Below are 57671 nucleotides of genomic sequence, written 5' to 3' on the forward strand. Positions count from 1 at the left end.
TACCTTCCGGCTTGTCCGCGCCGTGCCTGCCCAGCGCAGCCCCCGGCAGCTCGTCGCGCAGACGATGCGCGCCCAACAGCTTGTCGGCATTGCTGCCGAAACCGGTGGTGACGCCGTAGGTCGGTTCGCCGCAACTGACCTTCTCCGCCAGGAAATCCGCCGCGCGCTGCACCCGATGGAGCTGCGACGAGTCCAACTCCACGCTAAGGCCTTGGCGCGCTACGGCGACCAGTTGTTCGCGGGTAAGGCTGTTGCCGTCGAGGAGGATGGTCTTTGCGGTCATGCGCGTCTCGCTGGAGAAGTGAGTAAAGAGAAGTGAGAAACGAGAGAAGAGGAGTGAGCGGCCATGTCGCCTTTACCCTTCAGCACTCACTCTTGCATGTCAGGCGTTGATCTCGGCCTGCGCCAGTTCGACGCGTAGCGTCTTGATCAGATCGGCGCGGGCCACTTCGAACTGGTCTTCGCGGCGCAGGTCTTTCACCGTGACCACGCCCTTGGCGATTTCGTCTTCGCCCAGCACGACCACGAAGCGGATGCCTGCACGGTCGGCGTATTTGAACTGCTTGCCGAGCTTGCCGCCCTCCAGTACCACCTCGGTGGCGATACCCGCGCCACGAAGCTCGCCAGCCAGCGCGAGATAGGCCGGCAAGTGGGCTTCGTCCATCTGGGTCACCAGCACATCCACCGTGCTGTGCGCGGTAGCGATCAGACCCGCGTCGCGCAGCTGCCAGTAAAGGCGGGTCAGGCCGATGGAGATGCCCACGCCCGGCAATTTCGACTTGGTGTACTGGCCGGCGAGATTTTCGTAGCGGCCACCGGAGCAGATCGAACCGATCTGCGGGTAGTCGTTGAGCGTGGTTTCGTAGACGGTGCCGGTGTAGTAGTCCAGGCCGCGCGCGATCGACAGATTCAGCACGAAATGCGATTCCGGCACGCCGAAGTCGCGGATCATGCCCAGCACTTCCTTCAACTCGGCGCGGCCCTGCTCCATCGACTCGGGGCCGGCGCCAAGCGCGTCGAGCTTGTCGAAGGCATCCTGCAGCGAGGTAGAACGCACCTGGACGAAATCCAGGATCTTCTGCGCCACGTCAGCGCTGAGACCGAAGGCCTCACCCGTCAGCGTCTCGCGCACGTAATCGGCGCCGCGCTTGTCCAGCTTGTCCACTTCGCGCAACACCAGCGTCTGCTGCTCAGGGTCGGCCACGCCCAGGCTTTCGAAATAACCGCGCATCAACTTGCGGTTGTTGAGCTGGATGGTGAACGCGCCGATGTTCAGCTCGCGGAACACGCTGTAGATCACCGCCGGCAGCTCGGCGTCGTAACGCACCGACAAGCTGTCCTTGCCGATCACGTCGATGTCGCACTGATAGAACTCGCGGAAGCGCCCGCGCTGGGCGCGCTCACCGCGGTACACGCGCTGCATCTGGTAACGGCGGAACGGGAACGACAGGTCGCGCTCATGCTCGGCCACGTAGCGAGCCAGCGGCACAGTGAGATCGAAGCGCAGGGCGAGATCGGGCTTCTCGCCCTGCTCCATCGCACCGGTGGACTGCACGAAATACACCTGGCGCTCGGTCTCGCCGCCGGTCTTGGTCAGCAGCACGTCCGAAAACTCGATCACCGGCGTCTCCACCGGCAGGAAGCCAAAGCGCTCGTAGTTGCGGCGGATCACGTCGAGCATGCGCTGTAAAGCGATCTGGTCGAGCGGCAGCAGCTCGAGTACACCGGGCATGGTGCGGGCCGGGGTAAGCGCCATGAAATCCTCTGCTTTGAAGGGGGAGTTGGCTTGCACGACAAGCGTGCGGCGACAGCCGCATAGGTTAGCAGAAGGCCACCCCGCCCTCCGGCACAAAAGCTGCCGCAAAAGTCCCCCGACCTGTTGCCAAGGTCGAAAAGGACCATTAAGATACGCGGCTCCCACGGGGTGTAGCTCAGCCTGGTAGAGCGCTACGTTCGGGACGTAGAAGTCGCAGGTTCGAATCCTGTCACCCCGACCAAAATTCGATGAAAAAGCCGGCCTAGTGCCGGCTTTTTTATTGCCCGCTGCACAAGGCCACCGGCCGAGTACAACACCGCGTGCCTGCCGCATAATCCACCGAACTCTCGGCGCAAGGAATGCACTATGCGTGGTCGGATCTGCATGCGGGCTCTTCTCTTTCTGCTTCTCCTCAGCCCCTTGCTGGCGGCGTGCTCGCACAAGGCCGAGGTGGCTCCGTCCGCGACCATCGCCGGCGAGCAGGCCAAGGCCGGCGCACAACTGGCCTACGAGCACCGGCTCACGCTATTGCTGCCGCCAGAGACCATCGCCCCGCGCTTGGCCGCCACGCGCAACGCCTGCGAAGCGGCACGCTTCGGCGAGTGCAACGTCCTGCGCATCGAGCAATCACCCCGCCAGGCTTCCATCACCTTACGCATCGTGCCAACTGGCGTGGAACCGCTGGTTTCATTGGCGGCGCAAGGCGGCGACGTTGGCGAGCGGCAGACCTCCGCCGAGGATCTCGCTGGCGCCGTCGCTGACAACCACCGACAACAAGAGCGGCTCAAAGCCCAGCAGAAGCGGCTGGACGAACTGGCGGCGCGACGGGACATCACGGTCAGCGATCTGATCGCGTTGAGCCGCGAGCAGGCCAATGTCGAGAACGAACTGCAGGAACTGGAACAGACAGCCGCCGGCCAACAGCACCGCGTCGCGACCAACCTGGTGACGCTGACCTTGCGGCCGACCGGCGCGGGAACACGCGGCGCCCGTCTAAGCGCATCCTTCAGCGGCATATTCGATCAATTCGTCGAAGGCACCGCTAGCGCATTCGAAACACTCAGCTATGGACTGCCATTCATCATCCTGGCATTCCCGCTGCTCATGATCTGGCTCTGGCTGTGGCGGCGGTTCATGCGGCGCCGCCAGTGAGGCAGCACTGGATGAAAACTATCCAGTCAACGCCAGCGACGTGAGCCGATCCAGCTCCTCCTCGTCGAAGCCTGCCTCCAACCGCGCAGGCCGATTGAACGGGCCACGCAGGGTGCGGCCCATGTAGTCGCGCAGCAGATCGAGGAAGGTGTCGCGAGGATCGACGCCGTCGCGTTCGCAGCAATGGCGGTACCAGCGTGTTCCCGCGGCGACGTGGGCCACTTCCTCGCGCAGGATGACTTCGAGAATCTCGATCGTGCGATCGTCGCCGACGCTGCGCAGGCGCTCGATCATGCCTGGAGTGACATCGAGGCCGCGCGCTTCCAATACGCGTGGCACCAGGGCCATGCGTGCGGTGTCGTGATGAGCGGTTTTCTCGGCCATTTCCCACAAGCCGTTGTGGGCGTCGAAATCGCCATAGGCATGACCCAGCTCGGCCAGCCGTTCGGACAGCATGGCGAAGTGGCGTGCTTCGTCGTTGGCGCAACTCGCCCAGTCGCGGTAGTAGGCATCGGGCTTGCCGCGGAAGCGGTACACCGCGTCCCAGGCCAGGTTGATGGCGTTGAATTCGATATGCGCAACCGCGTGCACCAGTGCCACGCGGCCTTCTGGCGTGCCGAGGCCGCGCTGCGGCACTTGTCGTGACGGCACTAGCAATGGCCGTTCGGGACGGCCTGGTGCACCGATGGGCTCGGGCGGTGGCGATGACGGATCGGCGCGCAGCTCACCCGCCTGCAAGGCTTGCCATGCCGCATGCGTCAGGCGCAGTTTTTCGGCCGGATCAGTGGCGTCGAGACAGTGCTTGGCGGCGAGATGGAGGTCGATCATTCGAAGGCCAGATGAGCGGGGCTTGTAGGCTTTCTTTGATAGCTTATCGCGAGCACCCGCCCCTCACCCCAACCCTCTCCCCGGAGGGGAGAGGGAGCTGGAGTTCTACGCGCTGCGGCGGGCCGCCTTGGCGTCATCGGAGCGCAGCATTTCGATCTGCTCCAGGTAGGCCTTGTCCAGGCCGGTGACGTATTCGCCGGAGAAGCATGAGGTGTCGAAGTGCTTGAGTTCGTCGTTGCCGTCCTGCACGGCCAAGATCAGGTCTTGCAGATCCTGGTAGATCAGCCAGTCGGCGCCGAGCACTTTCTCCACTTCCTTTTCGGAGTGGCCGGCAGCCACCAGTTCGGAAGCGGCCGGCATGTCGATGCCGTACACGTTCGGGTAGCGCACCGGCGGCGCGGCGGAAGCGAAGTACACGTTCTTTGCGCCGGCATCGCGCGCCATCTGAATGATCTGGCGCGAGGTGGTGCCGCGCACGATGGAGTCGTCCACCAGCAGCACGTTCTTCTTGCGGAATTCCAGCTCGACCGGATTGAGTTTGCGGCGCACGGATTTCACGCGCTCGCCCTGCCCCGGCATGATGAAAGTGCGGCCGATGTAGCGGTTCTTGACGAAGCCCTCGCGGAACGGCACACCCAGCGTCTCGGCCAGCGCACTGGCAGCCGTACGGGCGGTGTCCGGGATCGGGATCACCGCGTCGATGCCGTGATCGGGCCGCTCGCGCAGGATCTTCTCGGCCAGTTTCTGGCCCATGCGCAGGCGTGCCTTGTAGACCGAGACGTTCTCGATCATCGAATCCGGTCGCGCGAGGTATACGTATTCGAAAATGCACGGCGCGTGCGTGGCGCTGTCGGCGCACATGCGAGTGAACAGCTGGCCGTTATCCGTGATGAACACCGCTTCACCCGGCGCCACGTCGCGCAGGCGCTTGAAGCCGAGGATGTCCAGCGCCACCGACTCGGAGGCCACCGCATACTCGCGGCCCTCGCCCGTGACGCGCTCGCCCAGCACCAGCGGACGGATGCCGTTGGGATCGCGGAAGGCCAGCAGGCCGTAGCCGAGAATCAGCGAGATGCAGGCGTAACCGCCGCGTGCGCGTGCGTGCACGCCGGCCACGGCCTTGAAGATGTGGTCCGGGGTCAGCGCCATCCGGTCCTGGATCTGCAACTCGTGCGCGAGCACATTGAGCAGCACTTCGGAGTCGGAGTCGGTGTTGATGTGGCGGCGGTCGTCCTCGAACATCTCGCGGCGCAGCGCTTCGGCATTCACCAGGTTGCCGTTATGGGCAAAGGCGATGCCGTAGGGCGAGTTGACGTAGAACGGCTGTGCCTCGGCGGACCCCTCCGATCCTGCCGTGGGATAACGGCAATGACCGATGCCGATACGGCCGCGCAAGCCAGCCATCGAGGTCTGGTTGAACACGTCGCGCACCAGGCCATTGCCCTTGTGCAGGCGCAGTCGTGCGCCTTCGACCGTGGCGATGCCGGCCGCATCCTGTCCACGGTGTTGTAGCACCGTCAGGCCGTCATAGAGGGCCGATGCCACCTCGGTGGTACCGACAATGCCGATGATTCCGCACATGGTTGTTGCCTGTAGCTAGAGATTCGTTGCCTCGGCTGCCGCGCCATTCGTCGCAGCGGCGTCGTGGGTACTACGCGCGGGCGCTGGTGTAGCGCCCGGCATAACCGCCGGTAAGGCGGGGAGATGATCCAGCACGGCGGACGGATGCAGGTAGCGTTTCACGCTCTCCGGCACTTGCTCGCCGAGCCACGCAGCCACTCCCTTGAACTGCGGCAATAACACCGACTGCTGCCACCACGGGTCGCGGGTGAAAGCGGTGAACCCCATCAGGAACACCCCAAGCGTCACCAGCAGCACGCCGCGCGCAAAACCGAACACCATGCCGAGCAGGCGGTCGGTACCGCTCAGCCCAGTGCCTTCGATCAACCGGCTCACCAGGAACCGCAGCAGCACCCCGGCCAGCAACACGGCGATGAAGCAGGTGCCGTAGCCGGCGGCCAGACGCGCCGAAGGTAGATCAATACTGTGTGCGTAGTACGCCGATACGCTCGGGCCCAAGGCCCAGGTCACCCAAGCGGCAGCCGCCCAGATCACCAGCGCCAGCACCTCGGAAATGAGGCCGCGCCACAGGCCAATCAAGACGGAGAGACCGAGTACCGTGAGGATGATGTAGTCGGCCCAATTCATAGGCGATCAGGGTGCGCTGACGACGTTGCCGCCAAGACCGAGCTTGGTCTTGATCTGGTCGCGTATGCGCAAGGCGTCATCGCGCTGCGTCTGCGGCCCGGCGCGCACGCGCCACAGCTGCTTGCCGTTGGCGTTCACCGTGTCCACGTAACCATCGAAGCCATTGGCGCGCAGCTTGTCGCGCAGCGCATTGGCGTCGGCCTGGCTGCCCATGGCGGCCACCTGCACGGCCCAGCCGCCGGCGCGGGCGGCCGTCTTGGCAGCGCCGGCCGGCGCGGCGGCGGGAGCGTCGTCGCTGGCCGGCGTGCTGGCGCTGCCTTCAAGGCGGGCCGGTGCACCGGGGATGGTCTGGGTGATCTTCAAGCGCGCCGCTTCGGCAGCGGCACGGGATTCGAACGGACCGGCAATGACCAGGGTGAGCTGCTTGCCGCCCTGGTTGATCGCACGGCTCGACACCGGGTAGCCCAGGCCGCGCACGCGCTGCATCAGGCTTTGCGCACTCGCGGCCGACGCATACGCGCTGAGATTGAGCGAGAACTGACCATGCGCTGCGGTAGCGGCCGGCAGCGCGGGTGCGACGGCCGGCTGCGGCTTGCTGGCCGCCTCTGCGGCGGCCGGCTTGGTTTGTGCGGGGATCACCGGCTGCGTGGCAGCCGGTTTGGTCTGCACCGGAATCACTGGCTGGGAAGGCGAGGCTCCACGGGTGACCGTGGTCGGCTCGGGCTTCTGATTCGCCGTGGGGTCGGTTTCCACGTCGCGCGGACGGCTGGAACCGATATTCACTGTCGCGAGCTGATCGCCACTGACCGGCGTCGCACCCGGCGCGACAGGCTGTTCGGCACCGGTCACGGCCGGCTTTGGCGCAGCGGCGGCGGTGGAGGACGACGCGGCGCCCGGGGTGAGGCTCATGGTCTTGGTCTGCAGGTCGCGATCCGGTGCCGGCGGTATCGCCAGACTGACCGTTTCATCGCCACCCGCCGCCGGTGGTTTGCTGGAAAAGAACATCGGCACGAACAGGACCGCCAACGCAATCAGGACGGCGGCACCCAGCAGACGTGTTTTCAAGACTGGCTCCAAGGCGACAAGCGCAACGCGAAACAGGCGGGATTATAACCTGCCCGGAAGGCGGACCACGGCAGAACTTCAGCGATTCGATTCAGAAAGAACGGCTGCAGCGACGAAAAACGAACCGAACGCGAGAATGCGATCGCCTCGCTGCGCCTTCTGACGTGCCGCCTCCAACGCGGCATGCACGGTGGCGTGAACCTCAAAGCTCGCCCCTGGAAGCGCCAACTGCAATTCGTCAGCCAGCGCCTCGCCTGGCAGGCCGCGTGGCGTATCACGATCAAGCCCGGCCAATTGCCAGTCATGGATACGCGAGCTCAGTGCCCTGATCACCCCCGCCACATCTTTGTCGGCCAATGCGCCGTACACCGCATACACATGCCCGCCCGGATTGGCGTCCAGCCACTCGGCAAGCGCGCGTGCCGCCTGCGGGTTGTGTCCCACGTCGACGATGAGCGCCGGATCGCCGCCCAGTGATTGCAGGCGCGCCGAAACCTTGGCGACGCGCAAGCCAGCCGATGCAGCGGCGGCGATGGCCGGCACCGGTACGGGCGCATCCTCGCCCTTCAACGCATACAGAGCGGCCAGCGCCGTTGCCGCGTTGGCGTATTGCACCGGCGCCACCAGCACCGGGTCCGGCAAGGACAAGGCGGTGCCGTCGCGATGCAGCCAACGCCAGCCCGCCACCCCGCGCTCCACGCGGAAATCCGTGCCGGCGCGCTCCACCTTGGCGCCACTCGTGTGCAGTGTGTCGATTAAACCTGCGGGCGGATCAAGCTCGCCCACAATGGCCGGGCGCCCTGCCCGCGCAATACCCGCTTTCTCGCGCCCGATGCTGTCGCGATCCGGACCCAGCCAGTCCATATGGTCCAGGTCGACCGTGGTGATAACCGCCACGTCCGCGTCGATGATATTCACCGCGTCCAACCGACCGCCCAGCCCCACTTCCAATACAGCGACATCCAGATCGGCACGGGCAAAGAGGTCCAACGCCGCCAGGGTGCCGAACTCGAAATACGTCAGCGGCAACTCGCCACGCGCGGCCTCGATGCGCTCGAAGCTGGCGATCAACGCTTCATCGTCGGCGTCGCGACCGTCGATCCGTATCCGTTCGTTGTAGCGCAGCAGATGCGGTGAGGTGTAGCAGCCCACGCGACGGCCGGCCGCGCTCAGCATCGCCTCCAGCATCGCCACGGTGGAACCCTTGCCGTTGGTGCCACCGACGGTGATCGTCCAGCGTGCAGGTGCCGGCGCGCCCATGCGCTCCCATACGGTACGCACGCGGTCGAGGCCCAGCTCGATGCTGCGCACGTTGACGTGCTCTTGATAAATCAGCCATTCGGCCAGCGTGCGTGACATGACAAGTCTTGAAGTAGTGAATAGCGCGCCGAGTCGCATCACTCGGCTCCTTTGCGCCAAAACGCATCGATGGAATGATAGTCCCTGGGACGGCATGGATCATCGGCTTGGCGTTCAACGGCGCAGCGCCATCCCTCGGTGCTTCCTTTGCCGGATCGGTTGCGAAGCTTAGAGCATCGCCAGATCGACGGTAGGAGCGCACCCTGTGCGCGAAACTATCTCTTGTACACATCTCGCGCCGGCATGGATCTGCTCTTTCGACCCGCACGACATGATGGCCTTCCGATGAGCGAGGCTCTGCTTTTGATCTTTGGGGGCCCCTGTGGAGCGGTGAGGGCTGGACGATAAGGCCCGCAGGGGGACCGCCATGGATGGCGGTTCCTTTTCGACACGACAGGGACGTCGTGTCCCGATGTCATCTAAGAGCGGGCCCGGCCAGACCTCACGAACCCGCAGGCGAAGCCCGTAGAGCGCGCAAGAGGGGTGGTCTTTCTCTTGGTTACTTCTCTTGACTCCGGGCATCCATGCCCTCCGCCCTTCGGGCCAGCTGCGCTGTTCGCCATCGCTCCTGCTCAGGCGTGACCAAACAAAGAGAAGTGACCCGGCCGCCGGCAGGCGGACGGAAGCCCGCCGCAGGCGAGCCAGGTCGCGATAACGCGAACACCGAGCGGCAACGCCACTAGATTCCAGCCTACGCTGGAATGACGACGATGAGCGGTATCGCGAGCACCCACCCCTCACCCCAACCCTCTCCCCGGCGGGGAGAGGGAGCAGAAGCAGGCTCATGCACGCGTTGAGTTGTGCACAGGAGACAGGTGCGCGGTCCGGCGCCACGATCGCGCACAGGGTGCGCTCCTACCGGGATCGCCGCAGGGCTACTTGCACTAGACGACGCTGCAGTCGTTCGCTCAACGAGCCTTGTCCCACCAGACCCATGCGCACCAGCGCTTCCGCCTCGCCGTCCGCCGCCTCACCGCGCCGCATCAATGCGCGTATCAGGGCAAACCGTCCCCGCCAGGAGGCGCTGGATGACTGCAACCAGTTCAGCGCAGGTAATAGGCGCTGTTCGACCTCGGTGAAATCGCTGCCAAAAGGGAAACTGGGTAACAGGCCCTTGTGCTGCAGCGGCGCCAACGCTTCGCGCAAATGCTCCGGCCGATTGCGGCGCCATTTCTCCGGAATCTGGAAATCCGCAGCGAGCTTCCCTTCCGACTTGGCCTCGGCGCACAGCGCATCCAGAAAGCGTGCATCGCAGATCGCCAGCATCGCTTCGATACATTCGCTATCGGTTTTGCCGCGCAGATCGGCCACGCCGTATTCGGTGACGAACAAGTCGCACAGGTGACGCGGGATAGTGGTGTGGCCGTAGTTGAAGCGGATATTCGTCTCCACCGTGCCGCGCACCTTGCGCGTCGCGCGCAACAAGAGTGCGGAGCGGCCATCCGGCAACTCGTGCGCCATCGCCACAAAGTTGTACTGCCCGCCGACGCCGCTCACCACGTGCCCATCTTCCAGGCCATCGGATACGGCTGCGCCGAACAACGTGGCCATCATGCAGGTATTGAAGAAGCGCGCGCCGCGCCGCTGCAGGCTGGCCAGTGCCTGATGATCGCCATAGAGCTGGTTGACGTTGGAGACGCGGCACATGTCGATCGCATCCGGATCGGCCGCCTCGGTTTCGCGCAGCCACTCATACAACTCGCGAGTGCCGAGGAAGAACGCGCCGCGCAGGTAATGGCCGCCCGGCGCCTGGCCCGTCAATCGACCCGCGGAGGCCGCACGTTCGAGCGCCAGATTGTCCCAGCTGCGCCGCTTGAGAATGCCGGCGCGCTGCAGATGCATGAAGCCATCCATGACCATTTCGCTTGCGCCATACAAGCCAGCCTGGAGTGGCGCGAGGCCACCCATACGGGCTGCCAGCGCGTGAGTGGCGCCACGCGAATCAATCGCCACCAGGGCGCACCGCCAGTTGACGTTGTCGCGCTGGCGCAGCAGCAAGGCATGCACCAGTGCGTCGGATAGGGCACCGATGCCGATCTGCAGGCAACCACCGTCCTTCACCAGTGCGCTGGCATGCAGACCCAGCGAGTACTCCGCCAGGTCGACCGGCTGCCTCGGCAACGCGAACAGCGGTGCGATAGCGTCGGGACGAAGTTCGATGTCGAAGAAATCCTCCGCCACCTCCGCGTGCCCGCTGAGGTAAGGAAGATCCGGATGCACCACCGCCACGCACAAGGGCCGTGGCTTGCCGGCCGCTTGCGCTTGATCGAGGAAATCCAGCGTCAGGTCGGGATTGCACGACAGGCTGTAGCGCACACCTTGTGGCGTCTCGCGCCGCGCCACCAGCTGCACCAGCAGGTTGATGTCCTGCACCACCAGGTCGCGCGCGACGTGGGTGTAGTTCTGGCTGATGTAGTTGCGCTGCGCGCTGCCTGAGTTCAGCAACGCGCCGGACTGCATATAGAACTCGTGGACCGCGACATTGGGCGGCAAGGCTTGGCGTGCCTGGTCGATCGCGTAGTGCGGATCTTCCGCGTCCAGGCCGAAGTGCCGGTCCAGAAAGGGGCGCAGAAAACGCGTCTCCAGTCCGGGCTTCGGCCTCGGCCGGGTCAGCGACAACGCCGTATACAGCGTCATGGAGCGCGAGGTATCGGCCTTGGTCAGCCGGTACAAGGCATTGAGCAAACCGTGCGGCTTGCCCAACCCGAGCGGCGCGGCCATGCGCAGGTCCGGTCCCAGTCGTTCGGCGATGTGCTGGGCACAGGCCACGGTGTCGGTATGACGTTGGTCGGGCGACATGGCGCGGATCATGACAGAAGGATGATTGGGAGTGCATGACTGAGACTTCAGGAAGTTGTCGCCTATGGAGCCCACCTACTTCGTCATTCCTCGCTCCTCCACGCGGGGGAGCACATGGCAGAGGAGTGGGTAGCTCTGAGGATTGCAAGGGGCTTACAAACGCTAAGGCGCTGGCCCCACACACCATCCCCTACACTCCCCCCATGAACCGGACTTCATTCCCGCCCCCGCCAGGTCGGTTATTTGCGGAGCAGGCGTTGAGCCGCGCCGCTGGCGCACCGTTGCTTACGGGTAATCGCATCGAGCTTTTGATCGACGGCGCCGCGCATTACGAAGCCTGGCTGGCGGCGATCCGGGGGGCGCGCCATCGCGTGCTGCTGGAGAACTACATCATCCGCGATGACGAGGTAGGCCGCGCATTCCGCGATGCCTTGGTCGAGCGCGCGAAGGAAGGTGTGTTCGTCGCCGTGGTCTACGACTGGATGGGTTGCCTCGGCCAATCCCGCTCCAGTTTCTGGGCACCTTTGCGGGCAGCAGGCGGGCATGTACGCGTATTCAACCCGCCGCAGCTGGGCCAGACGTTCGGCTGGATCAGCCGCGACCATCGCAAGTTGCTGGTGGTGGATGGTCAGCAGGGCTTTCTCTCCGGGGTCTGCATCAGCGAGAAATGGCTGGGCGACGCCAAGCGCGGCATGGCTCCCTGGCGCGACACGGGCGTGGCCTTGCATGGCCCGGCCGTCGCGGAACTCGAACAGGCCTTTGCACAGAGCTGGTCCATCATCGGCCCCCCGCTGCCGTCGTTCGACCAAGATCCCAGTGCGGAAGCCGGCACGGTCGCGCTGCGCGTGATCGCCACCCAGCCATCCACGGCTGGCATGTACCGGCTGGACCAGATGATCGCCGCCATGGCACGCAAGACGTTGTGGCTCACCGACGCCTACTTTGTCGGCGTCGCGCCTTACGTGCAGGCGCTGGCGTCCGCCGCGAAGGATGGCGTGGATGTGCGCCTATTGGTGCCGGGCACCAGCGACATCCCGATTGTCGCTGGCCTGTCGCGTTCCGGTTATCGGCCGTTGCTCAAGGCCGGTATCCGCGTGTTCGAGTGGAACGGCTCGATGCTGCACGCCAAGACGGCGGTGGCCGATGGGCAGTGGGCGCGCGTGGGTTCGTCCAACCTCAACATCGCCAGTTGGCTGGGCAATCGCGAAATCGATGTGGCGGTGGAAGACGAGGACTTCGCGCGCCGTCTGGTGACGCAGTATGAGAGCGACCTGGCGAACGCCACCGAGATCATGTTGGCGCCGCGCCGCTATCGCCCTCACGCCGACAAGGTGCAAAGCGCCAAAGCGCACCCCTCGCGGACCGGGCGTATGAGCGGAAGCTCCAGCCGCGCGGCTGCCGGCGCGCTGCGTATCGCCAACACGGTGGGCGCGGCATTCACCGACCGCCGCGTACTGGGCGACACCGAAACCGGTCCGCTGGTCACCGGCACCGTCACCCTGTTGGTACTGGCGGTTGTCGCCCTTCTGTGGCCCGCCGTGGTGGGCTGGCCACTGGCCGCGCTGGCGCTGTGGTTCGCGCTGAATTTCGGCATCCGTGCGTGGCGCGCGCGGCAGCGGCACCAGCGGCGAATCAAGGCCATCAACGAAGCGGAATAGCTAAATAATCAGCCACTTGAGCTACTTGCCTCAGAAACCAGCTGCGTATGCCGCGGCAACCAGATGTAATCCCAATCGTTCGTGATAGTCTCGCGCTTTCATGTACGCGCCTGACGACCCGACCACGCCCTCCCGGCACATCCTCACGCCCAGCACGCTGAACCGGCTGGTGCGCGACCTGCTGGAGGATGCGCTGCCGATGGTGTGGATCGAGGGCGAGCTGTCCAACGTGGCACGCCCTGCATCAGGCCACCTGTACTTCACCTTGAAAGACAGCGGCGCCCAGGTGCGCTGCGCCATGTTCCGGCCCAAGAGCGGCTATCTGAAATTTCGTCCGGTCGACGGCATGCAGGTGCTGGTGCGCGCCCGTGTGGGTTTGTACGAACCACGCGGCGAATTCCAGCTGGTCGCCGAACATATGGAACCGGCTGGCGAAGGCGCCCTGCAACGCGAGTTCGAACAACTCAAGGCGCGGCTCGATGCCGAGGGTCTGTTCGACCTGGGCCGCAAACGCACCTTGCCTGCTTTCGCGCGCCGCATCGGCGTGATCACCTCCGCCACCGGCGCCGCCGTGCGCGACGTGCTCAGCGTCATGTCACGCCGCTGGCCATTGGCCGAAGTGGACGTGTTGCCCGTGCCCGTGCAAGGCCGCGAAGCGCCACCGGCCATCGTCGCCATGCTGCGCAAAGCCTCCGCCAGCGGGCGCTACGACGTGTTGTTGCTCACGCGCGGCGGCGGCTCGCTGGAAGATCTGTGGGCGTTCAACGACGAACAGGTCGCGCGCGCCATCCACGCCAGCGCCGTGCCGGTGGTTTCGGCGGTCGGTCACGAGGTGGATTTCAGCATCGCCGATTTCGTCGCCGATCTGCGGGCGCCGACGCCATCGGCCGCCGCCGAATTGCTGGTACCCGATGCGCAAGCCATCGCACGGCATCTGCGTCAGCTGCAGCAACGACTCGGCGCCTTGCATCAGCGTCGGCTGCAATCGCTGATCCAGCGCACCGATCACCTGCTTGCCCGTCTTCAGGCGCAACGGCCGCAAGCGCGGCTGCAGCGCGACCGCGAACGACTGCTGCATCTGCGCCATCGCCTCGCCGCCCTGATGCGCGATCAGAGTCAGCGACGCCATGCACGACTCGACCGCCAACATGCGCGACTGCTGGCCTGCCACCCACGGCTGCGCCTGCCACTGCTGCAACGCCGGCTGCAGGAACAGGAACGTCGCTTGCGCAGCAGCATCGAACACCGCCTGGAACGCGAGCAGCTGCACCTGAAACAGCTCGCTCGCGCCATGCACGCCGTCAGCCCGCTGGCGACGCTGGAACGCGGTTACAGCATTCTGTTCGACGCCGAGGGGCGCGTGCTGCGCTCGGCGCTCGGCGTTGCAGCCGGCACATCGCTGCGTGCGCGGTTAGCCGATGGTGAGTTGCCGCTGCGGGTGTGTGAGGACTAACAACGCATAGCTCCTCCCCCTGCTAGCAGGGGGAGGCTGGAAGGGGGTGAACACTTGCGACGGCGTTGCAAGATTGAGGGGCTTCACCCCACCCCAGCCCTCCCCTGCTGCACGCAAGGGAGGGAGCAGGTCGTTGCGAGCTCATGCCCCCCCTACTTGTGGGGAAGAGTCAATCGAAATTCCACACTCACACGTCACCAATAATCAACGACGTCATCGACAGCGCACTGATCACCTCGTCGTTGAACATTTGCACCGCCTCGCCATCCCGCTGCAGAGCCAGCGCATAAAGCAGCGGTAGATAATGTTCCGGCGTCGGAATCGCCAGCGCAGCGTCGGGACCCAGGTTTTCGTACTGGCACAACGCCCGGTGGTCGCGCTGCTCAATGCAGGCATTCACCTCCGTGCGAAAGCGCAAGGCCCAGGCTGGCTGCTCGTGGCTGTGGAAACGGAACAGGGCCAGGTTGTGGACGATGTTGCCGCTGGCCAGCACCAGGATGCCCTCATCGCGCAGCGGCGCCAGCGAGGCGGCCAACCGGTAATGCTCCGTACCACTACGGCGCACATCCAGGCTCAACTGCAGCACGGGGATATCGGCCTTGGGATACATCGCGCGCAGTACGCTCCATGCGCCATGATCCAGGCCGCGCCCGGCGTCCACATGCACATGCGCATCCTCGGCCAGGCTTGCGATTCGCCGAGCCAGCGCGGGATCACCGGGTGCCGGATAGCGAACCTGGAACAGTGCTGCGGGAAACCCGTAGAAATCATGGATGGTCTCCGGTGCCGACGTACCCGTCACATACACGCCACGGGTTTCCCAGTGTGCGGAAACGCACAGCACGGCACGAGGCCTGGGCAGACGCCGCCCAAGCTCGGCCCAGCTGCGATGAAAGGCGTTATCTTCGATAGCATTCATCGGCGAACCGTGGCCGACGAAAAGCGCGGGCATGACGGATGAGGAAGGCATGCAGACTCACCTCGATCGCTTCGTGGCGTTACTCGTTATCGTTGCATAGGGCGGTCATCGATCTCACACGTTTTGAATGATCGGTGCATCATCCTGCGCGGCCATGTGTTCCATCATCGGAGAGTGAGTGCATGAAGGCAGCGGCATTGTTCGTGAAAGCCCTGGAGGCCGAAGGCGTACACAGCATCTTCGGCGTACCGGGCGAGGAGAATCTTGATCTGGTTGAAGCTTTGCGGGATTCGCCGATCCGCCTGATCGTCACCCGCCACGAACAAGCCGCCGGTTTCATGGCCGCCACCTGGGGGCGGCTCACCGGCGAAGCAGGTGTGGCGCTGGCCACCCTTGGCCCCGGCGCCACCAACCTGGTTACCGCCGCGGCCTATGCCCAGCTCGGCGCCATGCCGATGCTGATGATCACCGGCCAGAAGCCCATTCGCACTCACAAGCAGGGCTTGTTCCAGCTGGTCGATGTCGTGGACATGATGAAGCCGCTGACCAAATACACCCGCCAGCTGGTCTCCGCGCCGACCATCCCGGCCCGCGTGCGCGAAGCGTTCCGACGCGCCGAGGAGGAACGGCCCGGCGCCGTGCATCTGGAACTGCCCGAGGACATCGCCCGCGACGAAGTCGACGAAGTGATCCTGCTGCCTACCGAATACGCCCGCCGCCCCGCACCGGATGAGGGGGCCTTGGTCCAGGCCGCCGAGGCGATCAGCACCGCGCGCCATCCCGTCCTGATGATCGGCGCCGCGGCCAACCGTCAACGCACGGCCGTGGCGCTGCGCGCTTTTATCGACAAACTCGGCCTGCCCTTCTTCACTACCCAGATGGGCAAGGGCGTGGTGGATGAGGATCATCCGCTGTGGCTGGGTAACGCCGCCTTGTCCGATGGCGATTTCGTGCACCGCGCGATCGACGCCGCCGATGTCATCGTCAACGTCGGCCACGATGTGGTGGAGAAGCCGCCGTTCTTTATGCACAAGGGGCGGCGCACAGTCATCCATATCAACTTCTCGTCGGCGGAAGTGGATACGGTGTATTTCCCGCAAATCGAGGTGGTGGGCGATATCGCGCACACGGTGGAGCGGCTCACCGATGCACTGGCGCCGCAGCCGCACTGGCATTTCCAGTTCTTCGACAAGGTGCGCACGGCCTTCACCCAGCAGCTCGACGAACACGCCAATGACCCGCGCTTCCCGATCCACCCGGTGCGGCTGGTCGCTGACACCCGACGCTATATGCCCGACGACGGTGTGCTGTGCCTGGACAACGGCATGTACAAGATCTGGTACGCGCGCTATTACCGCGCCCGCCAACCCAACACCGTACTGCTGGACAACGCTCTCGCCACCATGGGCGCGGGCCTGCCCTCGGCGATGGCCGCCAAGATGGTGTACCCGGATCGCAAGGTGCTGGCGATCTGCGGCGACGGCGGTTTCATGATGAATGCGCAGGAGCTGGAGACCGCAGTGCGGCTCAAGATGGATCTGGTGATTTTGCTGTTGCGCGACGACGCCTACGGCATGATCCGCTGGAAGCAGGCCGAAATGGGTTATGCCGACTTCGGCATGCAATTCGGCAATCCGGATTTCGTCGCCTTTGCCGAAGCCCATGGCGCACACGGCCATCGCCCGGCCAGCGCAGCCGAGTTCCAGCCCACGCTCGAGCGCGCATTCGCGCAGGGCGGCGTGCATCTGATCGACTTGGCCATCGACTACAGCGACAACCACCGCATACTCAACGAAGAAATCCGCCGCCTGAGCGCGGCCGTCTGATCGCACCCATCGACACCGGGAGCCGTTACCCATGCTTGCCAAGAAATACCCGTACTACCTCGCCAACAAGGCGCAAACCTCGAAAGAGCAGATGGACGTGCTGGACAAGTACAGCGGCAAAGTGGCGACGCGCGTGGCCGTGCCCGATGCCAAGGCCGTCGAGCAAGCCATCGCCGCGGCGGTGAAAGCCACCGTGCCGATGCGCGAGTTCAAACCCTGGGCACGCCAGGCCGTACTGCAGCATTGTGTCCAGCGCTTCATCGAACGCCGAGACGAACTGGCCTACGCACTCTGCGTGGAAGCCGGCAAACCGATCAAGGATTCCGCCGGCGAAGTCACTCGCCTCATCGAAACCTTCACCATCGCTGCCGAGGAATCGGTGCGCACCAACGGCGAAACCATCAACCTGGAAATCGCCAAGCGCCTCGACGGCTATCACGGCTACACCAAGCGGGTCCCGTTGGGCCCGGTGTCCTTCATCACGCCCTTCAACTTTCCGCTCAATCTGGTGGCGCACAAGGTGGCGCCGGCCATCGCCGCCGGCTGTCCGTTCGTGCTCAAGCCCGCTGAGCGCACGCCGATCGGTGCACTGATCATCGGCGAGATCCTGGCTGAGACCGACTTGCCCAAGGGTGCGTTCTCCATCCTCAACCTGGACGGCAAGCACGCCGGCCCGCTGGTGGAAGATCCGCGCTTCAAACTGTTGTCGTTCACCGGCAGCCAGATCGGCTGGGATTTGAAGACACGGGCGGGCCATAAGAAGGTGACGCTGGAACTGGGCGGCAACGCGGCCGTGATCATCGATGCGGATCAAGGCCCGCACCTGGACCGCGTGATCGACCGCCTGATCTTCGGCGCGTTCTACCAATCCGGCCAGAGCTGCATCAGCGTGCAGCGCATCTATGCGCACGACGCGATCTACGACGAGCTGAAGAAGCGCCTGGTCGCTGCCGTGAAAAAGCTCAAGGCCGGCGACCCGAAGAAGAAAGACACTTTCCTCGGCCCCATGATCGACGAGGCTGCCGCCGAACGCCTGCAAGGCTGGATCGAAGAAGCGCGCAAAGCTGGCGGCAAGATACTGTGCGGCGGCAAGCGCAACGGCTCCATGCTGGAAGCCACGCTGATGGAGGACGTGCCGAGCGACACCAAGGCGAACCGCCTGGAAGCGTTCGGCCCGTTCGCCCTGCTCGCACGCTTCAAGGATTTCGACGACGCCGTCGCGATGGTCAACGATTCCGACTACGGCTTGCAGGCCGGCATCTTCACCGACAGCCTCGCGCACGCCATGCGCGCATGGAACGAACTGGACCAGGGCGGCGTGATCGTCAACGACATTCCCAGCTTCCGCGTGGACAACATGCCGTATGGCGGGGTGAAGCTATCGGGTGTGGGCCGCGAGGGTGTGCGGTATGCCATTGAGGATATGACTGAGCTGCGTTTGATGGTGATGCGCGAACTGTAGGAGCCCACCCTGTGGGCGAAAGCCCTGCATTAGCAGGGCTGCTGTCGAGCAGAGCGCGGCCCTGTCGGGCCGTTCCACTCGGGCCATCCCTGGCCCTCACCCTGCAGGCGGCTTGCGCCGCGCAAACCGGCAGTCCTGCCGGTTTGTCGCGCACAGGGTGCGCTCCTACAGCGGCAACCTGGCGTGGCCTATGCGACAGATTCCGCTTCTGTCAGCCGCAACCGACTCACATCCCGCAACGGTGGCGCACCGAAATGTCGACTGTATTCCCGGCTGAACTGCGACGGGCTCTCGTAACCCACGCGATGCGCCGCCGTCGCCACGTCGCAACGCTCCGCAATCAATAAACGGCGCGCCTCTTGCAGACGCAATTGCTTCTGGTATTGCAAGGGGCTCATCGCCGTCATCGAGCGAAAGTGGTGATGCAATGAGGACGCACTCATATTCACCTGTGCTGCCAGCTCATCGATGCGCAGGGGCCGGTCGTAGCACTCGCGCAACCACTGAATGGCTCGCGACACCTGGTGTCCCTGGCTGCCGGAAGTGGCGATCTGGGCAAGGCGCGCGCCCTGCTCGCCGGTCAGCAAGCGGTACATCAGTTCGCGTTCGATCAGCGGGCCCAGCATGCGCAGGTCCTGCGGCGCATCCAGCAGGCGTGCCAGGCGCAATAGCGGATCGAGCAGATGGCCGTCCAACGGGCTCAACGCAAGTCCACAGAACGAGCCGACCGCCGCACGCACCGGCTTCACTTCCGGCAGCAGTTCGCGGATGTGCCGCAGGTCGAAGCGGAAGGTCAGGCACAGGCAGGGTTGTTCCGGCGTGGCGCGCAGCACTTGTGAGGACACTGGCACGTCGACCGAGGTCACCAGGTACGAGGCCGGCTGGTGGACGAAGGTTTCCTGTCCCAGGTGGATCTGCTTGGCACCTTGCAAAGCCAGGCCCAGGCCCGGCTCGTACATCGCGCAGGTCGGTGCCCCGGCCGAGTCCGCACGGAAGAAGCTGAGCGGCTCCCAGGCCGTGGCATGCACGCCCACGGTCGGCGTGTATCGTTCAACGATGGCTGTCAATTCCTCGCAGTCCTGCTGCAGGCGCGAAGGGACATCGACGGGCAAGGTCTTGGGATTCATGGCTTCGACCTGAAGGGCGATGGTGCAAGATTGCCTGTTCCTCTGAAGCAAGGCGAGCACCGGCCACCAGCTTTGCAGGATCGGGCAACGATCCCGCAGTATTCGGCTACCTGCGCCGTGTATCCCCCGCCCATACTTTTACCTTTGCCGCCCCTCTGAACCTGAAGGAGAAACGCATGGCCCTGACCATTCATGGCTACGCCGCCCCATCGGCCACCACCCCGCTGGCCGCGCACCGCTTCGAGCGTCGCGACCCGCGCCCGGACGATGTGGTGATCGACATCCTCTACTGTGGCGTCTGCCACTCCGACATCCACCAGGCCCGCAACGAGTGGGGCGGCAGCATCTACCCGATGGTGCCGGGCCACGAAATCATCGGCAAAGTCAGCGCGGTCGGCGCGCAGGTCGGCAAATTCAAGGTCGGCGACATGGTCGGCGTCGGCTGCATGGTCGATTCCTGCCAGCAGTGCGCTGCCTGCGGCGAGGGCCTGGAGCAGTACTGCGTCGAAGGCGCTACCTGGACCTATAACGACAAAGACCGTCGCGACAAACTGCCGACCTTCGGTGGCTACTCCGAACGCATTGTGGTGTCCGACAAGTTCGTGGTGAGCATCTCGGACAAGCTCGACCCGAAAGCGGCCGCACCGCTGCTGTGCGCCGGCATCACCACCTGGTCGCCACTGCGCCATTGGAAGATCGGCAAGGGCAGCAAAGTGGCGGTGATCGGCCTGGGCGGCCTCGGCCACATGGGCCTGAAGTTCGCCAAGGCGATGGGCGCGGACGTCACCCTGTTCACCCGCTCGCCGGGCAAGGAAACCGAAGCGCGTCGTTTGGGCGCGGATCACGTGGTGCTCTCCACCGATCCGGCGCAGATGGCCGCGGTGACCCGCCAGTTCGATTTCATCCTGGACACCGTGCCCAGCCCGCACGACCTCAACCCCTACCTGCTGACTCTGAGCCTCAACGGCACCCTGGTGCTGGTCGGCCTGCTCGAACCGATCGAGCCGGCGGTGCAATCCGCAGCCGTGATCCTGGGACGCCGCTCCATCGCCGGCTCGGCCATCGGCGGCATCGCCGAAACGCAGGAGATGCTGGATTTTTGCGCCGAGCACGGCATCGCCAGCGACGTGGAGATGATCGACATCCAGAACATCAACCACGCCTACGAGCGCATGCTCAAGAGCGACGTGCGCTATCGCTTCGTGATCGACATCGCTTCGTTGAAAAAGGCTGCGTAAGGGTAACGGGCCACTTCATCGTGAAGTGGCCCTTCTCGTCGGATCACGGCTGACCAGCAGCCGCACTCGCCTTCGGCGCATTCCACCCTATCGCGTTGTACACGTGGTAACGCGCAATACCGACGTACTCATGCAAGGCCGCATCGGCCACGGTGAAGTTCCACGCCACCGGATAGAACGACCACATCGGCGTGACGTAATCGCCGCGCACCGGCACCGGGTGCAGGCCGAAATGGGCGAAGTACAGCAGGCTACGCCGCAGATGCGTACCAGAGGTCACCAGCAACACGCGCTGCGCAGCGTCCGCCTCCAGCAAGGGCTTGCTGAACTGGGCGTTCTGCCAGGTGCTGAGGCTGCGTGATTCGACGATCAAGTCCGTAGCCGGAATATCGGCGCGCAGCAACGCGTCGCGATACACCTCGGCCTCCGGCGCGCCGTGATCCTGGGCGTCGCCTCCGCTGACCAGCACTTTGCAATCGCCACCCGCCGCGCGGCATTCGCGATAGAGCATCACGGCGGTGAGGATGCGCCCGTTAGCGAAGTAGCTCGGCTCCAGGCGGCCATGCGCCTCGTCACGAAACGTACCGGCACCCAACAATACGATCGCGCTGCGCGCAGGCCAGTTTGCTGGTGCCGCGCTGGCGTAGTCGCCTTGCAGATCCCGTGACATCCACGACGGCACCGCGCCGCAACCCACACCCCAAAAAAACAGCAGTGCCAGCGCGTAACAGACACGGCCCAAGCCGCGGCGTTTCAGACGTCCAAGCGCAAACCCCAGCAGCCCCAGCAACACGAACACCAGCAAAGTCATAACCGCCTCGTTCCGTCAGACGAAGCGCGCAGCTTAAACCGGAACACACGCGAGCAAGCGCCGCACCTCCTCACTACTGGCGCCATGGATTGCTGCGAAGCACCATCCGCTGCATACGTATTCATGCACTCCACTGCCGCGCGCAGCGCAGAATCGGCCGCACTTTTTATTCATACGCGGGATGCCGGGGAGAGCACGATGAGCGCAGTGGATGTCACCCAGGGGTTGGAGCAACGCGCCACAACGCGGGTGGTGCTGATTGCAGCCGCCGCGGCCATCGGCGGGTTTCTTTTCGGCTTCGATACCGCGGTGATCAACGGCGCAGTGGATGCCGTGCGTGGCAGCTTCGGCCTTGGCGCCGGCCGGATCGGTTTCGCCGTGTCCTGTGTCCTGCGCCCTGCTCGGCTCCGCGCTAGGCGCCTGGTATGCCGGCCCGCTGGCCGACCGCTGGGGCCGCGTGCGCACGATGCAGGTCGCTGCGGTGTTGCTGGCGTTGAGTGCGCTGGGTTCCGGACTGGTGTCTGGCGTGTGGGACTTGATCTTATGGCGCGTAGTTGGCGGCATCGGTGTCGGCATGGCTTCGGTGATCGCACCGACCTACATCGCCGAAGTATCGCCAGCGCAGGTGCGCGGCCGTCTCGGCTCACTGCAGCAACTGGCCATCGTGCTCGGCATCTTCGCCGCCCTGCTCAGCGACGCTTGGCTGGCGAGCACCGCGGGTGGCGCGTCGCAGCCGCTGTGGTTCGGCCTGGCCGCGTGGCGCTGGATGTTTCTGGTCGCCGTGGTCCCTGCCCTGATCTATGGCTCCCTGGTGCTGGGCGTGCCGGAGTCGCCGCGCCATCTGGTAGCCAAGGGCCGCTTGGCTGAAGCGAAGGACGTGCTGCGTCAGGTGCTGGACCTGCGCGATGAACGCGCACTCGATCACAAACTGGTCGATATCGAGCAGAGCCTGCGCTCCGAATACCGCCCTCGCCTGCGCGATCTGCGCGGCCCGCACGCCGGCCTGCTACCCGTGGTGTGGATCGGCATCCTGCTGTCGGTGTTCCAGCAGTTCGTCGGCATCAACGTGATCTTCTACTACTCGTCCACGCTGTGGCACTCCGTGGGCTTCAGCGAGGCCGATGCGTTCTCGATCACCGTCGCCACCTCGGTCGTGAACGTGCTGGTGACCCTGGTAGCGATTGCACTGGTGGACCGCATCGGCCGCAAGCCGCTGCTCGTCATCGGCTCGGCCGGCATGGCGATCACTCTGGGCTTGATGGCCTGGTGTTTCTCGCAAGCCACCGGCAACGGCGCGACGCTTAGCCTGCCGGCACCGTGGGGCATCTTGGCGTTGATCGCGGCGAATGCCTACGTGGTGTTTTTCGGTTTGAGCTGGGGACCGATGGTGTGGGTGCTGCTGGGGGAGATGTTCCCCAATCGTATTCGCGCGATTGCGCTGGCGGTGGCGGCTTCGGCGCAGTGGCTGGCGAATTTTGCGATCACCAGCAGTTTTCCGTCGCTGGCGGAGATGGGGTTGAGCTTCGCTTACGGGTTGTATGCGCTGTTTGCGGTGGTGTCGTTGGTGTTTGTGCTTGTCTCTGTGCGCGAGACAAAGGGCATGGAATTGGAGGATATGAAGGAGTGATGCCAACCAAAGTTGGCAGAGCGGCACGCAACAGCGTGCCGCTCTCGCTCTTGATGTTGCTCTTGATCTCCAAGTCCCCTGTGCAGCGGTGAGGGTTGGACGATCAGGCCCCGAAGGGGGGCATCGACAGGACGTCGATGCCTTTTCGACACGACAGGGACGTCGTGTCGAAAAGCCCGGCCAGCCCTCACGAGCCCGCAGGCGAAGCCGGAGGGCGCGGAACCGGGGTGCCCTTCTCTTTGGTTACTTTCTCTTGGGCAAGCAAGAGAAAGTGACCCGGCCTCCGGCAGGAGGACGGAAGCCCGCGGCAGGCGAGCCCGGTCGCGACTACGCAAACATCGAGCGACGACGCCACTGGACCCCGGCCTACGCCGGGGTGACGAAGTAGAAACGTCATCTCTCCCTGACATCACAACAATCAGAGATACTCAACGCCCCACACGGAACCGAACCATGACCACATTGGTTTTCGTCCACGGCTGGAGCGTTACCAACACTTCAACCTACGGCGCCCTGCCCCAGCGTCTCCAGCAACAGGCCGTCGCTAGCGGTATGGTGCTTGACGTGGCCGATCTGTGGCTTTCGGAATACGTCAGTTTCGACGATGCCGTGACGATGGGCGATCTGGTGCGCGCTTTCGATCATGCGCTGCGCGATCTGCACCTGATCGATGCCAGTTTCGCCTGCGTTACGCATTCCACCGGCGGGCCGGTGGTACGCGAATGGTTACGTGCGCAACGCGAGAAGCCTGGGGCATACAGCACGATCCGCCTCAGCCATCTGGTGATGCTGGCACCAGCCAATTTCGGCTCAGCGCTCGCCCAGATCGGCAAGAGCGTGCTGGGGCGTATGCGCTCCTGGTGGAATGGGGTGGAACCGGGTCAGCGGATTCTCGACTGGTTGGCGTTGGGTAGCGCGGCGTCGCTGTCGCTCAATATCGATCACATCCACGGTGGGGATCCCGCGGATAAGGGGCAGTTCCTGTTCGTGCTTACCGGCGATCGACCCGATCGCTCGATGTACGACCACATCAACAGCTACACCGGCGAGGACGGTTCGGATGGTGTGGTGCGCATCGCCGCGGCCAACCTCAATGCTTGCCACGCAGTGTTCACGCGCAAGGCATTCACCGCGAATGGTGACACGCTGTCGCTCAATCTCACGCGTGCACCGCGTAGCGCGTTCAAGCTGATTCCCGGCGCGTCACACTCGGGAGATGCGCAAGGCATCATGGCCGCCGCGCCCGCTACTACGGTGGATGCGGTGCTGCGCTGCCTGCGCGTAGTCGATAGCGCCAGCTACGCGCAGCTGTGTGACGCCTTCGAGGCGGAGAACGCGCAACGCGATGCGGACAAGGTCGAGCTGGAACCGGTCGGCCCATTCTCGCCGCGCGTGCATATTCACGATCCGCGCAGCCTGCTGATCGTGCGCCTCACCGACGAAGCTGGCGAAACGTTGCAGGACAGCCGCTTTCTGCTTTCCGCCGGCACACCGCCGAATCCAGACTGGATGCCGCAAGGCTTCATGCTGGACCGGCAGGCCAACAGCCGTACACCCAACGTGATCTCGTTCTTCCTCAACCATGCCCTGCTCGCCGGTGACCATCGCGTGGCCGATCCGACCAACAGCCGCAAGACGCTGCGTGCGGCGATCAGCGGCCACCGCCCCTACACCGCCAGCGTGCAACCGCTCGACCTGGATGGACTGGTCCATCACGCGTTGGCATCGATGGATACCGGCGACGATCTGTTCACCGCCTGGGGGCCGCATCAAACCACCGTGCTCGACGTGGTGCTGCCACGCAAGGTGCACGAGGGTGTATTCCGGTTGACGCAGAAGCTGGCGCCGGAGGATTTCAGCAACCCGGTGCCCGGGGCAGTCATCGGCTAGAGGTGTCTTTGTCGGTGCCAGCCAGACAGAGGATTGGCTACGTCTCTAGTGAGCATCGGGTGGTGGCGCAGCAGGCGGCGCGGCAGGCATTCGGCAGAACGGCACCATCACCAGCGCGGTAAGAAACATCCAGGCCATGAGGCGGAAGACATCATCAAAAGCCAGGGTCAATGCGTTGCGTGAGGCGAGCCGACCCAACTCGGCCTGTGCCATGAGCCACGCATGCGCAATATCCGGAGTGACCTGGTTGATTCGGTTGGCCAGTTCAGCGATCACATCGGGGGCATGCCGCCCTGCCTCGCCGAGACTTTCGCCCATACGTGCGACGTGAATGCGGGTTTGATCCTGCAACCATGTATTGACCACAGCGATGCCGATGGCGCCGCCGAGATTGCGCATCAAATTGAACAAACCCGACGCGTAACGAAGCTCGGCCATAGCGAAGCCAGACAGAGCCATGTTCACGCTGGGAACAATGCACAGCATGATGGCGAAACCGCGCAGGGCCTGCGGCCAGAACAGCGCGGCGAAGCCCCATTCGGACGTCATGTCCGAGAACAACCATAGGCTGCCGGCGAACAGGAGCAGGCCGATGCTGATCATCCAGCGCGCGTCGATTCGCTGCGACAGCCGCGCGGCCACTACGGTGCTCAATATCTGTGCGATGCCGGTGATGAAGACGGTGGTGCCGATCTGCAGGCTGTTGTAATCCCGCACGCGGCCGAGAAACACCGGGATCAGATAGGTAGCCGAGTACAGTCCAAAGCCAATGACCAGACTGAAGAGGCAGGCAAACACAAAGGTGGGTTTGCGAAACGGCGACAGTTTGACGATCGGCCCGGCGGATCGGAACGAGCGCTCCAGAAAAAGCAGAAAACCAACGAACGACAACCATGCCGCTGTGGCGATGGCGGGATCCCCCAGCCATTCGTGGCGAGGCCCTTCCTCCAGTACGTACTCGAGGCCGCCGAGGAACACGGCCATGGCGATCAAGTGCACATAATCGATGCGCTTGAGCATGGCCAGATTGGAGCGATCCACTTTGACGACCAGCACCGACAGCACGGTCACCAGGATGCCGGGCACGATGTTGACGTAGAAGATCGAACGCCAGCCGATGGTGTCCGTCAGCCACCCGCCCACGGTCGGGCCAAGCGTGGGGGCCAGTACCGAGACCATACCGAGGATGGCCGGGATCATCGCCCGCTGCTTGCCGCTGAACAGCGCGAAGCCGGTGGCGAACACCGTGGGCACCATGGCGCCGCCGACAAAACCCTGGATCACGCGAAACACAGTCATCGACTGGATATCCCAAGCCATGCCGCACAGTGCGCTGGCAAGGGTGAACAGCCCCGCGGAGAGAGCGAACAGCCAGCGCGTCGACAACGCCTGCGCAAGAAACGCGGCGAACGGAATCATCACCAGCTCGGCCATCAGATAACCGGTCTGCACCCAGTTGATTTCGTCCGGCCCGGCGGATAGGCCGGCCTGCACTTCATTGAGCGATGCGGCGACGATCTGGATGTCGATCAAGGCCATGAACTGGCCGAACGCCATGATCCCGAAGATCAGGTATTTGCGTGCCAGTGGCAGATCCGCAGGCGCGACAAAGGTAGGGCTACGCAGGGTCATGCCGGTGTTCTCGATAGCTTGGTGCGGGTCACAGGCGCCTCTTGCGTCGCCCGGCGACAATAGTATGATGCACGTCATGCTACAAGAGTGACCCGCCGATGCGTTACGCCGCCGAACACAAACAGAACACTCGCACCAAGGTGCTACAGGTTGCCGCCAAGGCCATTCGTGCCGATGGCCCGGATCGCATCGGCGTGGCTGCCGTGATGGCGGAAGCCGGGCTGACGCATGGCGGTTTCTATGCCCATTTCCGCTCGAAAGATGAGCTGGTCACCGCGGCTATCGAGCAGATGTTCCATGAGGCCCGTGCGCGCCTCCAACATGAGACAAAGGGACGCGGACCGGCCGAAGGGCTGGCGGCCTATGTCGATTTCTATCTGTCGAAAAAGCATCGTGACGCGCGTGCCTCCGGCTGCCCGATGGCGGCGATGGCTTCGGATCTGCCGCGATTGTCCGAGGCGTCGCGCAGTCAGTTTGCCGACGGCACGCGGAGTCTCGTGACGGCATTGGGCGACATGCTGACTGCACTTGGTCATGGCGATGCGATCGCGGAAGTCCGCTCGATGATGGCGGAGCTGGTTGGCGCACTCTCGCTGGCACGCATCGAGCCCGATGCCAAGCGCTCCAACGCCATCCTCGCCGATTCGCGTCGGCTGATTAAGCAGCGTCTAGGTTTAGAGACAAGCGCATGAGTACGTCGACGACACCAGAAGCAGCGAATCAAACCAGCATGCCTGACGCACCACGCAGAGAACGCACGCCCTTGACGCGCAAGCCGCTCTTTGTCGCCATGACCGCCCTCGTCGTCGCCCTCGGTGGCGTTCTGTACATTGCGACACCGAAAGCCACCGTCTCCACTGACAATGCCTACTTGCAGGCCGATAGCTCCGTGGTGGCGCCCAAGGTGCGAGGCCTGGTCGCCGAGGTGCTGGTGCAGCACGATCAGCCCGTCAAGCGTGGCGATCCGCTGCTGCGGATTGACCCGGAAGAATTCGATGCGCGAGTCGCTACGGCCATCGCCACCGTGCAGAACTCACAAGCCACAGTCGCCGCAGCCCAAGCGGCGCTGATCGCATTGAATGCGGAGGAGCAACTCGCTTCTTCGAGCGTGCGTGCCGCGCAAACCTCCATCCGCTCCTCAGAGGCGCAGCGGACGCTGGCCATCGCCGATCAGCAACGTTATGACAACCTGATCGCCAGCGGCGCCGTAGCACGGCGCGATGCCGACCAGTTCCGCACGGCGGCAGTGACGGCGCAGGCCAACGCCGAACGCAGCCGCGCCGAGCTATCGGTCAGTCGCGACCAGGCGGCGGTGACTCACGCCAAGCGACTCACGCTGGAAGCCAACCTGGCCCAGGCCGAAGCCGCCGTGGCCAGCGCGCAGGCCGCGTTGAACCTGGCCCGGCAAGATCAGACCAACACCTTGATCCGCGCCCCCATCGACGGCGTCGTCGGCGACCGCCAAGTCGAGCCGGGCGATTATGTGCAGCCAGGGACTCGTTTGTTCACGGTGGTGCCGCTGCGCCAGCTGTACGTCATCGCCAACTTCAAGGAAACCCAGACAGCGCACATGACGGCAGGCCAGCCCGCGCGCGTCGAAGTCGATGCGTTGCCAGGCGTCACGCTGACCGGACACGTGGAAAGCTTTGCCCCCGGCTCCGGCTCGCAGTTCTCCTTGCTGCCGTTCGAACCCGGCACGGGCAATTTCACCAAGATCGTCCAGCGCGTACCCGTGCGCATTCGTTTCGACCCGGATCAGGCGTCGCTAGCCCGATTGCGTCCTGGCTTGTCGAGCACGGTGACCGTGCAGCTGAAATCACACCCAACACAGTCGGCGCCGAAGATCGCATCCATCAAGTAGGCACGTCTCCTCATGGCGGTGACGCCAGTGGATGTAAGAAAACTTCACAGTTCGCCTGGAGGTACTCATGGAATCCCCCTCTTCCAACTCTTCGGTGAATATCGATGAGCTGGCGACGATGTTCCTTACGCCCAAGCGCGTAGCGGCGCGCGATGACGAAAACGCCATGCTTGCCACAGGAACGCCAAGCGAGGTCATGCACGCGGACCACCCTATCCATCTCTGGTCATGGGGCACCGGACCGCGAGTGTTGCTCTGTCATGGCTGGGATAGTCGCGGCTCGCACCTTGGCGCCTTTCTGCAGCCACTACTGGCAGCGAACCTCGCTGTCACGCTCTACGACGCACCAGCACATGGCGATTCTCCCGGGCACCGATCGAACGTCGTCGATCTCGGGCGCGCCTTGCTGACTGTCGCCGACGCCGTGGGCCCGATCGCCGGATTGATCAGCCATTCGGCGGGTTCACCGGCCAGCCTTTGGGCGTTCGGGAAAGGCCTGGACGTGCAGGCCAGCGTGCATATCGCCGGCCCTGCTTCGTTGAACAACATACTGCGGGGCTACGCCTATGCACTGGGTCTGCCACGAGATGCGATGCCCGCGTTCAAGCAACGCGTGGAATCCGCCATAGGATGTCCCGTGGCCGATCTCGATGCGGAAGCGCTCTCGCATCACCTCAACCATCCGGCGCTTTTCATCCATGACCAGGATGACCGCGAGATACCCGTATCCGAGTCGCAGCGTTTGCATCAAGCGTCACCCGGGTCCCTGTTGGAGGTGACCGCCGGGCTTGGCCATCGCCGTGTCGTGGGCGATCCAGGGGTCGTTGCTCGCGCCGTTCAATTTCTGTCCGAACGTATTGTTAGGGCCGCGTAATACAGAGATGGCAGGCATGCCCAGGTGGCGCTGCTTCGCCTGCCAGCTGTTCGCCTTGCTCTTCCCAACGATCGGCTTAAACCCGATCGCCCTAACCCCATCCGGCGTCTCAGCGCGTTTCATCCGTAGAGATGAACGCACTCGGCCCACCCGACACCTCCCCACCGGCTTACTCCCATCGGCGATTTCGCTTACCCTCGCCGCCCATGGATGCCACGGTGGATGAGGACGCGACGCTGATGCTGGCCTATGCGCAGGGCGACCTGAGCGCATTCGAGGCCCTGTACGCGCGCCACCGCGGCACGCTGTACCGGTTTCTGCTGCGTACTTGTCGTGACCAGGCGCTGGCGGACGAGTTGTTCCAGGACACCTGGAGCCGGGTGATCGCGGCGCGTACGCGCTATCAGCCGCAGGCCAAGTTCACTACGTGGCTGCTGCAGATCGCGCATAACCTGCTGATCGACAGCCATCGCCGCAAGCGGCCGATGGTGGAAGGCGAAGCGGCCGAGCTGGCGCTGGCCAACGTGGAGATTCCGCAGCATGAGCAGCCGGAGCATGCTCTGTCTGAGTTTGAACGCCGGCGCCTGCTGCAACGGGCCATTGAGCAGTTGCCGGACGAACAGCGTACCGTGGTGCTGCTGCGCCTGGAGCAGGATCTGAGCCTGGAGGACATCGCCGAAGTCACCGGCGTCGGCCGCGAAACCGTGAAGTCGCGCCTGCGCTATGCCATGAACAAACTGCGCGAGCAGCTGGCCGAATGAATACGCATCATCCCGACGACGAACGTTTGCCCGGCGAGGACAAGCTGGCGGCGCTGTATCGCAAGCTGCCGAAGAAAGAGCCCGGCCCGGCGCTCGATGCGGCCGTGCTGCGTGCCGCGGCACAGGCGGTGCAGCCTGCGGCGCACCGGCGCACCCGTTGGCCCATCGCGCTGGGCAGCGCGGCCGTCCTCGTGCTGGCCGCCGGCCTGGGCTGGCGCATGCGTGACATGCCCCTGACGCAAACACCGCCCTCGCCCGGTGCGACCACGATAGAAGCGGAACGTACTTCAGCGGAGCCCGCTTCGGCGGATCGTGCTTCGCCAGTGCAGGCGGCGGCGAACGTGCGCGAGGCCGCGGCACCCGTTGCCGATCAACCCGTTGCCGCCGCGGCCCCCGCACCATCGCCCACGACACCGCATTTGCGTGCTGGGCAGGCCACCGTGACCGCCATGAAAGTCCAGCGCTACGCACCTGCAGCGCCGTCCCAGATCGCACCGGTCGCTGAGGCGCTGCAAGCGCCCGTGCCCGCCCCACCCGCTGCGGAGCAAGCCGCCACCTACGCCAGCCCTATGCCCTTGGCATCCGGCGATGCAGCGAAAGCGGAGTCGATGGCGCCACAGAGCCGCATGATGGCAGCGCCTCGCGCTATGGATCAGGCCACACCGGCACCCGCGCCAACCATGGACAACGACACGGCGCGTGATCCCAACGACACGCCAGCCCAGGAGCTGGACAAGATTCGCCATCTGTTCTCGTCCACTCATCGCAACGAAGCACGGCAGCGACTGGCGGACTTCCATCGCGACCACCCCGACTACCCGCTACCCGACGATCTGCGTACGCAGCTGCTCACACCATGAGCGCAACGGCTCATACCCTTGCGGGGCCGTGCCAACATGCCGAGGACATCAAGAAGAGCCGCTTCCTCGCCCAGGCCGCACCGGTAGATACGCCAGAACAAGCACTGGCCTTCGTGCGGCAGGTGAGTGATACGGCCGCCACGCACAATTGCTGGGCCTATCGCATCGGCCAGGACTATCGCTTCAACGATGACGGCGAGCCCGGCGGCACCGCGGGCCGCCCTATCCTGCAAGCCATCGAAGGCCAGGGCATCGACCGTGCCGTAGTGGTGGTTACGCGCTGGTTCGGTGGCGTGAAGCTGGGGGCCGGTGGATTGGTGCGCGCTTACGGCGGCACCGCGGCGGAATGTCTGCGCTTGGCGGAGCGATTACCCATCATTGCGATGGCACGGCTGGGCTTGCATTGCGAGTTCGCGGAGCTCGCCTTGCTCAGGGCACGACTGAAAGAGCTCGGCGTGCACGTTGAGCAAGAAGATTTCGACGCAACCGGCGTGACCTTGCAACTGTGTCTGCCGGAAAGTCTGGTAGCCGATGCGCAGGCACGAATCACCGATATCAGCCGGGGACGGATCGAGGCGCGGCGGCTGGATTGACCCCCTGTAGGAGCGCACCCTGTGCGCGATGCTCTTCACGCGGTGCCATTCCAAGCACCCATCGCGCACAGGGTGCGCTCCTACAGATACGCAGCCTTATCCGTTGCCACCAAAAAGTCATCACGCTGCCTTGTCGCTAACCCGGTGCAAATGCAAACTCTCGCGCTCGGTCAGCGCTGCAACGGCTACTGGCTCGCCTATGGAACCCAGGGGAAAAGGAACACCATGCACCGCCTGCCCGGCCTCGATCTGCTGCGCGCCATCGCCATTGCGTGGGTGATGCTTTTCCACTCCTACATCGTAGGTGGGCTGGGCGAACCCTTCGGTAGCTTGCAGTCGAGTGGCTGGATGGGTGTGGATCTGTTCTTTGTATTGAGCGGCTACCTGATCGGCTCACAGCTGCTGAAGCCGCTAAGCCAGGGCAAGCCACTGGCATTCGGGCGCTTCTATGTGCGGCGCACCTTTCGGGTGGTGCCGGCGTATCTGGTGGTACTCGCCATTTATTTCTCCCTGCCCTGGGCTCGCGAGGCGGATGGCATCCAGCCGCTGTGGCAGTTCCTCACCTATACCGTCAATTTTTTGATCGACTACGAGCACAACCAGGCCTTCTCGCATGTCTGGTCGTTGTGTGTGGAAGAACATTTCTATCTGCTGTTCCCGCTGCTGGCCTGGTGGTTGGCGCGGAATCCTTCCGTCGGCAAGTTCGTCGCGGTCTGCGTGGCGATAATCATCGGCGGCATGGTGATGCGCGGCTATCTCTGGCATCACATGGATGACCGTTTCGTCGAAGTCATCTATTACCCCACCTACAACCGCATCGACGGCCTGCTGGCGGGTGTCGTGCTTGCGACCATCCAGGCCTATCGACCTGCCATGTGGCAGCGGATGCAGGAACGGGCCAACCTCTGGCTGCTGGCGGGATGCGTCGTTTTGGCGCTCGCTATCGGGTTGTTCCAGGACCGCACCGGCCTGCTCTCTACGGTCATCGGCTATCCGTTGCTGTCGTGGGGTTTCGCGCTGGTGGTGGCGGCAGGCACGAGCCCGGCAAGCTGGCTGGGAAGGTGGCGAGTGCCCGCCGTGGGTTGGATCGCACTGGTTTCCTACAGCCTCTATCTGAGCCACAAGATCGTGTTCCATCTGGTGCAGGCCATGCTGGCGGAGCACCCGCAGGTGCATGGGCTGGCGGCATTCTCCGTCTACGCCGTGGCTACGTTCGCCGGAGGCGCGCTGCTTTATTACGCTGTGGAGCGTCCGTTCCTGCGCTTGCGTGATCGCCTGCGGCACCCGGAGCGTGAGACTGCGCGCCCCGCCTTCGCTCCGAGATCAGCCGGGGCGTAACCTCGGCAGCGGAAGCTGTGATTGAATCGCCCAACTAAGGTCCCCATTAGGGACAGATCCAGCATGCGGCGAATTTCATGAGCGTACCTCCGGCGACCAACACTTCACCCACGCGCCGCATTGGCGCATTGCGCCAGCTCTGGCCGTTCATGAGGCCGCATCGATCACTGGCCATCGGCTGGCTGGTGTTCCTCGGCATTTCCTCGGCTTCGACCCTGGTGCTGCCGATGGCGGTGCGCCACATGATCGACCAGGGCTTCGGCGCCGCTAGCGCCGCCACCATCAATGCCACCTTCCTCGGCCTGTTCGGTGTGGCGCTGGTGTTGGCCGCCTCTACCGCCGCCCGCTATTTCTGCATCACCTTGCTGGGCGAGCGCGCGCTGGCGTCGATGCGTTCCAAGCTCTACACGCATGTGATCCGGCTTGATGTGGGCTTCTTCGAACGCAGTCGCGTGGGCGAGCTGATCTCGCGCCTGGGCACGGATACCGAAGTGGTGCAGGCGCTGATCGGCTCCGGCATTTCGGTAGCGCTGCGCAGCACGGTGACGCTGATCGGCGCCGTAGTGGCGATGGTGTGGACCATCCCGCGACTGGCCGGATTCACCGCGCTGGTGATCCCGGCCATGATGCTGCCGATCCTGATATTCGGCCGCCGCGTGCGCAAACTATCGCGAGCCAGCCAGGACCGGCTGGCCGATGCCGCCGCCATCGCCAACGAAACGCTCAACGCCGCCCCAGCGGTGAAAGCCTATGCGCGCGAGGACATCGAAAGCACACGCTATGGCAGCGCCATCACCCGCGCCCTGGCCACCGCGCGCAAGCGCATCGGCACGCGTTCACTGCTGACCGCCACCGTGATCGTGCTGATGTTCGGCGCGATCACCCTGGTGCTGTGGATCGGTGCACGCGACGTGCTGGCCGGCAACCTCACGGCGGGCCTGCTCAGCCAGTTCGTGTTGTACGCGATCTTTGCCGCCGGCTCGGTGGCGGGACTCTCCGAAGTCTGGGGCGACGTATTGCGCGCGGCAGGCGCCATGGAGCGCATCGGCGAACTGTTCAACGAACACGCCGATATCACCAGCCCGGCCACGCCGACGCCTTTGCACAAGCCGATCAGCGGCGCGCTGCGCTTCGAGCAGGTGAACTTCCACTACCCCACCCGCCCGGACACCGCGGCGCTATACGACTTCGATCTGCAGATCCGGCCCGGCGAAACAGTGGCGCTGGTGGGCCCCTCCGGTGCCGGCAAGAGCACGGTGTTCTCGCTGCTGCTGCGCTTCTACGACCCGCAACGCGGGCGCATCAGCGTGGATGGTGTCGACCTGCGCGCGCTCACCCTGCCCGACCTGCGCGGTGCGATCGCATTGGTGCCGCAGGAAACCGTGATCTTCGGCGGCAGCGCGGCCGACAACATCCGCTTTGGCCGGCAGGACGCCAGCGACGATGAAGTGCGGGACGCCGCCCACGCCGCCGAAGCGCACGATTTCATCAGCGCCCTCGGTAACGGCTACGACGCTGAACTAGGCGAGCGCGGCGTACGCCTTTCCGGCGGCCAGCGCCAACGCATCGCCATCGCCCGCGCCATCCTGCGCGACGCGCCGCTGCTCTTGCTCGACGAAGCCACCTCAGCGCTCGATGCCCAATCCGAAGCCGCCATCCAACAGGCGCTGGAACGGTTGGAGAAGGGCCGCACCACCCTGGTCATTGCACATCGCCTCGCCACCGTGCAGCGCGCAGATCGCATCGTGGTGATGGATGGCGGCCGTATCGTGGCCCAGGGCACGCACGAGAGCCTGCTGGCCGAGGGCGGGCTGTATGCGGAACTGGCGAGGCTGCAGTTCGTGGCGTGAGGATTGGAGCGCCCTCCGTCCGGGGCAGGCTCTGTGCGCGATGGCTTTTGTAGCGATACCGCGAACCATGCGGCAGCCGTGCCAGGGGCTTGGCCATCGGGTGTGGCGAGGAGGCGGCTGCGTCCAAATGTGACGTAGAGCGCATTCGCATATCACCCATACTCGGGGCGTAGCGTGACCCCATTCAAAATTTCTGCACGCTACAGCGCTATGGCATCAGACGTGATCCAAGTCGCATTTCGTGGTCGCATTTGTTTAGCGAAATCCGTGAGCTCACACAAAGCATCGATGCGCAAGGAGGCCATCGCTTTCAAGCGTGATGCAAATCGCGCTTTTGAAAAACGCGCATCACATTTTGAAGACATACGCGAGCGTGTCATTAAAGACCCCTAGAAGTGATCCACAGAGCCCGAAGACATCCATCTATTTGCGTGGATGTGTGAGGAGGCGATATGTGGCACTTCAATCGCAAGGCTCTGGCAGGTTGTGCATTAACCATCGCGGCGTTTGCCGCACATGCCGATGGCGGCACGGTGATGTTCTCCGGTGCAATCGTGGAGCCCACCTGCTCGGTCGGGCTGCAGCGCATCCAGACTACTGAAGCCGGTACGCCTCGCCGATACAACTGTACCGAACAGGCCACGGCCAGCCCGGGGCATGCCGCGCAGGCTTATGCGCTGTCCGTGGTGAGCCTGGCCGAAACACCGCTGGCTTCGGATCGATTGGTCGCCTACTTCGCCCAATACTTGAGCGCGCAATCGGCTGCACCACCCAAGTTGGTGACGCAGACCTATGAATAGGAACTGGGAGCACGATGGGCGGCACATTGGGGAGTTGCCGGCGCATCTCATCCCAATCTACGACGCGGCGTTGCTCTTGATCTTGGGGCCTACTACCTCAGGGATGGAGGTCGTTGAGCAGAGTTCGAGTTCAACTCCCTCCGCCCCTGAGGTTTCGCGAAGCCACCCGCGCGGCCGAGCTGTAGTTCACAGCGCGAGGGTTTTGTAGGAGCGCACCCTGTGCGCGATGCTCTTCGCGCGGCGCCTTCCAAGCACCCATCGCGCACAGGGTGCGCTCCTACAGGCGGTGGAGTTCGGCGACCAGCTCGCGCACCTGCTGCACATCGCTGCGCAGTTCGCCGCCTTCCATGTCATGCAGTACCGGCCGACGATGGCGCATGCCGGAAGGTAATAGCAGCTTGGCCGAAGCGTGAAACTCGTGCGCGCCGGTGGCTGCCGCGAGTGCGGCGATGTTCTTGGCTGTGACACCCGCACCTGGCATGACAGCGATGCGCCCATCAGCCCGCGCCACCAGCTTGCGGATCAGTGACGCACCTTCTATCGCGCTGGCTTGCGCTCCCGAAGTGAGTACGCGCTCGCAACCGAGCGTGATGATGTCTTCCAGCGACTGTTCCGGATCCTGGGTCAGGTCGAAGGCACGATGGAAGGTGATGCCCATATCGCCGGCAGCATGCATCAGTGTTTTGCAGCGCGCCTGATCCACGCGACCATCGGCATCGAGTACGCCCAGCACTACGCCGTCGCAGCCGAGCGCGGCGCAGGTTTCGATGTCTCGCTGCATCAACTCGCATTCGAGATCGTTGTAGAGGAAGTCGCCAGCGCGCGGCCGGATCAGCACATAAAACGGTATGCGCAACTGCTCGCGCACCATGGCGATCAGGGCGGCGGATGGGGTGAGGCCACCGAGTTCGAGCGCGGTGCACAGCTCAACTCTTCCGGCGCCGCCGTCCTGCGCGGCGACGGCGGAAGCGACTGAGTTGGCCGCCACCTCCAGCATGAATCCATCGGCCATGTCAGTAGACACTCCTGGCCGGCACCAGGCCGTCCTGCTTGGCGGCATCGCAGACTGCGTAGGAGAAGCCCGGCTGGATCGCCCAGGCGCCGATCTCGCCTTCGCGGTTCATGGCCAGGAAACCGACTTGCAAGTCTTTGGACGCATGCGGGCGGCGCTTGACGATGCGCATCACGGCTTCGCGGCACGCTTCCTGCGGCGAGCGTCCCTGGCGCATCAACTCCACCACCAGGAAACTGCCGGCATTGCGGATCACTTCTTCGCCGACACCGGTCGAAGTGGCTGCGCCGACGTCGCCGTCGACATACAAGCCGGCGCCGATGATCGGGCTGTCGCCGACACGGCCGTGCAGCTTCCACGCCATGCCGCTGGTGGTGCAGGCGCCAGCGAGGCGTCCCTGCGCATCGATGGCGAGCATGCCGATGGTGTCGTGGTTGTCTTTGCCGCCCGGCAGGCTGCCTTTGCCCTGGTCGCGCCTGCCGTAATCAAGTATTTCGCTGTTGGCGCTGGGCTGGTAATGCGCGGTCTTCAACCACTCGTGCCAGGCCTGTTCGGATTCCGGCGTCAGCAGCTCTTCTTTCTTGAAGCCCTGCTCCTGCGCGAATTGCAAGGCGCCGTCACCGACCAGCAACACATGGGGTGTGCGTTCCATGACACGGCGCGCCACCTGGATGGGATGTGCGATGTGTTCCAACGCAGCGACCGCGCCGCAGTTACCGTCGGCATCCATGATGCTGGCGTCGAGAGTGACCCGGCCGTCGCGATCGGGATAGCCGGCGCGGCCAACGCTGTGGTTCTTCAGGTCCGCCTCGGGTACCTGCACGCCGGTTTCCACGGCATCCAGTGCGTGGCCGTTCTTGCTGAGCACAGCCCACGCGGCCTGGTTGGCCGCGATGCCGAAATCCCAGGTGGAAATCACCCTGGGCTTCATGGCGCCGCCCGCCTGCTTCGTCTTCGCGCTAGTACTCGCCATCGTTTGACCGGCCATCGCTTGACCGGCCCATGCCATGGCCGATGCGCCGAGTAGCGATGCCTTGAGGAAATCTCTCCGATCCGCCATGTATCTTCTCCAGAAAAATAAAAAGCTCCGCGCCTTGCAGCGCGGAGCTTCGTATTACATCGATGGCCGACGCAACGTCGGCTCGCCGAATCAATTACGCGATTTCGACGCCCGAAGCCTGGGCACCTTTCGGGCCCGAGGTCACTTCGAACTTCACGCGCTGGCCTTCCTGCAGACTACGAAAGCCTTTGGAATTGATCGCCGAAAAGTGGACGAACACGTCCTCCCCACCGTCCTCAGGTGCGATGAAGCCGAAACCCTTGGCGTCGTTAAACCACTTGACCGTACCGAAACGCATTGCGTGAACCTCTGAATCATGGATTGGATGCGCCATGGTTTCGCATAGAACCACCACAACCCCTTGGTCCGCCGCCCCTGGCACAGCGAAGTATCAACATGTTTCATAGCAAAGTGCAATATCCAAGAGTCTATTGCCATGACAGGGTAGGCAACTCTGCTTAGCTTTTAAGCAACGCGGCAAGAATATGCGGCACTTCGGCGGTAGCTGCAATAAGGTGCGTGAAGATTTCGTCAATGCTGATTTCGGCTTCGTCGCCGCAACCAGCAGCGAAATTTGCGACCAGTGCAAGACAGGCGTAAGCAAGATCCAACTCGCGTGCAAGCACGGCCTCCGGCATGCCTGTCATGCCGACGAGATCGCAACCGTCGCGCTTCATGCGAGCAATCTCGGCACGTGTTTCCAAGCGAGGCCCTTGTGTCGCGCCGTAACAGCCGCCATCGATCACGGCGATGCCCGCCTGGGACGCCGCGTTGATCAGGTTGCGACGCAGCGACTCGGTGTACGGCTCGCTGAAATCGATGTGCTTCACCTCCGCGCCTTCCACATCGCAGAAGCTGGTGTAGCGGCCGTGGGTGTAGTCGATAACTTGATCGGGCACCACGATCACGCGCGGACCCATGTCGGCACGGATGCCGCCGACCGCATTAACGCCGATCACTGTGCGAGCGCCGAGCGAGTGCAGCGCCCACAGGTTGGCGCGGTAATTCACGCGATGCGGCGGCACGGTGTGGCTTTCGCCGTGGCGCGCCATGAAGGCCACGCGCTTGCCGGCGAAGTCGCCGATCACGACGTCGCCCGAAGCCGGGCCGAACGGCGTATCCACGCTGTGTCTAGTGGCGTTCTCAAGGCCGGGGAAGCTGTACAAGCCGCTGCCGCCGATGACGGCTAGGTCGATATTCACGGGTCAATCCTGCTGTTCAATGGGACGGTGTTCGATGGGGCGAAACTCAGCTACGCAAGGCAGCGAGACGAGTGGCATAGCTTTGCAGATGCCGGGACAGAGCATCGCGGGTGCGCTCGTCGGTCAAACGGCCCTCGACAATCTTGGTGTGCGCCTGGAAGACCAGCACTTCACCCTGCGGCTCGGTCTGTGCACCGGCGCGACGCAGCACCAGGCGCAGCGCGTCCTGCGCGCGTACGGTGCCGGTGATGCCGGGGCTGGCGCCCATGATGCAAACGATCTTGCCGGTCAGTGCTGGCGTCTTGCGGTCGCGACCCGTACGCGAGGCCCAGTCGATGGCGTTCTTGAGCACGCCGCTGATGCCGCCGTTGTATTCCGGGCAGGCCAGCAGTAGACCGTCAGCGGCATCGATCGCTTGCTTCAGCGCCGTGACCGGCGCCGGGTCGCCCTGCTCTTCCACATCCTGATTGAACAGCGGCAGGTCGTGCAGTCGATGGATGTCGATGTTCATGCTGGCGGGCGCCAACTCCTGCGCCGCATGCAGCAGCGCCGTATTGAACGAGGCAGCCCGCAGGCTGCCTGAGATACCGAGGATATTCATGGGGACTCCGGTTCCCTGCGCGAGAAGAACGGCCTACTTGAGTGCGTAGATGCCCGGCAGATTGCGACCCTGCTCGTGATAGTCCATGCCGAAGCCGAACACGTAGCGATCAGGCAGCTCCACGCCATTGAAGTCGGCAGCGATACCGTCGACCAGGCGGTCGTGCTGCTTGGTGCACAAGCTCACGATCAGTACGCGGTGTGCGCCACGGCGCAGGCAGTCATCGCGTACCGCCTTGAGGGTGTGGCCTTCGTCGAGGATGTCGTCCACCAGCAGCACGGTGCGCCCTTCCAGCGACACCAGCGGCTCGCGCAACCAATGCAGTTCACTGCCCGAGGTCTCGCCGCGGTAACGGGTGGCGTGCACGTAGTCGAATTCCAAGTCCGTGCGGATCGCCAGCGCGAGATGGCCGGCAAAGATCAACGCGCCATTCATCACGGTGAGGAACACGGCGCGTTCGCCATCCAGCGCGGCGTCGATGCGGCGACCCAGGTCGGCGATCACACCTTCCAGCGTGGCGCGATCCACCAGCAGATCGGCAGAGGCCAGCGCGGCGCTGAGCGAGGGAACGGGAGTGGTCGGTGTCGTCATGCCTTGTCTTCCTGGGCGTCCAGCGCCGTGATGCGCGCGATGAAGCGATCGCGCTGCGGGTTATCGGTAAGCCCTTCCCATGTGGCGCCCAACGCACCTCGCAGTGCGGCCAGGCGTTCGGGCGCGCTGGCGGCACGGCCCTGCACGGCGGCGATGGCTTCTTCCACCACCTGGGGGAAGCAGGCCAGTACCAGGTCGCAACCGGCGTCGAGGTGCGCATGCACGCGAGCGGCAACGCCTCCCGCCGCACCGGCCGCGGCCATGCTGATGTCGTCGCTGATCACCGCGCCCTTGAAGCCCAGCTCGTTGCGCAGGATCTGCTGGATCCACACCTTGGAGAAACCGGCAGGCTGCGTGTCCACCGCGGGATAGATCACGTGCGCCATCATCACCGCCTCGACGCGCGCTTCGATGCATTCGGCGAACGGATGCAGGTCGTTGCGGCGGATCGTGTCCAGGCTGCGCGGATCGATCGCCTCGGCTTGGTGCGTGTCCACCGCCACCGAGCCATGACCGGGGAAATGTTTGAGCACGGCGGCCATGCCACCGAGATGCATACCGCGCACATAGGCCGAGCCCAGCTCGGCCGCCGCGGTGGGATCGGCATGGAAGGCACGCAGGCCGATGGCTGCGTTGCCGCGTGCCAGATCGACCACCGGCGCAAAGCTGAAATCGACGCCGATGGCGCGCATCTCGCTCGCCATCACCCAGGCGTGTTCCTCGGCCAGGCGCACGGCTTCTGCAGGATGGCGATCGTAGATGTCGCCAACGCTGGCCAGCGCCGGCAAGCGTGTGAAGCCGGCGCGGAAACGCTGTACCGGGCCACCTTCCTGATCGACGGCGACCAGGAAGTCCTCACCGGCCACCTCGCGAATCGATTCGATCAGGGTCGTAACCTGCTCGCGCGAAGCGAAGTTGCGAGCGAACAACAGCACCCCGGAGACGCCCGGCGAAGTCAGCCATGTGCGCTCCGCATCGGACAATGCCAATCCGGCCAAACCGATCATCAGCATGCGGCGTGCTCTCCCGGGTTCGGTGCATCGTCGGCATCCCGCTCCGCCTGCGTCCAGTGCGAGTAGGGATAGTCGATCAGACCGACGTTGTAGTAACGCGCCAGATCGCTGACTTCGCGCCCCAGCCAATCGGGACGCGGATAAGCGGCATCCGGTGCATCGAGTTCCACTTCGGCCACCACCAGCCCGGCGTTGTTGCCGAGGAACTCATCGATCTCGAACACTACGCCTTCGATGGTGACGATGTGGCGAAACTTTTCCAGCACGCCATCGCACAGGCTGGCCAACATCGCATCGGCATCGGCCGGCGGCACGGGATATTCGAACTCTGCCCGCTGGATGCCGAGATGGGCGGACTTGATATTGAGCCAGGCGTGCTCGCCGGCCCGGCGTACGCGTACCGAGGCACGCGCATGACCGGCGCGAAACGCTTGCGCGCCCACCAGATAGCCTTGCGCAATGCGCTCGCTACGTTCGACCGACGGACGCCAGGCATCGCTGCGCAGGAGGAATTTGCGTTCGATCTCGATACCCATCGCCGCTCAGTCCCGCTCGAACAGCGCGATCGATTCGACGTGCGCGGTGTGCGGGAACATATCCATCACACCCGCCGCGCTGAGGCGGAAGCCATGCTTCTGCACCAGGATGCCCGCATCGCGCGCCAACGAGCCCGGGTGGCAGGACACGTAGACGATGCGACGCGTCTCGCGATGCGGCAGGTACTCCAGCACCTTGTCGGCACCGGCGCGTGGCGGGTCGAGCAACAGCTTGTCCCAGGACTGCTTGGCCCACGCGGCGTTGCGCTGGTCCTCGAACAGGTTGGCGACTTCAAAGCGGGCGTTGTTGATGCCGTTGCGCATCGCGTTCGCGGCGGCGCGCTCCACCAGGCCATGTTCGCCCTCCACCCCCATCACGTCGGCCACGCGACGGGCGATCGGCAGGGTGAAGTTGCCAAGGCCGCAGAACAGATCCAATACGCTGTCGGTCGGCTGTGGATCGAGTAGCTCCATGGCACGCGCCATCATGCGCTGGTTCATGCCGGCGTTGACCTGCACGAAGTCGAGCGGGCGGAACTCCAGTTCCACATCCTGCACATCATCGCGACCGCTGGCGATACGGAAGGCGAGGCGCGGATGCTCCGGCCACAGCGGATGCACGCTGCTGATGCCGCCGGGTTGCAGGTAGATCGCAAAGTCGTGCTGTTGAGCGAAGGCGGTGAGTGCGGCGAGATCGCGTTCGCTCAGCGGCTTCAGGTGACGGAACACCAAAGCCACGGTGTCATCACCGGCGGCGAATTCGATCTGCGCGATATCGGCCGCCGCATCCATCGCACTGACCAGTTCGGCCAGCAGACCGATCTTCGGACCCAGCGCCGGGTGCGCTACTTCGCATTGTTCGATATCGGCCACGAAGCGCGGGTTGTCCTCTTCGCGGAAACCGACCAGCACGCGGCCTTTCTTCACCACATTGCGCACGGATAGACGGCCCTTGCGGCGATAGCCCCAGGGCTGGTCGGTCAGTGGCGGCAGCCACGAAGCGGGCACCACCTTGCCGATGCGCTCGAAGTTTTCGGCCAGCACGCGCTGCTTGGCTACGATCTGCGATTCGGCATCCAGATGCTGCAGCGAGCAACCGCTGCACTGGCCGTAATGGCGACACAGCGGTTCGACGCGATGCGGCGAACGGGTGCGGAGTTCGACCACTTCGGCTTCGTCGAAATGGCGGTGACGCTTGCGGATGCGCAGCAGCACATCTTCGCCGGGCAGTACGCCGGACACGAACACGGCCTTGCCGTCGATGTGGGTGACACCGCGGCCGTCGTGGCTGAGGTCGGTAATGGTGGCTTCGAATTCTTTCATCGCAACTTACAAAAGACGCGCGCCCGAACTAGCAAGGTCCGGGCGACAGAAAAGTGAGAGAGAGGCGCGGCAGCGGTTTACTTCTGCTTCCACGCGCCCGAGGCGTCCTGATAATACCAGCCGGCGCGAGCTCGCTCGATCCAGCCCTTGGCGAAGGTCGCGCGAATTTGCGACTCCCATTCCGGATGGTTGTTGGCGTTCGCCACTTCGCGATACAGCGCGCTGCGATCGCGGTTCTCGTCGGCAACCGTGGCACTGACCTCGGCACGCTGGTTCAACGGGACCTTGGAGGCATCGCGCACGGCGATCAGGCCGTCCTTGGTGAAACCCACCGCACCGCTATCGAACAACGCGCCAAGACCGCCCTGGAAGCGTTCCTGCATGCGCGCGCGGATTGCTTCGGTGGTGCTGGTCTGGATACGGATGTCCGGCGTCTCGGCCGCATAGGCGGCTGGAATCAGCAGATCCAGCAACATCGCCGAGGGCTGCTTGCCGGGTTTGGCCGGCGCGGGCTTGGCGTCCTGGTCCGCGGGTTTGGCTGCGGGCTTGGTGTTGTCCAGCACGGTGCCGATGAATTGATCCGCGGCCTTTTGCGCCGCCGCCTCGGGGAAATACACGTTGATCGTGACGCAACCCACCAGGGCGACGAACAGCGAGGTCAGCAACAGATAGACGAGCTTGCGCATGATCAACTCCTAAGGGGTGCTCTGAACCAGTCTACGCGGCCATCATGATGTGTGGGAGGCACACAGGGTGTGGCGCGTGGCGACGGCAAGGCTGGCTGCCTTGCCTAGACGTGGGCCGCAGGCTGCGGGCCTCCCACACATCACCCTGTCATTCCAATTCAACATGTGAGGGCCGGCTCTGTCTGCCCACAGCTCCGTGGCGCGCCGGCTTGACAGACGGCCAGTCTGCCTGCGCCAACGCACCACGCATCTGCGCGCAGACAGAGCCGGTGATGGCTGCGTAGACTGGTTCAGAGCACCCCTGCACTCAATGAATTTCGGGTCCGCCGCCCTCGCTGGCGGCTTTCAGACGGCGCACCAGGGTCGGCCAATCGACCTGCGTCTGATGACCCACCACCTGCAGGCGAGGCAGACCGCTGCCCTCGACGATAGTGTAGCCGTCCGCGTCGCCGTCCAAGCCGCCCATACGGCAGACCGTGCCCTGCAAGACGCAGTTGAGGCCGATGCGTTTGTAGCCGAAGGTCTTGAACAGCCTGAGCACCGCGCCCTGCAGACCAGCCGCGATACCGCCCCCGCCCACCGAGACGATGCTGTTCACCGCGCGCTGGCTGATGCGTCCGCCGCTGCCGGCGAGCAATTGCGCCTTGAACGCCACCGGATTCCAGTTGACCAGGCGCAGGTTCTCGACCGAGCCGTCCATGCGGCCGGTGATGCTGCCGATGTCGAACACGCTGGTCATGGCCCCCAGATCAAGCTGGCGCAGGCTGATATCGCCGGCCAGCACCGGACTGGTGCCGAATGGTTCCTGCAGCGACAGCCGGGTGACATCGACGAAACCGTCGAACACGTTGACTGACAGGCCACCTTCCAGCTCGAAACGGTCGTCCACCCAGCGCAACGCGGGAATGGCGCCGCCGAGCGTGCCGGGGAACTCCGGCCAGCCCATGGCACGACTGAAGGCCGCCATATCGACACCGGTCAGCGCCAACGACGTGGACAGGCGACGCCCCTTGGCTGCCGCCGGCTTCCAGTCCAGATCGCCGACGCGAAGATGGCCGTTCAACAACGGGACGTCGACCGGCTTCTGCAAACCGAGGCTACCCTCTCGACTTTGCCAGCTCGTCTGGGCGGCGCCGTTGGCCAAGCGGTAGATCTGCACGGCACGCCAGCTCATGGTGGTGGCTGGTCGCGTGCCGTGGAGGGCCCAATCCATGCCGCCGCGCAAACCGCTCACCGCCAGGCGCCCGTCACCATCGGCGAAGTCGATGCCGCCGGTGTCGAAGGAGAAGCTGTGCAGGCCATCGCTGCCGAGATCAAGCGTGGCGCCCACTTGTCCGGACACGCGCATGTTGCGCATGCCGAGTGTCGCCAGCCACGCCTGTCCATAGCGCTGGTACGCTGCGGGGAAACTTGCCTGGAATTTGTCGAGCTTGAGCTTCTGCAGCTCGCCCTTGGCATCGAACGCGAGCGAGCCTTCCAACTGCATGGCATCGGCATCGCCCACTCGCAACCGCCCCAGTTCCAGGGCTCCGTTATGCGCACTGGCATCCAGGGCCAGCTGCACGGGGTGATCGGGCAATTTGGCGTAGATCGGACCGAGCAACAGCTCGCCGCCGCGAAGGCTGGCGTCCAGCCCGATCCGGGCCGGGCCGTTGGTGGTATCCACATGGAGCCGGCCACTGCCGTTCACACGCTGACCTGCAAGCGTGCCGGAAGGCGTATCGAAGCCTACGTCGCTCAGTCCGAACTGTCCCGAGGTCTGAATGCCGTTCTTTTGCACATCGAGCGCCAGGTCGGCATCGACGCGTCCGGCCGTGGTCCGGCCGGACCACATCGTGCCAAGCAGGCCTTGCAGCCACCCGGCGGGCAGATCCTTCAGGCTGATCTGGGCATGGGTGGGCTGGTCCAGCGGCAGCGCGGTACTCGCCTGCGCCCGCCCCTGGCTCAGGTCGATCTGCAGCGTGTTGGCGGCATCGTCCAGCACCATGCTGAGCTTGGCGTCACTGAGCGCATTGCCGGGCGCCCCAGCCAGCTGCACGCCGCCATCGAACAACCAACGCAGATGTGGGTCGCGCAATAGGGAGCCCTGCGCATTGAGGCCGATACGCCGCCAACCCAGCGCCGGCACCTCGGCCTTGGCGGCCTGCAAGGTAAGCCGAAGACCACCCTGCCCGTCTTCGCCCATCCGCACTTGCAGGTCCTGCAGCTTCACGCCTGGCATGTTGACCCGCTTGGCGTCCAACACGATATCCGCCCGCGCCGGCATCGCCAGCCCGAAACCGAACAGGGTGCACAAATAGAACAAAAGATGGCTTGATGTCGGACGCATGTCGCGCCATTCTGCCAAAATCAGCTGAACGACATGGACTCGTCATGTTCAACACCTTTACCAACGGCTCGCCTGCCGCTCCTTCCGGCCATCCCATGCTGCGTGTTCTGGTCGCCGATGACGACCCCGCCAGCCGTCTATTCCTTGTGGAAGCGATGCGCACCCTCGGGCTGGATGCCGAAGCCTGCCACGATGGCACCGCCGCCATCGCCCGTGGCCGCGAGCGAGCCTACGACCTGTTGCTGCTGGATTGCCGCATGCCCGGTGCCGGTGCCCAGGAAGTGCTGAGCGAGCTACGCGGCGACCCGGAAGCACCTTCGGCGGACAGCACAGCCGTCGCCACCAGCGCAGAGATGGATGCGGGCGAGCGCCAGCGCCTGCTTTCAGCCGGTTTCAGCGAGGTGCTGCAAAAGCCTTGCGACCTGGCCGACCTGCGCCGCATCGTGGCGTTGATCCGGCCGGACGCCTCGACACTGCCTTTGCTCGACGACACGCAGGGCCTGGCCAGCACCGGCAGCCCCCAGATCATGCAAGCCATGCGCGACCTGCTGCGAGATGAGTTGGTGGGCATCTATCAGGATCTGGACGCCTCCATGGCAGACAACGACGGCTTTGCGGATCGCCTGCATCGCCTGCGCTCCTCCTGCGGCTTCTGCGGCGCCACGGCACTCGCCGCGCGCGTGGTGCAGATGCAGGACCATCTCAAGCTCGGGCACGTGGTGACACCGGCACTGCGAGAGCGCTTCCGTACCACCTTGCTTGAAACCATCGAGGCGCTGGGCCCCAGCACCGCTTCCGCCTGAACAGAGATCAGCGACGCGACATCGCCGACGCCAGCACGCGCCAGGCACGCAATTCGGTGCCGCCGAGATGAAAACGGATGACCTCACGCATCATCGCGCGCAGGGCCGACAGGCCCGCTGGGTCGGGCATGGTGTCCTGCATCAGCGCCAGCAGATCGCTGCCGCGCAAGGCATGAGGCAGATCAGGCCGGCATGCGGTGGGGCCGAGTTCCATCTGATAGCGATAGTGCTGTTCGGGAGTGATGTGTTCACCCGAGTCGCCATCGAACTCAAGTTGCAGGGCATAGCCGATCGCTTCCAGTAGATCGCGTTCGAAACGCCTCAACGTCCATGCCAAAGGTTCTCCACTGGCGAGTCGCGCCAGGGTTTGCGCATAGGCGTGGAACAGTTCGGGTTGCGGATCCTGCCGCCCCGTGAGCCGCACCACTAGTTCGTTGAGATAGAGGCCGGCCAGACCGGCATCGCCCACCAGGCGCTGGGGCGCGCCCACACCCTCGGCCCCTTGCAGCGTGGCCAGTTCGCCACGCAGCAACAGATCCAGCGCCAGTGGCTGGAAAGGCTCCAGCTGCGCTCGCTGCACACGCGCCCGCTCGCGCCGCACGCCCCGCGCGACCACACCAAGGCGGCCGTGGTCGCGGGTCAGGCATTCCAGCAACAGCGACGTCTCCCGATAGGGCCTCGCATGGAGCACGTAAGCGGGTTGCTGTTCGAGGTGCATGCGATGGAGGGCGAAGGCGGAAGCGGCTGAGGTCAGTACAGCCACCTTTTCCCGCCGATGGCGATCAGTCGGTGTAGCCGAACTTCTTCAACATGGACTCGTCATCGACCCAGCCCTCGCGCACCTTCACCCACAGGCGCAGGAACACCTTGCGTTCGAACATGTGCTCCATCTTGCGACGGGCAGAGGTGCCGATGGCCTTGAGTTGAGCGCCGCCGGCGCCGATCACGATGGCCTTCTGACTATCGCGCTCGACCCAGATCACGGCATGGATCTCGGCCACACCATCCTCGCGGTCCTTGAACTGCTCGATCTCCACCGTGGTGGCGTATGGCAGCTCCTGATCCAGCCGCAGCATCAGCTGCTCGCGCACCATCTCGGCTGCCAGGAAGCGCTCGCTGCGGTCGGTGATTTCGTCTTCACCGTAGATCGGCGGCCGCACCGGCAGACGCTTGAGGATGCCCTGCTCCAGCTCCTTCAATCCCTTTTGCTTGAGGGCGCTGACGTAATAGACCTCGTCGAAGCTGTGCTGCTCCATCAAGCCGGCGACGAACGGCAGCATGGCCGACTTGTCCTTGGCCAGGTCGACCTTGTTGATCACCAGCAGGCGCGGCACCTTCTGCTCGACCAGCGCTTCGTACAGCGCCTGGTCTTCGTCGGTCCAGCGGCCGGACTCGATGACCTGTACGGCCAGATCGACCTCGCTGATCGCCGAACGCGCGGCGCGGTTGAGGCTGCGGTTCATGGCGCGCTTGGCGCCGCGATGCAGGCCTGGCGTATCCACGTACAGGATCTGCCCCGCCTCGCTGGTGGCGATGCCGAGGATGCGATGACGTGTGGTCTGCGGACGCGGGCTGACGATGGAAAGGCGGAAGCCGATCAGCGCGTTGAGCAAGGTGGACTTGCCCACGTTGGGTCGTCCCAACAGCGCTACCGGGCCGCAGCGGAAGTCGTCGTGCGGCAGTTCGGCCGGTGCGCCAAGGTCAATGGTGTTGTCGTGATTCATGATTTGGATTCCTGCAATTGGCGCAGAACGGCTTCAGCCGCATCTTGCTCGGCCGCGCGGCGACTGCCGCCGCGGCCCTCGGCACTGATCGGCGCGGGTTCGACGATCGCGCAAGAGACGTCAAACGTCTTCGCGTGATCCTCGCCGTGGCTGTCCTTCAGCTCGTAAAGCGGTAGCGGCCAGCCGTGCGCCTGCAACCATTCCTGCAACCGCGTCTTGGCGTCTTTGGAGGAACGCGGAATCGCCGCCACCCGTTCGGCGAACAGCTCGCGCACCGCCGCTTTGCAGGTAGCGAAATCGCTGTCCAGATAGATCGCCGCCACCAGGGCCTCGAAAGCGTCCGCCAGGATCGACTCGCGGCGGAAGCCGCCACTTTTCAGCTCGCCGGAACCCAGTTTCAGCCCGTCACCCAACTCCAGCTCACGGGCTATCACGGCCAGTGCCTGGCCATTCACCAGCTGTGCGCGCAAGCGCGAAAGCTCGCCTTCGCTGGCATTGGGGTGTGCTTCGTAAAGCAGCTCGGCGACTACTACACCCAGTAGTGCGTCGCCGAGGAATTCCAGCCGCTCGTTGTTCGGCTTGCCGGCGCTGCGGTGAGTCAGTGCCAGTTGCGCCAGTGCCGGATCACGGAAACGGTATGTCAGTTTGGTCAAAAAAACCTCAGTAGCCCACGTTGCCCTGCAACGTCACGCTCTTCTCGAAATGCAGCAGGAAATCGATGTTGTAGATGAACGGCACGCGCTTGTCGTAGGAGACACGCAACTGCGCAGCGTTGTTCTTGCGATCGATCGTGATGTCCTTGGGCTTGATGGTGGCATCGTCCACGTACTGGAAGCCCATCTTGAACATCAGATCGCGGCGGATGTCGTCCAGCGTCTTGCCTTCCACACCGCCGCTGGCGACTTGGTTCATCGCCTTGCTCACGCCCATGAACTCGGTGTATGGCGGCACCAGCTTCATCGCCATGTAGCCGAAGAAGGCCGCCACGACCAGCACCATCAAGAACCCGATCAGGGTGATACCCGACTGCTTCGATTTCATAGTCCCCTCGCTATGCCGCACCGGCGGCGGTCCCGCCACTTGTTGTGGAATGGTGTCACGTTGCCGCGAACCCGGCATTACGCCGGGTCGATTCTCGCGCCAAGGCGGGTCGCCGTCACGCTTGCCTTGGCCGACCGCCGTCACGCTTTGCTCAATGGATGACTCGCCCGATGCGTGAAAAGTCCACCCAGCCTGCGTCCACGCCCTTCCAGCTGAGCCAGATCAGGAACGCCTTGCCGGCCAGATTCTGCTCCGGCATGCAGCCCCACCAACGGCTGTCGGTGCTGTTGTAGCGGTTGTCGCCCATCACCAGATAGCAGCCCTGCGGCACCACCGAAGGCACGCGGTCATTGGGGATCGGCGGCGGCCTGTTGTAAGCCGGCATACGCGCCGTGAGGTGGTTCACCGGCACGCCCTGTTCGGTGCGCAGGTGCTCGGTCCACACCGTGGCGCCCATTTCCAGCATCAGGCGAGACTCGTCACGCTTCGGGTTGCCCGTATAAGGGCCCACTTCGTCCGCGGTTACCGGCTCGCCGTTGATCAGCAATCGATCGCCATGCATCTCGATGCGGTCGCCCGGCAGGCCAATCACGCGTTTGATCCAGTTCTGCGCCTGCACCGGCGCCTGCGGATCGGCGCAGCTCTGGTCGCCGCTGCGCACCAGCTTGCCGCCCAGCTCGCACAGATAACCAGGAAAGCGGAACACCACCACGTCGCCGCGCTTCGGCTCGCCGAGGCTCACGAACTTGTTGTTGAAGGCCGGCATGCGCAGGCCGTAAGCAAACTTGTTAACCAGGATGAAATCACCCACATCGAGCGTCGGCATCATCGAGCCGGACGGAATGCGGAACGGCTCAGCCACGAACGAGCGCAGCAACAGCACCACCAACACGACAGGGAACAACGAACGCGCCCAGTCGACCGGCACCGGATCCTGCAGGTCCTGCCCGGCAGCTTCGGCTTTGGCCTTGCGCTTTTTGTAGAAGAACAGGCGATCAAGCCCCCAGACCACGCCAAACAGCACGGTAAGGCCGAGCAGAATCGCCGAAAAATCGAAATCCATGCCTTGCTCCTATGAGTACGGGGAACGGGGAATAGGAAACGGGGAGCGGATCGATACAAGCCGTCGAGACCTGCCTAGCCGTTCCCCCATTCCCTGCCCCCTGCTCCCCATCTCGCTATATATCTACTTATCCACTTTCAGTACGGCAAGGAAGGCTTCTTGTGGAATCTCCACTCGGCCGACCTGCTTCATACGCTTCTTGCCTTCTTTCTGTTTCTCAAGCAGCTTCTTCTTACGGCTGACGTCGCCGCCGTAGCACTTGGCCAGCACGTTCTTGCGCAGGGCTTTCACCGTCGAGCGGGCAATGACTTGCGCACCGATGGCGGCCTGGATCGCCACATCGAACTGCTGGCGGGGGATCAGTTCCTTCATACGCTCCACCAGATCGCGACCACGACGGTCAGCGTGACTGCGATGGACGATCAGCGAGAGCGCATCGACGCGGTCACCGTTGATCAGAATGTCCACGCGCACGAACGGGCCCGCATCGAAACGCTCGAAATGGTAGTCCATCGAGGCGTAGCCACGTGAGACGGACTTCAAGCGATCGAAGAAATCCAGAACGACTTCGGCCAGCGGCATTTCGTAACTGATCTGAACCTGGGTGGCGAGGTACTGGATGGAACGCTGCACGCCGCGCTTTTCTTCACACAGGGTGATGATGTTGCCGATGTAGTCCGGCGGCGTAAGGATGTTGGCGACGATGATCGGCTCGCGAATTTCCTCGATCTGCGGCAACGCCGGCAACTTGGCCGGGTTGTCCAGCTTCATCAGCGAGCCATCGCTCTTGAGCACCTCGTAGACCACCGTCGGCGCAGTGCCGATCAGATCCAGGTCGTATTCGCGCTCCAGGCGCTCCTGCACGATCTCCATGTGCAGCATGCCGAGGAAGCCGCAGCGGAAACCGAAGCCCATCGCCTCGGAGCTCTCCGGCTCGAAGAACAGCGCGGCATCGTTGAGGCGCAGCTTGTCCAGCGCTTCGCGCAGTGCGGGATAGTCGTCGGCCGACACCGGAAACAGACCGGCGAACACGCGCGGCTGCATGGTCTGGAAACCGGGCAGCGGATGCGCCGCCGGCTTGCCGGCTTGGGTCAGCGTGTCGCCCACAGGTGCGCCGTGAACATCCTTGATCGATGCATTGATCCAGCCCACTTCGCCAGCCGAAAGCTTGTCGAGCTTCTTGCGCTTGGGCGTGAAGACGCCAACTTCGCTGACGTCGTGGGCGCGGCCGGTGGACATCACCAACAGCTTGTCGCCCGGCTTGATTTCGCCTTGCATGACACGCACCAGCGACACCACGCCGAGATAGTTGTCGAACCAGGAGTCGATAATCAGTGCTTGCAGGCGGTCCGTGTCGCGCGGCTTCGGCGGCGGGATGCGCGCCACGATGGCTTCCAGCACCTCGATCACGTTCTGACCGGTTTTGGCGCTCACCGACACGGCATCATCGGCGTGGATGCCGATCACCGCCTCGATCTCGCCTTTCACCTTTTCCGGGTCGGCGGTGGGCAAATCGATCTTGTTGAGTACCGGCACGACTTCCAGGCCCATCTCCACCGCCGTGTAGCAGTTGGCGACGGACTGCGCCTCCACACCTTGCGCGGCATCCACTACCAGCAGCGCGCCTTCGCAGGCGGCCAGTGAGCGGCTCACCTCATAGGAGAAGTCGACGTGGCCTGGCGTATCGATAAAATTGAGCTGGTAGGTTTTGCCGTCACGCGCCTTATACGGCAGCGACACCGACTGGGCCTTGATGGTGATGCCGCGCTCGCGCTCGATCGGATTGCTGTCGAGCACCTGCGCCTCCATCTCGCGCTCGGCCAGGCCGCCACAGATCTGGATGATGCGATCGGCGAGTGTCGACTTACCGTGGTCGATGTGGGCAATGATGGAGAAGTTGCGGATCAGGTCCATGGAACACGCTGGCTGCGTTCACCGCCGTGCGCGGTGCGCAGGCAGCGTATCGCCGGGATGGCAATACGAACCCAGCATTATCGCATGGAATGTGAAGGCGCCGGATGTTCGGCTGACTGAACCGCCAGGATTGGCTCACCCCCAACGGAAGCGGGACGGCCCGATGGGCCGCCCCAACCCTATGCTTACTCGTCGCCGCCGTCTTTGCCGGAAGGCACCGTCAACCCGACGAAGCCAGCCTGATCCCCATGCCGCACGAGCAACAGCACGGTTTCGCCAGGCTTGGCGCTCTTGGTTGCCTCGCGAAAAGCGACAGCACTGCCCACGCGTTGCTGATTGACCATCAGGATCACGTCGCCCGGTTGCAGGCCAGCACGCGCCGCAACCGGACCAGTGACCTGACTGATCACCACGCCTTCGCCGGATTTCAGCCCCAACTGCTGGCGTGTCTCGCTGTCGGCATCTTCCACCGCCAGGCCCAGTGCGCTGGAGCCGCCTCGTGCCGCTGGCATATCGCCACCTTCACCGGAGGCCGGGACGGCCTTGCCGTCGCGCTTCATCTCACTGATGGTAACGGTAACGTCCTGCTTCTTGCCGTCCCGCAGAATTTGCAGGGTGGACTTGGTATCTGGAGGTGTGATGCCGACCAAAGGCGGCAAGTCAGCAACCTGGCTGATGGCCTGCCCGTTGTAAGCGAGGATGATGTCGCCCGGTTTCAGGCCGGCCTTCTCCGCACCGCTGCCGGGAGATACCTGCACCACCGCGGCGCCGGAATTGCTGCCGAGCTTGAAGGCCTTGACCATGTCATCGGTAATCGGCGCCATCATCACGCCGAGTTGGCCTCGCGTGACGAAACCCTTTTCCTTGATTTGCTTGACCACGTTCATGGCCACGTCGATCGGAATGGAGAACGCCACGCCCAGATAGCCACCCGTGTTGGAGTAGATCTGCGAATTGACGCCGACCACCCGGCCTTGCAGGTCGAACAGCGGGCCGCCGGAATTGCCGCGGTTGATCGGCACGTCGGTCTGGATAAAGGAGGTGTAGGGCTGGTCCTGGCTGCCCAAGTTGCGCCCCACTGCACTCACGATACCCTGGGTCACGGTGTAGTCGAAACCAAACGGCGAACCGATCGCCAGCACCCATTGGCCCGGTTTCAGGGTGCGCGAATCGCCGATGCTGACCGCAGGCAAGCTGCCACCTGCATCCACCTTGAGCAGGGCAATGTCGTATTGCGGATCGCTGCCGACCACCTTGGCGGTCAAGGTGCGGCGATCTTGCAGACGCACGGTCACGGTGTCCGCATCGTCCACGACGTGAGCATTGGTGAGGATGTAACCGTCGCTGGAGATGATGAAGCCCGAGCCGAGCGAGGTACGCTTCTGTTCTTCGGGCGACGGCATCATCGGCATACCGAAGAAGCGGCGGAACATCTCCATCTGCGGGTCATCGGGCATGGCACGCCCCTGCATTTGGGCTGTGCGTCCTTTGCGAGCACTCTTGCCGGTGTACTTGGCTTCGACATGCACCACCGCGGGTGCGTTCTTCTGCACGATGCCGGTGAAATCGGGAAGACTGGCCGCAGGAGCGGGCGCCGCACCAGGCGTCTGCGCCTGCGCGCCCCCCGCCACCGCAAGACTTACCAGCGCGCAGCACACCGCGCGACGCAGGTTCATTCGACTCATGATTTCCTCCTTGGGTCTCTCGGGTACGAAATGAAATGATCCCGGGTACGCACCAGCCAGCCCGTCAAGCGGGCTGGCTGGAACAAGCGGGATTCGGGCGAAGCGTGGGCAGGCAACAGCGCATGCCGTTTCGTCACTGCGCGGCAGGAGCCTGCTGCGGCACGGCTTGCGGCACCTTCTGCGCAGGCGGAATCAGCAGCAGGTAGCTGCCGTCACCGTTGTTGATCGCGCGATAGCGCTCCACCTGATAGGGATTCAGTCGGCTACGGGAATACAGCAAAGTGCTTTCGCCACCATCGAGCGTCGCCGAGGCCTGCTGGGTCAGCTCGGAAGGCAGGCTGGCATAATTGTTCAACCACGCCGGAGCAGCAGCCGGCGTCTCCGCATGGACCGGGGCCGTTCCGGCCCGCACCACATCTCGCGCGTGGTTCGCGGCAGCCACCCGGGGCGCCGAACCATCACTGCCCGGGCCTACCGGCTGCGCCACCATGAGGGCCGCTACGGCCACGCTGGCAGCAATGGCACCACCGGCCGACCATCGGAGCCAATGCCGGCGCCGGCCGCCTTCGACAACCATGGCCTCCTGTTCAATCGCCTGCATCACACGAGCAGAGAACCTAGGCGAGGCGAGCGGCGGCAGTGTGTGCCGAAGGCCGTCACGCGCAACGTGATAACGAGCCCATGCATGCTGCAGGGTCGCGTCATGGTCAAGTCGACGCAGGAGAAAACGCAGTTCCTCCTGGGTCAGCTCGCCATCCATGCCAGCGGAAAGATTTTCGCGATGAGTATCAGTCATGGAGTCAGGTCCTCGCGGTCCGAAAGCAGCGGCCGCAATTTCTCGTCGATTGCCTCTCGTGCCCGAAAGATACGCGAACGCACCGTACCGATCGGACAGCCCATCGCCTCGGCGATTTCTTCGTAGCTGAGGCCGTCCACTTCACGCAGTGTAATGGCCGTCCGCAGCTCCTCAGGCAGCGCTTGGACAGTGGAAAAAACGGTTTGTTCAATCTCCTGCCGCATCAATTCGCGCTCGGGCGTGGCGGTCTCTTGCATGCGGTCCGCGCCCGGCACATAGACAGCGTCTTCGATCGCGATGTCGTCGGTGGGTGGGCGCCGCCCCATGGCCACCAAGTGGTTCTTGGCGGTATTGACCGCAATTTTGTACATCCAGGTATAGAACGCGCTTTCGCCACGGAACGAGCCGATCGCACGCCATGCGCGCACGAAGGCCTCCTGGGCGATGTCCTCGCATTCGGCATAGTTGTTCACGTAGCGGGAAATCAGCCCGATGACCTTGTGCTGATACTTGCGCACCAGCAAGTCGAACGCCCGCTTGTCCCCTTTTTGGACTCGCTCGACCAGTGCGCCGTCCAGTTCGTTTTCGCCCATCCGGGCCGTCTCCTTCGTCACTGCTGTCACACGCTTCGGGATTCCGCTGGCTGGGGACGATCCGCTAAGACAAGGATCGCACCATCAAGTTCAGCATGCTGACATGGATGCAACCCGCCCAGTGCTGAATGGCATTCACCTTCGATCAGGTCACCGGTGCATCGTACCCAACGCACCAGCAGGCCATCGGCCTACGGTCCCTTGAGAGATATGGGGCCGCGGCCGGGGCACGCAAGCCGCGAGCGGACTCAAGCCTCGCCAGTCTCGGCGGTCAGCAGGCGCTGGCGTTCGAGCAGCAGCTTCTCGAAGGTGGGGGTGGGCAGCGGGCGACAGAACAAATAGCCCTGCAATTCGTCGCAACGGTTCGCCCGCAGGAACTGCAGATGCTGCTCGATCTCGACGCCTTCGGCGACAACCCCGCGCTTGAGACGATGGGCCATTTCAATAGTGGCAAGCACGATAGCCTCGTCGTCCGGATCGACGCCGATGTTGCGCACGAAACTCTGGTCGATCTTGATACGATCGGCGGGCAGCTTGCGCAGATAGTCCAGCGAAGCGGCGCCCGTGCCGAAATCGTCGATGGCGATGCGGCAACCCAGGCGATGCAGCCCGTGCAGGTTCTCTACCAAATTCGGCGCCGCCTTGATGCTGATGCTTTCGGTGACCTCCATCTCGAGCAAGTTCGCATCGAGACCGCTGTCGTCTAAAGCCGAGGACACGATGTCGAGCAAGTTCGGCTGCATCAGCTGCACGGCGGACAGATTGACACCGAGCCGCAGACGCAGACCAAACTTGCGCTCCCACTCCTGCGCCTGATGGCAGGCCGTGCGCAGCACCCATTCGCCGATCGAGATGATCAGCCCGGTTTCCTCGGCCAACGGAATGAAGAAGCCAGGGCCGATGAAACCAAGCTCCGGATGCTCCCAGCGCACCAGCGCTTCCATGCCGACGATGTCTTCGCTGATCGCATCCACCTGCGGCTGATAGAACACGCGCAGCTCGCCATTGTGCTCCGCGTGGCGCAGGCCGGACTTGAGCGCCATGTTCTGCTGCTGCGCCTGCTCGGCGCTGACTTCGTAGATCTGGTAGTTGTTGCGCCCCAGGCTCTTGGCTGCATACATCGCCTCGTCGGCGTGCTTGAGCAGGGTTTCCGCGTCAGGCGCATCGTCGGGAAAAAAGCTGACACCGATGGAGGTCGTGACCTGGAGTTCGGTGCCGTCGTCGATGCGCAGCGGCGATTCCATCACCTGCACGATCTTCTCGGCGACGCGCAACGCGTCCTCACTCTTGACGATATGGCGCAAGACCACCACGAACTCGTCGCCGGCGTAGCGTGCCACCGTATCAGACGCACGCACGCTGCTGCGCAGGCGCTGGGTGGTGGTGACCAGCACCTGGTCGCCCACGGCGTGACCCAGCGTGTCGTTGATGGTCTTGAAGCGATCCAGGTCGACGAACAACATCGCGAAACATTCGCCGGTGCGATTGGCCTCGCGGATGATGGTGTCCAGGCGATCGTTGAACAACAAACGGTTGGGCAGACCGGTGAGCGCGTCGAGCAAACCCTCGGCTCGCCCTTGTTCGCGCGTGCGCCGGAGCTCCAGTGCATGGGCGAAGCGTGCGGCGGCACAGCGAAGCACCGGCTCGATGATGGCGAGCTCGCCGAACGGTTGCCGCGTGCCTGCCAGCAAGGCACCCAGCACGCTGTTGCGCTCGTCCAGCAAAGGAAGTCCGGCGAACCCGCTCAGGCCAAGTTGCTCCAACAAAGGGTCCACCGCTGCCAGCCGCCGGGCATCTCCGGGGTGCAGCATGGCCTGGCCGGCCAGCACCAGACGCAACGAACTTTGCAATTGAGGGCTCGGCCAGAGCTGCTCCTCGCCTCGCCAGCATTGGGCGAGTTGCGTGGGCGCCCCACCCTCCTCCGGGCGCGCCGACCACACAGCGAGGTAGTC

The 57671-nt window shown here is 64.1% G+C and carries 50 protein-coding genes, 1 tRNA gene and 1 pseudogene (2 of these 52 cut by a window edge); 19 read left to right on the forward strand and 33 right to left on the reverse strand.

Features of this window, described 5'->3' with window-relative positions:
• Together OUZ45_RS00425 and hisS are read right to left on the reverse strand one after the other, a co-directional pair.
• Positions 1-283 carry the beginning of an HAL/PAL/TAL family ammonia-lyase gene (locus OUZ45_RS00425; RefSeq protein ID WP_266167894.1) on the reverse strand. Its footprint begins 1622 nt before the window's first position, so only the first 283 of its 1905 coding nucleotides appear in the window; the start codon lies at positions 281-283; its stop codon lies beyond the left edge, outside the window.
• 99 nt (positions 284-382) lie between these two features.
• Complete coding sequence (hisS, locus tag OUZ45_RS00430; RefSeq protein WP_266167896.1) at positions 383-1756, reverse strand: histidine--tRNA ligase; 1374 nt, start codon at positions 1754-1756, stop codon at positions 383-385.
• 164 nt (positions 1757-1920) lie between these two features.
• Here hisS and OUZ45_RS00435 point away from each other — a divergent pair.
• Both OUZ45_RS00435 and OUZ45_RS00440 read left to right on the forward strand, forming a co-directional pair.
• Positions 1921-1997, forward strand: a tRNA-Pro gene (locus tag OUZ45_RS00435).
• A gap of 143 nt (positions 1998-2140) precedes the next feature.
• Positions 2141-2908, forward strand: a complete 768-nt coding sequence (locus OUZ45_RS00440; RefSeq protein WP_266167897.1) for a DUF4349 domain-containing protein — start codon at positions 2141-2143, stop codon at positions 2906-2908.
• 18 nt (positions 2909-2926) lie between these two features.
• On the opposite strand, the gene OUZ45_RS00445 is transcribed toward OUZ45_RS00440, so the two are convergent.
• The 6 genes from OUZ45_RS00445 to OUZ45_RS00470 form a co-directional block, all read right to left on the reverse strand.
• Positions 2927-3736 carry a ferritin-like domain-containing protein gene (locus tag OUZ45_RS00445; protein WP_266167898.1) on the reverse strand — a complete coding sequence of 270 codons (810 nt, stop codon included), beginning with the start codon at positions 3734-3736 and terminating at the stop codon, positions 2927-2929.
• A gap of 105 nt (positions 3737-3841) precedes the next feature.
• Positions 3842-5317 carry an amidophosphoribosyltransferase gene (gene purF, locus OUZ45_RS00450; RefSeq protein WP_266167899.1) on the reverse strand — a complete coding sequence of 492 codons (1476 nt, stop codon included), beginning with the start codon at positions 5315-5317 and terminating at the stop codon, positions 3842-3844.
• Between the two features lie 15 nt (positions 5318-5332).
• Complete coding sequence (locus OUZ45_RS00455; protein WP_266167900.1) at positions 5333-5944, reverse strand: CvpA family protein; 612 nt, start codon at positions 5942-5944, stop codon at positions 5333-5335.
• Positions 5945-5950: 6 nt separating this feature from the next.
• A complete protein-coding gene (locus tag OUZ45_RS00460) occupies positions 5951-7009 on the reverse strand; it encodes an SPOR domain-containing protein (RefSeq protein ID WP_266167901.1) in 1059 nt (352 codons plus the stop codon).
• A gap of 78 nt (positions 7010-7087) precedes the next feature.
• Positions 7088-8368, reverse strand: coding sequence for a bifunctional tetrahydrofolate synthase/dihydrofolate synthase (gene folC, locus OUZ45_RS00465; RefSeq protein WP_266167902.1), 1281 nt, complete (start codon positions 8366-8368; stop codon positions 7088-7090).
• A gap of 855 nt (positions 8369-9223) precedes the next feature.
• Positions 9224-11167, reverse strand: coding sequence for an acetyl-CoA hydrolase/transferase C-terminal domain-containing protein (locus OUZ45_RS00470; RefSeq protein ID WP_266167903.1), 1944 nt, complete (start codon positions 11165-11167; stop codon positions 9224-9226).
• A 203-nt stretch (positions 11168-11370) separates the two neighbouring features.
• Between OUZ45_RS00470 and OUZ45_RS00475 the strand changes: the two genes are divergently transcribed.
• Entirely contained in the window at positions 11371-12825 is a 1455-nt protein-coding gene (locus OUZ45_RS00475; RefSeq protein WP_266167904.1) for a phospholipase D-like domain-containing protein, read from the forward strand.
• Positions 12826-12925: 100 nt separating this feature from the next.
• Positions 12926-14278, forward strand: coding sequence for an exodeoxyribonuclease VII large subunit (xseA, locus tag OUZ45_RS00480; RefSeq protein ID WP_266167905.1), 1353 nt, complete (start codon positions 12926-12928; stop codon positions 14276-14278).
• A gap of 187 nt (positions 14279-14465) precedes the next feature.
• Here xseA and ygiD read toward each other — a convergent pair whose 3' ends face one another.
• Positions 14466-15248: a 4,5-DOPA-extradiol-dioxygenase gene (gene ygiD / locus OUZ45_RS00485; protein ID WP_323137496.1), complete on the reverse strand. Its 783-nt coding sequence runs from the start codon at positions 15246-15248 to the stop codon at positions 14466-14468.
• A gap of 131 nt (positions 15249-15379) precedes the next feature.
• Between ygiD and OUZ45_RS00490 the strand changes: the two genes are divergently transcribed.
• Positions 15380-17023 (forward strand): acetolactate synthase large subunit, encoded by a 1644-nt coding sequence (locus tag OUZ45_RS00490; RefSeq protein ID WP_266167907.1) that lies wholly within the window; start codon positions 15380-15382, stop codon positions 17021-17023.
• Between the two features lie 31 nt (positions 17024-17054).
• Entirely contained in the window at positions 17055-18485 is a 1431-nt protein-coding gene (locus tag OUZ45_RS00495; protein WP_266167908.1) for an aldehyde dehydrogenase family protein, read from the forward strand.
• A gap of 188 nt (positions 18486-18673) precedes the next feature.
• Here OUZ45_RS00495 and OUZ45_RS00500 read toward each other — a convergent pair whose 3' ends face one another.
• Positions 18674-19612, reverse strand: a complete 939-nt coding sequence (locus OUZ45_RS00500; protein WP_266167910.1) for an AraC family transcriptional regulator — start codon at positions 19610-19612, stop codon at positions 18674-18676.
• A gap of 176 nt (positions 19613-19788) precedes the next feature.
• Between OUZ45_RS00500 and OUZ45_RS00505 the strand changes: the two genes are divergently transcribed.
• Positions 19789-20850 carry an NAD(P)-dependent alcohol dehydrogenase gene (locus OUZ45_RS00505; protein ID WP_266167912.1) on the forward strand — a complete coding sequence of 354 codons (1062 nt, stop codon included), beginning with the start codon at positions 19789-19791 and terminating at the stop codon, positions 20848-20850.
• Between the two features lie 43 nt (positions 20851-20893).
• On the opposite strand, the gene OUZ45_RS00510 is transcribed toward OUZ45_RS00505, so the two are convergent.
• Complete coding sequence (locus tag OUZ45_RS00510) at positions 20894-21655, reverse strand: YdcF family protein (RefSeq protein ID WP_425601658.1); 762 nt, start codon at positions 21653-21655, stop codon at positions 20894-20896.
• Positions 21656-21859: 204 nt separating this feature from the next.
• Here OUZ45_RS00510 and OUZ45_RS00515 point away from each other — a divergent pair.
• Together OUZ45_RS00515 and OUZ45_RS00520 are read left to right on the forward strand one after the other, a co-directional pair.
• Positions 21860-23288: pseudogene (locus OUZ45_RS00515) on the forward strand (sugar porter family MFS transporter).
• Between the two features lie 453 nt (positions 23289-23741).
• Complete coding sequence (locus OUZ45_RS00520; RefSeq protein WP_266167914.1) at positions 23742-25178, forward strand: lipase family protein; 1437 nt, start codon at positions 23742-23744, stop codon at positions 25176-25178.
• 45 nt (positions 25179-25223) lie between these two features.
• Here OUZ45_RS00520 and OUZ45_RS00525 read toward each other — a convergent pair whose 3' ends face one another.
• Positions 25224-26810: a DHA2 family efflux MFS transporter permease subunit gene (locus tag OUZ45_RS00525; protein ID WP_266167915.1), complete on the reverse strand. Its 1587-nt coding sequence runs from the start codon at positions 26808-26810 to the stop codon at positions 25224-25226.
• A gap of 98 nt (positions 26811-26908) precedes the next feature.
• Between OUZ45_RS00525 and OUZ45_RS00530 the strand changes: the two genes are divergently transcribed.
• From OUZ45_RS00530 to OUZ45_RS00570, 9 genes are all read left to right on the forward strand, one after another.
• Positions 26909-27502: a TetR/AcrR family transcriptional regulator gene (locus OUZ45_RS00530; protein ID WP_266167916.1), complete on the forward strand. Its 594-nt coding sequence runs from the start codon at positions 26909-26911 to the stop codon at positions 27500-27502.
• Positions 27499-28671, forward strand: coding sequence for an HlyD family secretion protein (locus OUZ45_RS00535; RefSeq protein ID WP_266167917.1), 1173 nt, complete (start codon positions 27499-27501; stop codon positions 28669-28671). The genes OUZ45_RS00530 and OUZ45_RS00535 overlap by 4 nt, the downstream gene beginning before the upstream one ends.
• A gap of 67 nt (positions 28672-28738) precedes the next feature.
• Complete coding sequence (locus tag OUZ45_RS00540; RefSeq protein ID WP_266167918.1) at positions 28739-29545, forward strand: alpha/beta fold hydrolase; 807 nt, start codon at positions 28739-28741, stop codon at positions 29543-29545.
• 206 nt (positions 29546-29751) lie between these two features.
• Positions 29752-30306, forward strand: a complete 555-nt coding sequence (locus tag OUZ45_RS00545) for an RNA polymerase sigma factor (RefSeq protein WP_266167919.1) — start codon at positions 29752-29754, stop codon at positions 30304-30306.
• Positions 30303-31166, forward strand: a complete 864-nt coding sequence (locus OUZ45_RS00550; protein WP_266167920.1) for a hypothetical protein — start codon at positions 30303-30305, stop codon at positions 31164-31166. The genes OUZ45_RS00545 and OUZ45_RS00550 overlap by 4 nt, the downstream gene beginning before the upstream one ends.
• A complete protein-coding gene (locus OUZ45_RS00555) occupies positions 31163-31759 on the forward strand; it encodes an IMPACT family protein (protein ID WP_266167922.1) in 597 nt (198 codons plus the stop codon). Before OUZ45_RS00550 ends, OUZ45_RS00555 begins: the two co-directional genes overlap by 4 nt.
• A 225-nt stretch (positions 31760-31984) precedes the next feature.
• Complete coding sequence (locus tag OUZ45_RS00560; protein WP_266167923.1) at positions 31985-33097, forward strand: acyltransferase family protein; 1113 nt, start codon at positions 31985-31987, stop codon at positions 33095-33097.
• A 77-nt stretch (positions 33098-33174) separates the two neighbouring features.
• On the forward strand, positions 33175-34947 hold the full coding sequence (locus tag OUZ45_RS00565; RefSeq protein ID WP_266167924.1) for an ABC transporter transmembrane domain-containing protein: 1773 nt from the start codon (positions 33175-33177) through the stop codon (positions 34945-34947).
• Positions 34948-35399: 452 nt separating this feature from the next.
• Positions 35400-35747 (forward strand): hypothetical protein, encoded by a 348-nt coding sequence (locus tag OUZ45_RS00570; RefSeq protein ID WP_266167925.1) that lies wholly within the window; start codon positions 35400-35402, stop codon positions 35745-35747.
• Between the two features lie 277 nt (positions 35748-36024).
• Here OUZ45_RS00570 and OUZ45_RS00575 read toward each other — a convergent pair whose 3' ends face one another.
• The 11 genes from OUZ45_RS00575 to OUZ45_RS00625 all read right to left on the reverse strand — a co-directional run bounded on the left by OUZ45_RS00575 (position 36025) and on the right by OUZ45_RS00625 (position 46100).
• The gene (locus tag OUZ45_RS00575; RefSeq protein ID WP_266167926.1) at positions 36025-36759 is read right to left on the reverse strand and encodes a copper homeostasis protein CutC; all 735 of its coding nucleotides are present in this window, start codon (positions 36757-36759) and stop codon (positions 36025-36027) included.
• 1 nt (position 36760) lies between these two features.
• The gene (locus OUZ45_RS00580) at positions 36761-37819 is read right to left on the reverse strand and encodes a glycosylasparaginase (protein ID WP_266167927.1); all 1059 of its coding nucleotides are present in this window, start codon (positions 37817-37819) and stop codon (positions 36761-36763) included.
• 94 nt (positions 37820-37913) lie between these two features.
• Positions 37914-38117, reverse strand: coding sequence for a cold-shock protein (locus tag OUZ45_RS00585; RefSeq protein WP_266167928.1), 204 nt, complete (start codon positions 38115-38117; stop codon positions 37914-37916).
• A gap of 160 nt (positions 38118-38277) precedes the next feature.
• On the reverse strand, positions 38278-39021 hold the full coding sequence (locus OUZ45_RS00590; RefSeq protein WP_266167929.1) for an S-methyl-5'-thioinosine phosphorylase: 744 nt from the start codon (positions 39019-39021) through the stop codon (positions 38278-38280).
• Positions 39022-39067: 46 nt separating this feature from the next.
• The gene (locus OUZ45_RS00595) at positions 39068-39622 is read right to left on the reverse strand and encodes an NADPH-dependent FMN reductase (RefSeq protein ID WP_266167930.1); all 555 of its coding nucleotides are present in this window, start codon (positions 39620-39622) and stop codon (positions 39068-39070) included.
• Positions 39623-39655: 33 nt separating this feature from the next.
• Positions 39656-40213: a hypoxanthine-guanine phosphoribosyltransferase gene (locus OUZ45_RS00600; protein WP_266167931.1), complete on the reverse strand. Its 558-nt coding sequence runs from the start codon at positions 40211-40213 to the stop codon at positions 39656-39658.
• A complete protein-coding gene (gene nagZ / locus OUZ45_RS00605; RefSeq protein ID WP_266167932.1) occupies positions 40210-41226 on the reverse strand; it encodes a beta-N-acetylhexosaminidase in 1017 nt (338 codons plus the stop codon). The genes OUZ45_RS00600 and nagZ overlap by 4 nt, the downstream gene beginning before the upstream one ends.
• Positions 41220-41762 (reverse strand): CYTH domain-containing protein, encoded by a 543-nt coding sequence (locus OUZ45_RS00610; protein ID WP_266167933.1) that lies wholly within the window; start codon positions 41760-41762, stop codon positions 41220-41222. The genes nagZ and OUZ45_RS00610 overlap by 7 nt, the downstream gene beginning before the upstream one ends.
• Before the next feature lie 6 nt (positions 41763-41768).
• Complete coding sequence (gene rlmD / locus OUZ45_RS00615) at positions 41769-43085, reverse strand: 23S rRNA (uracil(1939)-C(5))-methyltransferase RlmD (protein ID WP_266167934.1); 1317 nt, start codon at positions 43083-43085, stop codon at positions 41769-41771.
• Positions 43086-43162: 77 nt separating this feature from the next.
• Positions 43163-43771 carry a YdbL family probable chaperone protein gene (locus OUZ45_RS00620; RefSeq protein WP_266167935.1) on the reverse strand — a complete coding sequence of 203 codons (609 nt, stop codon included), beginning with the start codon at positions 43769-43771 and terminating at the stop codon, positions 43163-43165.
• Between the two features lie 307 nt (positions 43772-44078).
• Positions 44079-46100 carry a hypothetical protein gene (locus tag OUZ45_RS00625; RefSeq protein WP_266167936.1) on the reverse strand — a complete coding sequence of 674 codons (2022 nt, stop codon included), beginning with the start codon at positions 46098-46100 and terminating at the stop codon, positions 44079-44081.
• A 44-nt stretch (positions 46101-46144) separates the two neighbouring features.
• Between OUZ45_RS00625 and OUZ45_RS00630 the strand changes: the two genes are divergently transcribed.
• On the forward strand, positions 46145-46903 hold the full coding sequence (locus OUZ45_RS00630) for a response regulator (protein WP_266167937.1): 759 nt from the start codon (positions 46145-46147) through the stop codon (positions 46901-46903).
• A gap of 7 nt (positions 46904-46910) precedes the next feature.
• Here the strand turns inward: OUZ45_RS00630 and recO are convergent, their stop codons facing one another.
• From recO to OUZ45_RS00680, 10 genes are all read right to left on the reverse strand, one after another.
• Positions 46911-47621 carry a DNA repair protein RecO gene (recO, locus tag OUZ45_RS00635; RefSeq protein ID WP_266168332.1) on the reverse strand — a complete coding sequence of 237 codons (711 nt, stop codon included), beginning with the start codon at positions 47619-47621 and terminating at the stop codon, positions 46911-46913.
• 64 nt (positions 47622-47685) lie between these two features.
• Entirely contained in the window at positions 47686-48627 is a 942-nt protein-coding gene (era, locus tag OUZ45_RS00640) for a GTPase Era (protein WP_266167938.1), read from the reverse strand.
• A complete protein-coding gene (gene rnc, locus OUZ45_RS00645; protein WP_266167939.1) occupies positions 48624-49280 on the reverse strand; it encodes a ribonuclease III in 657 nt (218 codons plus the stop codon). The genes era and rnc overlap by 4 nt, the downstream gene beginning before the upstream one ends.
• Before the next feature lie 7 nt (positions 49281-49287).
• Positions 49288-49668: a DUF4845 domain-containing protein gene (locus OUZ45_RS00650; RefSeq protein WP_266167940.1), complete on the reverse strand. Its 381-nt coding sequence runs from the start codon at positions 49666-49668 to the stop codon at positions 49288-49290.
• A gap of 151 nt (positions 49669-49819) precedes the next feature.
• On the reverse strand, positions 49820-50731 hold the full coding sequence (gene lepB / locus OUZ45_RS00655) for a signal peptidase I (RefSeq protein ID WP_266167941.1): 912 nt from the start codon (positions 50729-50731) through the stop codon (positions 49820-49822).
• Positions 50732-50854: 123 nt separating this feature from the next.
• Positions 50855-52645, reverse strand: a complete 1791-nt coding sequence (gene lepA / locus OUZ45_RS00660; RefSeq protein ID WP_266167942.1) for a translation elongation factor 4 — start codon at positions 52643-52645, stop codon at positions 50855-50857.
• Between the two features lie 185 nt (positions 52646-52830).
• The gene (locus tag OUZ45_RS00665; protein WP_266167943.1) at positions 52831-54330 is read right to left on the reverse strand and encodes a Do family serine endopeptidase; all 1500 of its coding nucleotides are present in this window, start codon (positions 54328-54330) and stop codon (positions 52831-52833) included.
• A gap of 133 nt (positions 54331-54463) precedes the next feature.
• Positions 54464-55126 (reverse strand): sigma-E factor negative regulatory protein, encoded by a 663-nt coding sequence (locus OUZ45_RS00670; RefSeq protein WP_266167945.1) that lies wholly within the window; start codon positions 55124-55126, stop codon positions 54464-54466.
• A complete protein-coding gene (gene rpoE, locus OUZ45_RS00675; RefSeq protein ID WP_266167946.1) occupies positions 55123-55719 on the reverse strand; it encodes an RNA polymerase sigma factor RpoE in 597 nt (198 codons plus the stop codon). The genes OUZ45_RS00670 and rpoE overlap by 4 nt, the downstream gene beginning before the upstream one ends.
• A gap of 248 nt (positions 55720-55967) precedes the next feature.
• Positions 55968-57671: the 3' portion of a putative bifunctional diguanylate cyclase/phosphodiesterase gene (locus OUZ45_RS00680; RefSeq protein WP_266167947.1), read on the reverse strand. The gene runs 849 nt beyond the window's last position; the window shows 1704 of its 2553 coding nt (coding positions 850-2553); the start codon falls outside the window, past its right edge — the gene reads right to left on this strand; it ends in the stop codon at positions 55968-55970.

Source organism: Dyella subtropica (assembly GCF_026283965.1).
In the GTDB taxonomy this organism is placed as follows: Bacteria; Pseudomonadota; Gammaproteobacteria; order Xanthomonadales; family Rhodanobacteraceae; genus Dyella_D; species Dyella_D subtropica.

Coding starts and splice junctions, on each gene's coding strand:
- hisS (WP_266167896.1), bottom strand. CDS start 1,756: ATGGCGCTTACCCCGGCCCGCACCATGCCCGGTGTACTCGAGCTGCTG.
- OUZ45_RS00440 (WP_266167897.1), top strand. CDS start 2,141: ATGCGGGCTCTTCTCTTTCTGCTTCTCCTCAGCCCCTTGCTGGCGGCG.
- OUZ45_RS00445 (WP_266167898.1), bottom strand. CDS start 3,736: ATGATCGACCTCCATCTCGCCGCCAAGCACTGTCTCGACGCCACTGAT.
- purF (WP_266167899.1), bottom strand. CDS start 5,317: ATGTGCGGAATCATCGGCATTGTCGGTACCACCGAGGTGGCATCGGCC.
- OUZ45_RS00455 (WP_266167900.1), bottom strand. CDS start 5,944: ATGAATTGGGCCGACTACATCATCCTCACGGTACTCGGTCTCTCCGTC.
- folC (WP_266167902.1), bottom strand. CDS start 8,368: ATGTCACGCACGCTGGCCGAATGGCTGATTTATCAAGAGCACGTCAAC.
- OUZ45_RS00470 (WP_266167903.1), bottom strand. CDS start 11,167: ATGTCGCCCGACCAACGTCATACCGACACCGTGGCCTGTGCCCAGCAC.
- OUZ45_RS00475 (WP_266167904.1), top strand. CDS start 11,371: ATGAACCGGACTTCATTCCCGCCCCCGCCAGGTCGGTTATTTGCGGAG.
- xseA (WP_266167905.1), top strand. CDS start 12,926: ATGTACGCGCCTGACGACCCGACCACGCCCTCCCGGCACATCCTCACG.
- ygiD (WP_323137496.1), bottom strand. CDS start 15,248: ATGCCTTCCTCATCCGTCATGCCCGCGCTTTTCGTCGGCCACGGTTCG.
- OUZ45_RS00490 (WP_266167907.1), top strand. CDS start 15,380: ATGAAGGCAGCGGCATTGTTCGTGAAAGCCCTGGAGGCCGAAGGCGTA.
- OUZ45_RS00495 (WP_266167908.1), top strand. CDS start 17,055: ATGCTTGCCAAGAAATACCCGTACTACCTCGCCAACAAGGCGCAAACC.
- OUZ45_RS00500 (WP_266167910.1), bottom strand. CDS start 19,612: ATGAATCCCAAGACCTTGCCCGTCGATGTCCCTTCGCGCCTGCAGCAG.
- OUZ45_RS00505 (WP_266167912.1), top strand. CDS start 19,789: ATGGCCCTGACCATTCATGGCTACGCCGCCCCATCGGCCACCACCCCG.
- OUZ45_RS00520 (WP_266167914.1), top strand. CDS start 23,742: ATGACCACATTGGTTTTCGTCCACGGCTGGAGCGTTACCAACACTTCA.
- OUZ45_RS00525 (WP_266167915.1), bottom strand. CDS start 26,810: ATGACCCTGCGTAGCCCTACCTTTGTCGCGCCTGCGGATCTGCCACTG.
- OUZ45_RS00530 (WP_266167916.1), top strand. CDS start 26,909: ATGCGTTACGCCGCCGAACACAAACAGAACACTCGCACCAAGGTGCTA.
- OUZ45_RS00535 (WP_266167917.1), top strand. CDS start 27,499: ATGAGTACGTCGACGACACCAGAAGCAGCGAATCAAACCAGCATGCCT.
- OUZ45_RS00540 (WP_266167918.1), top strand. CDS start 28,739: ATGGAATCCCCCTCTTCCAACTCTTCGGTGAATATCGATGAGCTGGCG.
- OUZ45_RS00545 (WP_266167919.1), top strand. CDS start 29,752: ATGGATGCCACGGTGGATGAGGACGCGACGCTGATGCTGGCCTATGCG.
- OUZ45_RS00550 (WP_266167920.1), top strand. CDS start 30,303: ATGAATACGCATCATCCCGACGACGAACGTTTGCCCGGCGAGGACAAG.
- OUZ45_RS00555 (WP_266167922.1), top strand. CDS start 31,163: ATGAGCGCAACGGCTCATACCCTTGCGGGGCCGTGCCAACATGCCGAG.
- OUZ45_RS00560 (WP_266167923.1), top strand. CDS start 31,985: ATGCACCGCCTGCCCGGCCTCGATCTGCTGCGCGCCATCGCCATTGCG.
- OUZ45_RS00565 (WP_266167924.1), top strand. CDS start 33,175: ATGAGCGTACCTCCGGCGACCAACACTTCACCCACGCGCCGCATTGGC.
- OUZ45_RS00570 (WP_266167925.1), top strand. CDS start 35,400: ATGTGGCACTTCAATCGCAAGGCTCTGGCAGGTTGTGCATTAACCATC.
- OUZ45_RS00575 (WP_266167926.1), bottom strand. CDS start 36,759: ATGGCCGATGGATTCATGCTGGAGGTGGCGGCCAACTCAGTCGCTTCC.
- OUZ45_RS00580 (WP_266167927.1), bottom strand. CDS start 37,819: ATGGCGGATCGGAGAGATTTCCTCAAGGCATCGCTACTCGGCGCATCG.
- OUZ45_RS00585 (WP_266167928.1), bottom strand. CDS start 38,117: ATGCGTTTCGGTACGGTCAAGTGGTTTAACGACGCCAAGGGTTTCGGC.
- OUZ45_RS00595 (WP_266167930.1), bottom strand. CDS start 39,622: ATGAATATCCTCGGTATCTCAGGCAGCCTGCGGGCTGCCTCGTTCAAT.
- OUZ45_RS00600 (WP_266167931.1), bottom strand. CDS start 40,213: ATGACGACACCGACCACTCCCGTTCCCTCGCTCAGCGCCGCGCTGGCC.
- nagZ (WP_266167932.1), bottom strand. CDS start 41,226: ATGCTGATGATCGGTTTGGCCGGATTGGCATTGTCCGATGCGGAGCGC.
- OUZ45_RS00610 (WP_266167933.1), bottom strand. CDS start 41,762: ATGGGTATCGAGATCGAACGCAAATTCCTCCTGCGCAGCGATGCCTGG.
- rlmD (WP_266167934.1), bottom strand. CDS start 43,085: ATGAAAGAATTCGAAGCCACCATTACCGACCTCAGCCACGACGGCCGC.
- OUZ45_RS00620 (WP_266167935.1), bottom strand. CDS start 43,771: ATGCGCAAGCTCGTCTATCTGTTGCTGACCTCGCTGTTCGTCGCCCTG.
- OUZ45_RS00625 (WP_266167936.1), bottom strand. CDS start 46,100: ATGCGTCCGACATCAAGCCATCTTTTGTTCTATTTGTGCACCCTGTTC.
- OUZ45_RS00630 (WP_266167937.1), top strand. CDS start 46,145: ATGTTCAACACCTTTACCAACGGCTCGCCTGCCGCTCCTTCCGGCCAT.
- recO (WP_266168332.1), bottom strand. CDS start 47,621: ATGCACCTCGAACAGCAACCCGCTTACGTGCTCCATGCGAGGCCCTAT.
- era (WP_266167938.1), bottom strand. CDS start 48,627: ATGAATCACGACAACACCATTGACCTTGGCGCACCGGCCGAACTGCCG.
- OUZ45_RS00650 (WP_266167940.1), bottom strand. CDS start 49,668: ATGAAATCGAAGCAGTCGGGTATCACCCTGATCGGGTTCTTGATGGTG.
- lepB (WP_266167941.1), bottom strand. CDS start 50,731: ATGGATTTCGATTTTTCGGCGATTCTGCTCGGCCTTACCGTGCTGTTT.
- lepA (WP_266167942.1), bottom strand. CDS start 52,645: ATGGACCTGATCCGCAACTTCTCCATCATTGCCCACATCGACCACGGT.
- OUZ45_RS00665 (WP_266167943.1), bottom strand. CDS start 54,330: ATGAGTCGAATGAACCTGCGTCGCGCGGTGTGCTGCGCGCTGGTAAGT.
- OUZ45_RS00670 (WP_266167945.1), bottom strand. CDS start 55,126: ATGACTGATACTCATCGCGAAAATCTTTCCGCTGGCATGGATGGCGAG.
- rpoE (WP_266167946.1), bottom strand. CDS start 55,719: ATGGGCGAAAACGAACTGGACGGCGCACTGGTCGAGCGAGTCCAAAAA.